This is a genomic window from Methylobacterium sp. R2-1 (assembly GCF_014191355.1).
Classification (GTDB): domain Bacteria; phylum Pseudomonadota; class Alphaproteobacteria; order Rhizobiales; family Beijerinckiaceae; genus Methylobacterium.
The window spans coordinates 1-57,237 of the sequence record NZ_JACHWM010000020.1; the positions used below are offsets into that span (position 1 = coordinate 1).

The window sequence follows — 57,237 nt, forward strand, 5'->3', positions numbered from 1 at the left end:
TCGCCTTGCGTTGCAGGCGGAAGCGCTCGTCTCCTCCAGCCATCAGCGCCTGCGTCAGAACCGCTGATGATGGGTACTGACATAGATCCATGTTGTAGAACGTCTCTAGGGAAGGTTGATTTCGGTGGGTGACCGCCCGCTTTAGTCTGATACCGCACATTCAGGAGCGGGAGGGGAGCAGGAGGGTTCTCCGCCTGAACATCGATCCTCCGCTCCTCAATCGTAGTGGACGAGGCCCCGCATCGGCGATTGGTGGCGGATGGGCAAGCCTGGTCTCAGTAGGCCGGCGCCGAGTTGATGGCTCTAGACAGAGCGACGCCCAGACCGTAGCCTCAATTCCGTTCAGTCACCGACCGACATCACTTTCAACCCCGCCCGGTCCGCCGGCGCGGGGTTTTTCGTTCAGTTCGCCCAGCCAAGCAACTTCGCCGCGAACAGCATCACTCCAGCGGCCAGCGCGAGGCCGAGCACGATGAGCACGAGAATGTCTCCAGAGGTCCTAGGTTCGCGCATGAGCCCTACTTGCCGAAAGGCCGAGAGATCGCGCTAGTGGCTGAAATCTCACTCATGGTACCCGGCTCGGTCGACGCTCGCGCCGAAGTAAGCCGCCTCGGCTGGATTACCCGGAGTGTGGAGGTGGCTTGTCCCTGAACGGGCCTATCAGGCGCTCGTATTCAGCCTCGGCAGGACCGTAGCTCTCACCCGCAAAGTCACAGAGCATCCCGCGATCTCGAACGATGATCCGGGCACGCTTAGCGCGGATAGCGCCGTAGCCCTCAAGGGCCTGCGTCGCGAGCGTCACGCTGCTTCGCCGGGTAGCCAGCATAATGGCTAGGAAATTATGTGTGAGCGGTAGCTCATCACCTTGCAGCCAGTCCTGCGCCATAAGGATCCAGCGTGCCAGCCGCTCCTCATTGGAGTTGACGCCGTTCGAGATCGCCGTCTGGCTCACAGCCATGGTGAGCGTGTGAGCGTATCGTATCAGCAGGATGTGCAGGGCGGGACTGCTCTGGATCGCGCTGCGCAGAGCTTCGGCCCTGATCCGCAGCCAGGGGCCGCCGATTTGGACTTAGACCTCACGCGGCGAGCGGTCTGAGGCCAGCGCGGTGGCGCTGCTGACCATGCCCTCAAACCCGAAGCAGCCCACCTCGACCCTGCGGCCCTCACCCGTGATCATGAGGTTCGACGACAGCCCGCCTTCTGGGAAGTAGGCGAACTCTGTAGGCTCGCCGATGGACATGAGGACATTGCCCTCATGAACGTCCACGCGCTCGAACTGAGGCAGGAGCCGATCCAACTCGTCGACAGGCAGCGCCTGCAGCAGGCGGTTGCGCGTTGTTGGCACGCCCATCTTCAGTACCTCAGCCGTGTATGTCTGCAGGAGGCGTCATAACGAGGAAACTGCGAACGGCTACCATAGGGCAAGCGATTTCAGCCGGCAGGTACCAAGCGTCAGAGATCTGGACACCTAGCTGCCAGGAACTCCTTCTCCCCCACGCCATTGCTCGGGAACGAGCTTCTATCGTGGCCGGAGCATTGCCACCATGAACCATCGGCAGAACGCTGCGAGCGAGACCACCGGAGCTGCTGTTTCTCTCGACATGCTGAGAGGAGCTGTCGCGGGCGCGGTCGGCGTGTGGGTGATGGATCGTGTCGATTGGCTCATGTACGAGCAGGTCCTCGACACGCCCAAGACGCGACGGCAGACGGAGGCTGCGCGGCCAGCCGGAATGGATCCGGCGCACACGATGGCGCACAGAGCTGCGCACGCGGTCGAGATTGAGCCGCCTTCACCGCCTCAGGAGAATGCTGCGGGGCTCGCCGTTCACTACAGCCTCGGGATCGTGCCTGGCGCCATCTACGGGGCTCTGCGTGGGCGTGTGCCCTACGTCGATGCGGGCGCGGGTCTGGTGTACGGCCTTGGGATGTTCATCCTTGAGGATGAGATTGCCAATCCACTCCTTGGGACCACCGCTCCGCCGCAGCGCTACCCATGGCAGGCCCACGCACGTGGGCTGGTCGCGCATCTCGTCTACGGAGTTTTCACTGAGCTTGTGCTGCGAGCCTTGGCCACGCGTCCTAAACGTTATGGAACGCCATGGGCACTGTATGGCTCAGTGCTAACGACGCATCTCTCTCCACAAACGGGGAGGCGTCATTCCTCCACTAACATGCGGCGCCGAACTGGCGCCTTCCCATAGGTGTGCTCTTTGAGGACCGAGCGAGTCTTGGTGAGCACGCGCACGATACCAACCCCACCCTCATGGGCGAACCGCTTGGCAGCCAGGATCGCGCGGTCCTTTCCGCGGTCCTGCGAGTGCACCGTCGCGAGAACCCTCCCGTCGCTCACCACCTGCCAGCCGGTACCCTCAGCGAACGACACCTCGAACACCCGCTCGTTCATCTCCAGCCCACTCTCTTGTCGCAAAGGCCCACGAGCTTGGCCGTATGTCGGAGGAGAGAAGCTCTTGCAATGCCGGCATCGTTAAGGTGGCGTGAGGTCTAGCCACAGCCACACCAATCAATGATGCTGCCCAGCACGCTCTGCTCGGTGCGGTAGAGTGAGAGCGCATGGAACCGCCTGAATTGATCACGTTCGAGCAGATCCGCGAGCGCGCCTACGATCTGTGGGAGCGCAATCACCGACCTGACGGGTTCGAGATGGAGTTCTGGCTCATGGCAGAACGTGAACTCAAGGCCGAGCGGGGCAGAAGCCTTGCGAGTGCTAACGACGGCAGGACGCCGTCCGCTGACCATGATGATCCGGGACAGGAGCCGGGCCCGGCTTGAGAGTTTTCACCATGAGGCACTTCTGGTCCTCCGCCGCGGGTGTGAACTGGCGTGCAGCGGCTCTGCTGGGGCTGATCAGCAGCACGTTCTCGACGCTCGTCAGCCAGCTCACCGCAGCTCGGATTGGGCGCGATGCGGTTGTGGACTGGATGGTTGTTGCAACCATTCCGCTGCGCGATCCGGCCCTGCAGATAGAGCCATCCTGGGGCGTCATCCTGGCTGGCATCCTGTTCCACCAGTGGGCCGACTTCTCCTGGGCCGTCGTGTTCTTCGGCCTTCTCGGCCGCTGGACGGCCGGGCTCAAGCCCTGGACCATCCTGCTCGTCAGCCCGTTCTGGGCGCTCCTCACCTCCAGCCTGGAATGGTTGTTCCTCGTACCGGTGCTGCCGTTCTGGCAGCCGATCTTCACGTTGGAGCAGCCCTACTGGATCGGCTTTCTCGTCCATCTCAGCTCCGCCTCCATGTACCCGCTCTTTCCCTGGCTGCGGGACTGGGTGGCGGGAATGCGCCCGCTGCAGCATCAGCGCTTCACGGCCATTTGGAGCAGCTTGGCGCTGCTGGGCGTCATCAGCCTTGGCACGCTTGCGCTCTTTGGCTGGCTTGGGCGTGAACTGCCATGGATGGGGCGCGACGCGGCCTTTGACCAAAGCTACATGCGGCGCATGTCAGCTCATCATGAGCAGGGTATCGTTCTCGCCCGGCTCGCTGCCGAGCGGGCGAGCGATCCGCACCTGCAAGCGTTGGCTCGGCTGATGGCCGCCGCGCAGCAGGGGGAGAACGCCATCTTCGCTCAGTGGTGGCAGAGTTGGTTCGGTAGCCTCTCGCAGGTTTGCTCACCGTCCGAAGAGGCACAGATGCCGGGCATGGTGCACCCGGACCAGCTTGAGCGACTCCGACGTGCCGAGGGCTCTTCGTTCGACACGCTCTTCGTGGATCTGATGACACAGCACCACAGGGGCGCGATCGAGATGGCTGACGAGGCGGTCGAGCGCGCTAACGACATCCGCTTGAAGCTGATGTCTCACGCGATCCGTCATGAGCAGCGCGGTGGGATCGCGCTGATGCACGGCAGCCGTGGGCTTTCTGCCGTGCAGTCCGCCGTTGAGAACCTTCTGTTGCCGGCCAACGCAGCTGCGGCTGAAGGCGGGCGACTTCGCTGAAGGAAGCCCGGTCGAATGCCTGCCTACCGATAGAGCCCAGCCGCCGTAGCTTAGCCAGAGGAGCAATCCACCATGGCATCTTAGAGTGGGCGTAACGGCGATCTGCTCAGCCGCTGCGGCTAATGGGCGGCAGCCCGGGCCGCGCATTTCTCTGACCATGCCGCGATCCTAGCGCGGCCTTCCACGCCTTTGATCCGATAGCGACGGCTGGTGACGCATAGTTCCGCCCGACCAGCCGCCGACGGGCCTGCTTCTAGTAGTCGCGTTCGCTGCTCGCGCTCATTCGCCTTGGTATGTAGTCGCCTGACCGCGATCCCTCACCGAAGACCAACCAACCGAGGCCGAAACCGATCGCGCCAGCGACAAACAGGCCGGTCATGGTGCCCGTGTCCATGCCACCGACAGCGCGACTGCCCTGCCGATAGTAGCGGGAACCGTACTGCGAGGCGTTGTCCCACGCGTCCGAAGCTCTCTCGCTTGCGTTCTGCAGCGTCTCCCTCGCCTGATCCGCGAGGCCAGCACCGCTGCCGGATGAGCCGCCAGTTTGGCTCGAGCCCGGCCGGCCGTCAGATCGTCCGAGCGGATCGTGTGAGCGGATGTCTGCCATCGTCAGCCTTCCTCCTGTGCTCGCATTGAGCAGCTTGCATGCGCCTCACCCGTGAAGCCCACATGACCGGCCTGTCGGCTGGCTCGGTACACAGCGCGGGAGAGGGCGCATGAGGAGAGAACCGCCCCTTGGGAGAGTTGATCCCACGCCCGTGATGGCTGATCCTATAACGTCTAGCCAGCGAACGTCCGCTTCTGAGGGCGATGCAGTCCCTAGCGTTCGACTCACTGAATGCCCTATCCCCACCCTCTGCGGACATCGGCCCGGCGATCGAGCGCACTCGCCCCTATATCGGGGACCGATGGCGGACGGGCGCGCTTCAGTTCGGAGGGGCGGCGCCGGGGTGAGCCCGCGAGTTATGCCCGCTTCCCGCTAAACTCGCTCAATTTCAGCCCCGCCCGGTCTGCCGGCGCGGGATATTTCGTGCGGTTTCATACCGAGCCAGAACATCGCCGGCCCCGGCCGGTTGCCCGAGCAAGACCATGGCGGTCCCTCCCGATACTCACCCCGCCCGGCCCAGCCACGGCGGGGGTTTTCGTGCCCGCCCGTCGTCATCGGCGATGAGCTTGCCGAACCAATTGGGACCGCAGACATACCCCGGGGCTGGTCACTGCCGAGCCTCCCATGACGCAATCAGTGCATTCAACGCCGCCTTCATATCAAGCCGCGCTGCTTCGAAGCTGCTGTAAGTAACACTCGAATGGCCCATCACCGTGCCGCGCATCATATTGGTGCCGCGTTGTCGTATTGACCAGGTGAAAGTTTGCTCCCTGAGACCGAGCGATCTCACGTCAACAACGAATGGGTGTGCAGGTGTAGTGATCATCATCAATCATGACACACTCGCACGCCCGATCATACCCGAAGTGAACCGAAGAAAAACCTTTCCATAAGGATCAGCAAGGCTGAACGTCGGGTGTCACGTCTCAGGTCTTGTCGGGCTCAGGCTGTGCTGCCGCGATGCCTATGCCGCCAATCTCAGCCATGACGGGGCTCCGCATCGCGACCCCTTCCGGGAGAACTGGAGCGCCTTGGGCAACCTCGTCGGCGCTTCCCTGCACTATGGCCTTGATCTCTCCGATCAGAGCCGAAGGTCGGTATGGCTTCGAGATAAACCGCACACCCGCAGGAAGATCGCCGGGGTTGGGCAGCATCTTACCCGAGGCCACGATTACATGAACGGAAGGAGAGCGCCTACGGACGACGCGAGCCAGGCCAACCCCGTCAATTTGGCCCGGCATATTCCAGTCCGTAAACACGATCTGCACATCGGCTCGCGCTTCCAGCAAGGCCAACGCCTCCTGTGCATCATGTGCTTCAATGACGCGAAAGCCAGCATCCACGAGGATGTCGCTGGCGATCATCCGGACCAATACGTCATCCTCAACGACGAGGATCGCAACGGGCCCGTTGTCTACTTTGGAAGCCATCACCGTGCCTCATGCCCTGAACCTGATCGTCGTCAGGTCGAGCGCTTCTGCGGCACTCAGGCTCAGCGATGATGCTCGCCAGATGGACAACCCCGGCGGGAGACGACCTCCGTATCATCGAATGGTTGTGTGCACAATCAGACAAACTCTGAAGCTTATCCGCTGAACGATCCCGCCTCGTTCCCCGCTCTGAATAACGCGCCGTCACAGCTTCAGAACCACTCGCTCGCCCAGTTAGCCGGCGCGGGGTTTTTCGTTTCAGCCCTTGGCCTCCGGATAATGCGCGCCGAAGCCGCCCCTCGCCTCGACCCCTGCGTAGTGCGCCTCTATGTCCCGCATCACCTGGGCGCCCCGCCTGCCGCGCTTGGCGCAGCGGGCGTTCGCGCTGAGCCGGGTGCGCGCCAGCGTCGACGGCAGGTCGGCCAGCTTCACCGTCGCGAAGTGCCCGCAGCCGCAATGCAGGGCCATCGTCTTCAAGCCCTCGCCGAACCAGTCGGCGACGGTGCGCTCTGGCTGCCTCACGTCTTCTGCGCCCGCGCCAGCAGGATCGCGGTGCGGATGGCGTTGCGCCTAGCGCCATTCGAGCTCGTTTTGTCGCGTAGAACAGCGGCGGCGAAGGCGCTTGCTTTCACGGCGGCCACCAAGTCGAGCGTGTAGCCCTCGGCGAGTTCCGCCCGATCCTACATCCGGCCGTCGAGCACGGCATCGATCAGCGCGTTCAGGCCGTCATGGGTGACGATGCCGGCCTTGAACAGCTCGCCGACGGTGAGGGAGGAATCAGCCATGCGGGGACCCTTTCGCCCGGACTGAGCGCGACACCGTCAGCGCCCGAGCGCCACGCAGTAGAGCGCGATCATCGTCTTGCCCGCGGCGATCCAGGCGGCGACGCTAGGGCCCGGCATGGGTCATTCCGGAGCAGCCTTGTCGCCGCGCCGATATCTTCCATGTTGGGCTCATGAGCGACCTCTCGATAGGCGTCCACTACGTTGTCGTTCGGCATCCCGAGGCGGAGGGGCGGCTTTCGCCAACGCGGCTTTGGATCGCTGTCCTTCCGCGAGAGGAGGCGGTTGCGGCGGTTCGACGGCAGGCACCTGAGGGATGGCAAGTCGAACTCGCGCCAGAGCAGCCGACGCTTGACCAAGTCGCAGCGCTCAACCTGCGCTACGGAGAGGTGCGCGAGATCACGGGCCGGAGCTGATCGCCCTGCGGCCTGAACCCAGGCAGGCAACCGGACCAGCGCTGCTACAGGCAAATGGCCAACTAAACGTCCAACACCTTGTCCAACGCGAATGCTGCCGGACGTTCAACAGGCCCATTTATGTCAACCACTTAGCTGTTCCACCAGTTTTAGTTGGCGGACGCTCCCTCCGCCAGATACCTATAAACCACTGTCAATAAACGGTTTTTAGGTTACGCTCCCAACGCACGTGCTGACACTGTGTCACCGTGGCCGTGGGGAGCGAAGCCAACGGTGCGCCGCGCTGAGTATCTACAAAGTCGCCGGGGCCGCTGGTACGTCCGCCTGCGGGTACCAGCCCATCTTGTGGCTAGCGTTGGGCAACAGCACCTCGTCAGAGCCCTCGACACTGCCAGCGAAGCTGTCGCTCGTGAGCGACGCTGGATCGCGCTCTCACTGCTGTGGGAGTGGATCGGCGCACAGACCGATTCAGACGGTTGGCAGCCTGCCTGGGCGGCGAACCTCACCGTAGCGAAACGGTCACCGAACGATCGGGGGCAGGACCAGCCTTCACCGTCTCTCCACGGTGGCCTCGATCATCCGCACATGCGGTGCCCACCGATCGGAGGAACCCCAGTAAGAATATTTTCCGGTCGACCATTGTGAAATGTGGAGCTTAGTTCAGCCCGATTCGGCGCTGTGCATCGCGGAGGCCTGCTTCGTGGGGCTCAGCCCGGAACCGTTGTGAACGGCTGCGATGCGAAGTGGCTCATGGCGTCCACGCACGGCACGCGAGCCCAGATCCTCGACGACGATGCCGCCCGGCAGCGTGCCGAGCCGATCGAGCAGGTCGCCCGAGATGAGGATCGAGATGCCGAGTTCCTTGGCGACCGATTCGAGACGGCTCGTGGTGTTCAGCGTGTCACCGAAATACGCGATCTTATGTCGTTCGAGCCCGATCTCGGCGGTCACGACGGAGCCGCAGTGGAGTGCGGCGCGGAAGTCCGGGACTTGGCCGAACTCTGCCACCCAGCGCTCGGCGTCGTCGGCGATCACCTGTGCGAAATCGAAAACGCACCGCAGACAGGCCGCATCCCGCGTTCCTCGCTCCATCGTCCAGCTCACTAGGGCCATGTCACCGACATAGTCGTCGATGGAGCCGCGCGAGCGGTGCACCGGCAGGGCGAGCGCGCTGAAGATCGCGCCAAGGTAGCGCTGAGCCGCCAAGTCGCCGTGCTGCTCAGCGAAGCGAGTCGAGCCTGCAACGTCGAGAAAGAGAAAGATGCGCTCCTCGCTGATCGGGCGGTGGTAGCGGCCGATCAGCAGGTTCGCGAAGACGCGGGGCCCGATCAGATCCCGGACGCGGAAGACGAAGGCCGACAAAGCGGAGATTCCGAGGGCATAAGCGAGGCCGGCATCCGACATCAGCATCGCGACGCGCGGGTTCGGCATGTAGCCGAACGCGTGGTGCAGAACCGTACCGGCACCGGCATTCCCGGCCGCGATCATTGCGATGTAGGTGGCGAGCGTCGCCGCCACGAAGATCGGAGTCGCAGCACGTCGGATCAGGTCGCGCCAAGTCTGGAACAGGAGGCCACGCTCGTACAGGAGGACGGGCGCGCCGATAAAGGCGCCACGGATGCCGGAGACCAGAAGCTCGACATCGAAGATGAGACCGTAGAGCAGGCCCGCCAGCATTCCTATGACGGGTGCCACGATCCAGAAGCCGGCTCGGAACGGGGGCATGGGGCCATGGTATACCAAGCCGCCGGACAGGACACGTCCGGCGGTCGGGGCGTCAGCGGGCATAGCGCGTAAAGACGTAGTCGCGGTCCTTCACGCGGGCCTCGTGACAGGCGAAGCAGGTCTGGTGCTGAGCCTCGTCGACCGGCTTGCCGTCGACGAAGCGTCCGAAGCCCCATCCGCCCGTCTCTGGGTAGCGTTTGGCATCCTTCACCATCACCTGCACGGTGGTTGCCCGGCCTGGCACGGTGGCCGGCTCGAAATCGGGCGAGGGCACGTGCTGCCAAGCGAGCTTCACCAAGACCGTGCCATCGGGAAACGGCAGAGTGCCGCTGGTGTAGGCCTTCACCGCGACGTCGTTGCCGACGACGGCGCGCAGTTCGTTGAGCGGCTCCCCCTCCAGAGCAGGGGCGATGAGTTGCCAGGCTCGGTAACCGTCAGGGACGGTGACTCCGAAGATCGGTGAGGTGAGCTTGCCGGCTTCCTGAGCGGTTGCGGCGAGCGCGAGCCCCGAGGCGAGGGCCGCGACTGGGATCAACCGACGCCGGCGCGGGCGGAGATCAGAAGCCATCGACATCGATCACCGCCTGCGCGAAGGCCTGAGGTGCCTCTTGCGGGAGATTGTGCCCGATGCCACCGGTGATCAGCCGGTGCTCGTAGCGGCCTGTGAACTTCTTGGCATAGGCCGCGGGCTCCGGGTGCGGCGCTCCGTTCGCGTCGCCCTCCATGGTGATCGTAGGGACGGCAATGGTCGGGAATGCAGCCAGTTTGCGCTCTGTCTCGTCGAAGCGGGCCTCGCCCTGTGCGAGCTTCAGCCGCCAGCGATAGTTGTGGATCGAGACGGCGACGTGGTCGGGGTTCTCGAAGGCCTGGGCCGAACGGGCGAAGGTGTCGTCGCTGAACTGCCATTTGGGTGAGGCAAGCTGCCAGATCAGCCGGGTGAAGTCGTTCGTGTAGTGAGCGTAGCCCTCGCGGCCCCGTTCGGTCGCGAAGTAGAACTGATACCACCATTGCAGCTCGGCCTTGGGCGGCAGCGGCATCTCGTTCGCGGCTTGGCTGCCGATCAGGTAGCCGCTGACCGAGACAAGGCCCCTGCAGCGCTCAGGCCAGAGCGCGGCCAGGATGCAGGCGGTGCGCGCCCCCCAGTCGTAGCCCGCGACGAGCGCCGTCTCGATTTTCAGCGCGTTCAGGAACTCCAGCGCGTCGATGGCGAGTGCCGCCTGCTGACCGTTGCGCGGCGTGGTGTCTGAGAGGAAGCGCGTCGCGCCGTAGCCGCGCAGGTACGGGATCAGGACGCGATAGCCCGCCGCGGCGAGCACCGGAGCGACGTCGACGTAACTGTGGATGTCGTAGGGCCAGCCGTGGAGGAGCAGGACCGGCCGCCCGGTTGGGGACCCGGCCTCGACGTAGGCGACGTTCAGGTCGCTGGTGACGATCTGCTTCGGGGGCCCGAAGGGCGCTTGCGAGCCCGCCCTACTGGCCGGCTGCGCGGCCACCGCTTCCGCCGACATGGCCGGTCCTGCCATCAGGAGAGCGCCAGCGGTCTTCATCCAGTGCCGACGCGTCAAGTTGCTCTGCTCGGGCATATCCTGATCCTCCACGATGACGATCACGCTCTGATGGTGCGGATGTCGCGGTCGATGGGGGCGCGGCGTGTCTCCTCTGTGTGGCCCAGGGCGGCCCAATGTGAGGATCTGTATGACGGGCCGGGGCTCGATACAGATGCTTACAAAGTTGCCGGGTCGGGAGTTGAGCGTGTGCCTGCCGATGTTCCACCGCTAATCGGCACTCTGCGACTCATCGGGACTTGTCCCGGGCTGGGGCGGACAACGCCCCTGCCGCTCCGCGCCGGCTCGGCGCCCGCGTGAAATGATGGACGCCCGACACCAGTCGAGGTTATTGAAGGGCCCGCCGGATGGAGCCGCGACGCCGATGAGACTGTCCCTGACCGCAATGCCGAACCGCCTTGCCGCCAGGGATCTCTCACCGCATGCCAGCGCACCTCACTCTACTGAACATGACGTGGTCTGCCCCTAACGGGCACACCGTCCTCGCCGACATCAGCGCCAGCTTCGCGCAGGAGCGAACCGGCATCGTCGGCCGGAATGGCGCCGGGAAGAGTACATTCCTGAACCTCGTGGCCGGACGCCTGAGGCCGACCAGCGGCAGCATCATCGTCAAGGGTACGGTGGCGTTGTTGCGCCAGTTCGCGAGCATCCCGCCTGACGAGACGATCGCCGATCTATTCGGTGCGACCGCCAAGCTCGCGCTGCTGCGTCGCGCCGAGATCGGTGCAGCAACGGCCGACGACCTTGCCGAGGTCGACTGGACGCTGGAGGAGCGCCTGACGGAGGCGCTGGACCGGATGGGCGTGCCAGTGAGCCCAGCGACACTTCTGTGTTGCCTTTCCGGCGGGCAGCGCGCGCGCGCGGCCCTCGCAGCGGCGATGTTTGCAGGACCGGATTTCCTGCTGCTCGACGAACCGACCAATGACCTGGATCGGGATGGGCGGCACGCCGTGTGCGAGGCTCTGCGAAATTGGCGCGGCGGGGCAATCGTGGTCAGCCACGACCGCTCCCTGCTCGACGCTATGGATGTCATCGTGGAACTCGGCCCCTCTGGGGCGACCCGCTATCAAGGGAACTTCGACGCGTATCACGAGGCCAAGGCGATCCGGATCGCCGCGGCCGAGCATGACCTCGCCGTGGCCGAGAAACGGAGCGCGGAACTCGCCCGAAGGGCACAGGAGACGGTCGAACGTCAGCAGCACCGCGATGCGGCCGGACATCGCCGGGGTGCCCGCGGCGACCTTCCTCGGATCCTCGTCGGCGCCCGCAGGGACAATGCGGAGAAGACGGCCGGCGGCAGCGCACGCGCGGCGGAGCGACAGCGTTCCGAAGCTCACCAGAAGCTCGAGGACGCCCGCAGCCGGATCGAGGCCGTGAAGGCAGTCTCGATCACGGTCCCGTCGTGCGGCCTCCATGCCACGAAGTCCGTCCTGTCGATCGAGAGGGCGACCGTCGGCTATCGGCCGGGTCAGCCAATTCTGGAGGATGTGTCGCTTTCCGTGACGGGACCGGAGCGCATCGCGATCTCCGGGCGCAACGGAGCGGGGAAGTCGACGCTCCTTGACCTCATCGTGGGCCGCCTCAGCCCCTGGTCGGGGCGGGTGTCGGTCGGCGTGCGCACGGCACGCCTCGACCAGCGTCTCACCGTCCTCGACCACGGCCAGACCGTGGTGGAGAACTTCGCCCGCCTCAATCCGGAGGACGATGCGAACGGATGCCGGGCGGCCCTGGCGCGCTTCCAGTTCAGGTCTGCCGCCGCGGATCGGCCTGTCTCGGCGCTGAGCGGAGGGCAGCAGGTTCGAGTGGCCCTGGCCTGCGTGCTCGGCAACGCGGCCCCGCCGCAACTCCTGCTCCTCGACGAGCCGACCAATCACCTCGACCTCGAAGCCGTCGAAGCCGTCGAGGCCGGCCTTGCCTCCTACGACGGCGCTCTTCTGGTCGTCAGCCACGACGAGGCTTTCCTGCGCGCGCTACGGATCACGCGGTGGCTCACCCTCGGAGATCTGACGGACAGGTCCGGCTGATCGGTCGTCCGAATCGCGCCAGACACGAATTACGAGAGTGTGACGACAGCCTTCAGCCCACCGCTCGGACGGTTGCTGAGCGTGAGCCGTCCGCCGATCGCGGAGGCGAGCTGATCGGCGATGGCGAGACCGAGTCCGGTGCCGCCGGTCTCGCGGCTGCGTGATCTCTCGAGCCGCACGAAGGGAAGCAGCACGGCATCGAGCTTGTCCGCGGGGATGCCAGGTCCTCGATCCAAGACCGCGATGCTGATCCTGCCATGGGTGATCCGCAGGTCGAGTTCCGCCCGGCCGGCATATCGGATCGCATTGTCGATCAGGTTCGTCAGGATCCGCCGCAGGGCTTGCGGGCGCGTCACGATCGTGACCTCCGGAAGGGCGGAGACCACGACGTCGCGGCCGGTGTCCTGGTAGTCGAAGACGATGCTCTCGAGGAAGGCGCGCAGATCGAGGCGGGCGGGTGACTCGACGTCTCCGTGCACGCTGCGAGCGTATGCGATCCCCTCTCGGACGAGCGCCTCGATCGCCTCGAGATCGCCGAGGATCCGGTCCTGTTCGGGGCCCTCGACGCCTGTCTCCACGCGCAGCCGCATCCGGGTGATCGGGGTCTGGAGGTCGTGGGAGATCGCCGCGAGGATGCGGACGCGCTCGTCGAGGTGCCGGGCCACGCGCTCCTGCATCGCGTTGAGGGCGCGCGCCGCGCGCGCGACCTCATCGGGCCCTGCCTCCGCGAAGCGCGTGGCCGGCCGGCCTGGCTCCAGCGCGTCGGCGGCCTGCACGAAGCGCGTCAGCGGCCAGACTGCGAGCCGCACGGCGAACCAGACGCAGCCGACGAGCACGAGCAACTGCACGGCCAGCGCGACTGGCAGCCACGATGCCACAGGCCAGTGGGCCGGCTGTACCACGATGGTAAGCGCCGAGCCGTCGCTCAGGGCGACATGCCCCTGCAGCCGATCGGGCGGCCCGGACACCGCATCGAACCGAACGGGGAAGCGCGGCTCCAGCGCGGTGCGGATCTCGTTCGCGATCATCGTCAGGCGGGACGAGAGCATCGCTGACCCCGGGGAGCCGGAACCGAGTGCGAAGCGATAGGTCGGCCGATCAAGGAGCGGGACCCATTCGGGCCGCTGGGAGGGCGGCAGCCGATCGAGCAGCGCGACCGCCACGGCGACATCGCGCTGCAGCGTCGTCAGCATGATGGCGCGCGCCGTCTGATCCCGCTCCGTGGTTATGACGACGAAGGAGAACAGCTGGGCGCTCAAGAGACCCGCGAGCAGGATCAGGAACAGGCGGCCCCGCAGGCTGCCCGGCCAACTCAGAAGGGATGCCATCATCCCTCGCGCGCCTGCGCGATGGTAATGGGCATGGCGAAGACATAGCCCTCGCTACGCACGGTCTTGATGTAGGCGGGCTCGCGGGCATCGTCCTTCAGCCGCTGCCGCAGGCGGCTGACGAGCAGGTCGATGGATCGGTCGAACAGTTCGGCATCACGGCCCTGCGTCAGGTTGAGCAACTGGTCGCGCGACAGGACCCGCTGCGGGTGATCGAGCAGCACGCGCAGCAGCCGGTACTCCGCGCCGCTGAGGGGGACGACGGTTCCCGTTGCGTCGATCAAGTGGCGGGTGGTGGTGTCGAGCTGCCACGCCCCGAAGGCGAGAAGCCGGCCCGCCTCGGTCACCTGGAGGTTGGGTGGCAGCATCCGGGTACGGCGGAGCACGGCCTTGATCCGGGCGAGGAGTTCCCGGGCTGCGAAAGGCTTCACGAGATAGTCGTCGGCACCCATCTCCAGGCCGACGATCCGGTCCGTCTCGTCGCTGCGAGCGGTCAGCATCAGGACTGGGGTGGCCTTGTGCCTGCCCGAGCGCAGCTCGCGGCACAGGACGAGACCGTCATCGCCCGGCATCATGATGTCGAGCACGACGAGGTCGACCCGGTCGGCGTCGAGGAACGCGCGCATGTGCCGCCCGTCCGCGGCCAGCGTCACGCGGAGGCCGTTTTTCCTGAGGTAATTCGACAGCAAGTCGCGGATTTCCCGGTCGTCGTCAACGATCAGGACATGGTCGATGTGATCCACGGTCAGCCCCCGGCATGCTTCATCGGATAGCGCGATGGGCGCGCGCGGGCGAGCCGGTCTTCGTAACACAGTGTAGCGGCGCGTGCCTGGCCCGACGTGACCGTCGTGCTGGGCTTCCGTGGGCACGGCAGAGTTCCACAGGGATCTGCTCCCTACAGGGCGATACAAGATCGGCAGATCTGCATACACGGGGGAGACGGGAGGCTGGTGAAGCGACGAGGGACAACAGGGCGCCGGAGCGAGCCGCCATGACCTCGTATCTTGCTGCCTTCCTTGCCGGGATGCTGACCATCGTCAGTCCCTGCATCCTTCCCGTCCTTCCGTTCGTGCTTGCTCGTGCGGATCGTCCCTTCGTGTCGAGCACGCTGCCGTTTCTGACCGGGTTGGTCGCAGCCTTCGCGACGGCGGCGTCTCTCGCGGCCGTCGGCGGCGGCTGGGTCGTGCGTCTGAGCGCGGCGGCCCACGTCGCCGCGCTTGCCCTGCTCGGCGTCTTCGCGGTCGCCCTGATGTCGCAGCGCGTCGCGGCGTTGATCTCCGCTCCCTCGGTGCGACTTGGGGAAGCCCTCGCGCGCCGCGTCGAAAGACGTGGCTCGGCCGGCGTCGTGAGTTCTCTGGGCCTTGGTGCGGCCACCGGCCTGCTGTGGACGCCGTGCGCCGGACCGATCCTCGGCCTCGTGCTGACCGGTGCGGCCCTGAGCGGCCCCAGCCCTGAGACGACAGGTCTCCTCGTCGCTTACGCAGCCGGCGCCGCCACGTCCCTGGCAGCGGCCGTTGCAGCCGGCGGATCGCTCTATGCGCACCTGCGGGGCGGCCTCGCGTTCTCGGAGCAAGTGCGCCGAATCGGAGGGGCTGCGATGATCACCATAGTTGCCGCGATCGCCATCGGGTTCGACGCGGACCTTCTGGCGCCCCTTCCCTCGCTGCAGGCCACGCGCGTCGAAGCCGCCCTCGTGGCGGCGCTGCACCTCGATCCCGCCCAGCCCGCACCGGCGGCCGGCCTTTACCGCAGCAGCCTACCGGTCGAAAGGCGCCTGCCGAGCCTCGAAGGTGCGTCTATTTGGCTCAACGGTGGACCGCCGACCAAGGAGCAGTTCCGGGGCAAGGTACTGCTCGTCCATGTCTGGACCTACTCCTGCATCAACTGCATCCGCACGCTGCCCTACATCCGGGCCTGGGAGGCGCGCTACCGCGACCAGGGACTGGCGGTGATCGGCGTCCATGCGCCCGAATTCGCTTTCGAGCGCGACATCGATAACGTGAGGAGCGCCGTGCGCCGCTTCGCGCTGCCGTACCCCGTCGCCGTCGACAATGATTTCCAGATCTGGCGCGCGCTGCGCAACACCTACTGGCCGGCGCTCTATATCGTCGACGCAGAGGGGTGGATCCGCCACCATCAATTCGGCGAGGGCGGCGAGGCGCAGTCGGAGGCCGCGATCCAGGACCTCCTCGCGGAGGAGGCAGGGCAGCGCACCGCCGAGGCGAGCGTCACCGTTCCGCGGCCCGCTGGCCCAGAGATACCCGCCGACCTGAGACAGCTCCGCTCAGGCGAGACCTATCTCGGCGCGGACAAGACGGGGGGCTTCGTCTCGCCGGAAGGGCTCTCGCTCAGGACGCAGACCTACTCGCCCGCTGAGCCGAAGCTCAACCAGTGGTCACTCGCCGGCAACTGGTCGTTCGGCCCGGACGCCGTCCGTCTCGATCGTGAGGGTGGCGGGATCACCTACCGCTTCCGGGCGCGCGACCTTCATCTGGTTCTCGGTCCAGGGGCGCATGGGCGCCCAGTTCGCTTCCGGGTGGCACTCGCCGGGCAGCCGCCAGGGACGGACCACGGGATCGACATCACGCCGGACGGTGATGGCATCGTCACGGAGACGCGGCTCTACCAACTGGTCCGACAGTCTGGCCCGGTTGAGGAGCGCACCTTCGAGATCCACTTCCAAGATCCCGGCGTGAGGGCCTATGCCTTTACCTTCGGATAATCAGCCCGTTCGTCCAATCGTCACCGAAGATCGAGGCTAGGCGCGAGTCTCGTTGTCATTGAGGCAGCCGTTACAATCGTCGGTCTACGTCGCGCTATCGGCCGCTCGTCTTCGCAATCGACTACAGCTACCCTCGCGAAGCCCGTACAGGAGAGGAAGCATGTTCACGCACGCCATGATTGGCAGCAACGACCTTAAGCGGGCCAGAGACTTCTACGACGCCTAATTCGCTACCTTGGGCGGCGAACCCGGCGAGATGGATGCAAGACGCAGGTTGATCTATGCCCACGACGGCGGCCGGCTAATGATCACGAAGCCGATTGACGGCAATCCAGCAAGTGCGGCCAACGGCGGGACGATCGGTGTTGCCGCGGCGAGCCGCGCCCACGTTCTGGCTTGGCATGAGGCCACGCGTGGCGGGACCGCGATCGAGAGCTCGCCCGGCGAGCGCCCGAACGGGTCCTTCGCAGCCTGCCTTCGCGATCCGGATGGCAACAAGCTTGCCGCAAGGTGTCCGGCGACGAAGTAAAAGCATCGGCAACGGTCGCGCTGGAAACCATCCGTCCGCTCATATGGCTGATGCTGGCAAGCGGACGGTCCACTTACGGCCACCATCAGCCGCTTAAGCAGCCCATCAGACTGCCCTGAAGCGGACCTCCCCAGCGCCTGCTTTGGGTCAGGAGTTCACATGCCGCTTGTTCGGCTGTGCGCCAACACCAGACCTTCGGCTCACCCTCTCCGAATGGCCGCTCGCTATACCGAAGCGGACCTTCGCATCAGGTTCGGAGAACCTTCCCGCGCGGTCGGTCAGCCGACGGGTAAGCCCGCGCGTGCCAAGGCACGCTTGACGGTCGAGCGGGCCGCCTCGATGGCCACGTTGGCGGCCCCGAGCGTGCGCGGCTCGGTCGGCCGGTTCAGGGCGTGGCGCGCGATGCTGCCCGCGAGGTCGTCAACCTCGCCGGCCATCGCCTCCAGGCGCTCGCGGTCCGTTTCGCGGCGCGCCTCCGACCGGAGCTCCAGCAGCCGCGCCGTCGCCACTTCGATCCGTTCCCGGCGCTTGCGGCCGATGCGCTGCCGCAGCCAGGCCGCCGTGGAGCCCAGGCCGCCGCCCAGGATGGCCACGAGGTAGATCCAGCTCTCGTAGCGCTCGATGAAGCTCTCCTGCTCGCGCTCGTAGTAGTCGATGGCGCCCGGGTGGATGGGCAGGCGGGCGCTGGTGGCGTCCGCCGTGTCCTCGTAATCCGGATGCGAGACGTCCTCGGCCGCCGGCACGCGCTCGGTCAGGGCCGCGCGCATCTCGAACAGGTGCTGCGTCGCCTCCGCGGCCACGCTGCGCGCCAGGTCGGCGCGCGCCATCAGCCGGTAGGACGAGCCCACGGTCGCGACATCCTCCGCGGGCAGGCGCGGGTTGCCGCCGAACAGCGCCGCGGGGACGGTGACGGGTTGCAGCCGCGGCCAGCGCGCCAGCACCGCGGCGGCGTCGGGCGCCCCGAAGAGCGCGACCTCGTCGCCCGCGCTCGCCTCGCGGACGAGGCCGATCACCCGCCGCGAGGCCGGCGAGGACGGCGTGGTCACCAGCACCACGGCGTCGATGCGTCCGTCGCTGAGCGCTGCCTCGATCTCGGCTTCTTGCACTGGGACCAGGGCCACGGCCTTCCTCGGCACGGCCACGGCCGGAGCGTCTGTCAGGAGATCCAAACCATGGTATGCGACGAGGTTACCGACGAGCTCCCTGTCGGCCGTCCGGCTCGCCAGCATGCCCAGCCGCTTACCCGCGAGATCCGGGAAGGCCTTGATGCCTGAGGCCCCCGGCGCCGCCACGAAGGCCGCGAGTTCCCGCAGGACGGCCAGGGTCAGGCCGTTGCCCGGCATCGACACGTCTGGCCGTACCACCGCGAGGTCGGCCTTGCCGGACTTCAGCGCCTCCGCACTCTCGCGCACGCCGTCGAAGGCCAGGACCTTCAGGCGGATGGCGACCTTCCTGCGGGCGAGCTCGTCGGCGTAGGCGCGCAGCAGCGCCGGCTCGGTGCCCCCATTCGGCGCCACCGCGACCGTCAGGGTGGTCGCGCGCGTAAAGTAGAACGCCGCGACGGCGGCGAGGACGAACAGAAACGCCAATCCGAGGAGCCAAGCCTCGCGGCCGCCCGGCAACACCAACTTGCGCACGCACCATCTCCGTTAACCGTCGCGCCTAACATTTGATGCCGGAAAGCGGTGCCGTTTCCCTGACGACAACGGCGTCAACTCCAATAGCCCGAGAACTTGCATAGGCCGTGGACCGCAAACGGGGTCAACTCCAAGCCGACGTCGCACTAACTTTGCACCCGGACCACCGCGTAGGGGCCGATCACCCGAACCATGCATAGCGGCACCGCTTCCGCTACGTGGCGATCGAGGCGCGGTAGGCGAGAGCGTGATCGATGCGGTGTGCGGGTGGGCGCCACCGACCGTGGGCAAGCGCTACGGTGGCGTGTCGCTGACGGCCCCTGCGGACGCGATCAATCGGCTGCCCTGAGTTGAAGTATAAGCGTTTAGGATGAAATCTGAGCTAGCAACCCGTAAGTGGGACAGTATCAACGTCTGCTTGGCGGGGGTAGCGGCGGCTCAGTAGGCAGATGCTGAACGGCAGAATCGCGCCGATTTTGTTGGAAAACTCGGGACCGGGTCATACAGCGTTGCGAATCCCGGCGGTTCGGGAAGGTTCTTTTATCTCGCTGCTGAGGGCTGGCTGTAGTTTTGGGGCAGCCGCGCCGATGACAGCCAAGGATGCATCCACCATCGCCTCGCCTCGAACAACGCGGACTCTCCGGCGTTGCCAGACGTAATCCCGGCATGGAACGAGGCAGTCCAATGGCAATCGATTTCCGCTCGGAGCTGCGTCGCCCACTCACCCTCAGCCTTGCGACTCTGGCTATCGTCTTTCTCGTCTGGTTGCTGATCGTCACGGTGGTTCATGCCAGGCAGCGTCGAGCCTACGAAGCGCAACTTGCAACACAAATGCAAGGACAGGTCGCACTCCAAACCGAGTTCGCCCAGCAGCGTAGCGCCTTGGGATCTATCAGCGAGTTACAGGAGAAGGTTGCCCTCATCGAAGCTCAGCGACGACATGGCAGCGAGTTGGTCGCTCAAGCTGTGGCACAGGTGGCGTCCCTCAAGGAGGCGCAGGCTGCGGCGGAGAGGCATGCGGAAGAGGCAAGGAAAGCAGCGGAGCAGGAAGCCCGTCGCCTCGGAGACCTTCAAGCGCAGGCGCAAAAACTCGAACCGCTTCGACAAGCAGTTTCCGAGGCTGAGCAGACTGCGGCTACCCGTATGCGAGAGCTTTCAGACCTTGACCGTATGATTGAAGCGGCTCGCCAGCAGGAGGACAAGCTACGGAGCGACCTTGAGGGATTGTCGCACGAGATCGAGACGAAGGCCACTAATTTAGCTAAGATCGACCAATCACAGCAGCAACTTCATACGGCCATCGCGTCTGCTCAGAAAGAATTATCGGAAGCAAAATCTGCAAGCGATCAAATCAAGACTCAGAAGCAAGAGGCAGAAAATGCGCTTGGTGACCTAAGGGGCAAGAGCGAGCAGCTTACTGCCGCGATAACTCAGAATAGTCAGCAACTTGATCAGGCCCGACAGAACCTTACGGCGGTGCAAGCGGACCTCAGCCGCAGCCAAACCCAGCGGGATAAGCTCGCAGCCGAGCGCCAGGAACTTGAAGCCTCAATCAGCGCTCAATCAGAGAACCGGAATGAACTCACCGCCGCTCTCGCGAACGCCCAGCAGGAACTTCGGACTCAACGCGATTCACTCACTGTGATGCGTCAGGAAACGGATCGGTCACGGTCAGAACACGACCGCATCACCACTGAGCGAGCTCAAACTCAAGAAGCAGTCAACAAGCTGCGAGCAGACCGGGATCGCTATGTCTCTGAGCTGGACGCCTTGAAAAAGCAGCAGGCTGAGGCGCAAGCGCAGCTCGCAACTGTCACGGAGAACATTGCCGCACGCAACAAAGATATGGCTGATCTAGAGGGACGCCTTGGCTCTACGCGTAAGGAGCTTGCGGACACGCAGAGCAAGCTTGCCGAGACCCGTCAACAGTTATCAGGTCAACCTGCTCCGGACGGCACTTCACCTGAAGCTCCGCCAGCGTCAAAGTGATGTTGCGCGGAGGGCGGCGGCAGCGCCGTACGGCAGGCTCTGCAGCTGGATGAGGTGCTACGGCAGGCCAACTCAAGGCTCTTGTTGAGGCAGAGGAGTGAGTGAGCGATATAGCCATTGGGCCTCGCTGCAGGTCAGAGAATTTTTTTGAGATCCAAACCCCTCACCAAGGTTTGCCGGCTCCCCCGTGCCGTCTCTCCCGGTCCTTCAATTGGCAAGAGAGAAAAGAGGAAAGAGAGAGCCTGATTGCGCAGGTTGGTTAGCCTCGCTTGCTCATGTTTCCGCCCATACCTTCGCAGCAGCAGCCGGCCTTCTGACCCTTCGTGCCAGCGTGGCTCATGGCCGCGCCGGCCTTGCTGCACATCAGGGTCTTACCCTTGCCGCCGCCACAGCAACTCATGGCAAGACCGGTTCAGCGCTCAGGAGCAACAGGGCGATACCAGCTGTGGCGAGCATCTTCATCGGGACCTCTCCGTATGTTTCTTCACGAACAAGCGCCTGGTAAGGCCAGGAGGGAGCGTACAACCCGAGGAATGAAGCCTCGCCATGAGATACGCCTTTCCCGACGAGCGTTCCGGCACTGTAAGCGTGTCCTTCTGTCATCAGGGAAGGGCGTTCCTGCTGCCGGAAAGGACGACGGGATCTGCTTCGACCCGGCGTTCCCGCGGCGGGTTGGCGGCATCGGTCGCCGCCTCATGCATTCGATGGCTCAACAACTCGACGGACGCCTCACCGTCGAACAGGATCGGGGGAGCCGGTTCAGCCGGGACACGATGGCGGCTGTCCGGTTGCCGCATGACCATGCAGGGACGGCTTTGAGGGGTTTCAACGCCTGCCGAGTGGCAGGCTTGCCGCACGACGCCCTAACGCCCCATCCAGGCATAAAATGATCGCGAGAGCATAACGTCCTCGAAGCTACGACCGGAACTGTCTCCCGGCGGCGTCATTAACCTTGCAGCCGTCAGATGATGGGATGACTGCGCCATGCCGCAGATGTTCGACTGGATATTCTTCGCAATTATGCTTCCATTCCCAGCATTCCTAGTCTGGGATTACATGAGGAACCGCACACCAGGGGATCGACCCATCGGGCAAATTCTCTTTGGTCCTGCAATCCGTGGTGAAGGGGGGAACAGGGGCTCCGAGCCAGGTGTGTCCGAGCCGGGCAAGAGTGCAGCTTCGTAAGATCCAGCCTTCGGTAAAGGACAAGCAAGAGGCTTGGGTCGGGTTATCGCATGAACTCGGCCATGATTTCAGCTCCTCTACCATCCGGACCCATTTACCCGACGAAGCCGGGCTAACGGCAGCGATGCTGAGGTCGCCCCGTCTGGCCCTGCGGGTTCATCTTGTTTCTGGCCTTGGCTAAGGTCCGGGTCAGGAAGAGGGTAGCGCCCGACCACGCCTTCAGCGTGCCGAGCGGGTGCTCTACGGTCTGACAGTGGATCTTCATGGCGTCCGGCATCCGGTCGATAGCATCAACCTTCAAGCCGCGTTGCGCCAGATCCGGCGGCTCAGCATCAAGCTTTTGAACCGCCGGTTCGGACTCTGAGGAGCCATCCGACGTCTCGCTAACGTGGAGCCGCTGGAGAGGCCGAGCGGACCTGTCAGCGACAGCAGCTAGGCTTAGCTGTTCCAATAGGTGCGAGGCTTCGAAACGGACGAGGCGTTTCAAAATGGCTGCCAGCCGTTTGGAACGGGCTGGGCGGCCGTCTGGACCATTCCCCAGGGCGAAGCCCTATTGGAACGCAGCGCTCAACAGTGTGATGAGCCGTGCAGAGCTACTGCGAGGGTGGGCCTGCTGGTCGATGCATCGGCCATGTGTTGAGACCACGAGCCCTCTTCAGCCGGGTATCTGCCTTAGCGAGGAGCTTGGCCGAGTGGTCAACGTCACCCTCTGCTGCTGCGCGGTCGGCACCCTGATGCGGCCGTAGCCCCGTTCGGAGTCCGGATCGGCGCCGTCAGCCATCTAGTTTGAGCCCGGGAAGCCCACGATGAACAGGTGGGCCCGCATGTTCGGTCGCGCCCGGTCTCGGCTCAGGCGTGAGCCGATTCGGTTCACGATGACGAGCCGGCCGAGATCGCTGACCGCGAGATCCCGCTCGATGCCCTCCCCCGTCACCGCGCGCCGCGTACGCACCCAGTCATGAAAGGCCCAGCCTGCGACGATGACGTTCGCGTCCTGCGCAGTCAGCTGGAGGCTGAGCGCGTGGCCGATGCCGCCCGTTCGGCCGACCACTGCGACCCCAGGTGCCTTCGAGTTCCAGGCTCTCGACCGGGACCGGTCAGACGTCGCCCGGTGCGACACCACGCTCAGGCAGCCGCTGCCGCGAGGCTTCGGGTCGCCTTGGCGTCCCTGACGGGAGACAACCCGAACATGCGGCCGTACTCGCGTGTGAACTGCGGAACGCTCTCGTAGCCAACCGCGAAGGCCGCCCCGCTCGCCGTTAGGCCCTCGGAGACCAGCAGCCGACGCGCTTCGATCAGGCGCAGGTGCTTCTGGAACTGCAGCGGGGAGAGCGAAGTCACGGCCCGGAAGTGCTGGTGGAACGAAGACGGGCTCATCCCAGCCGCGGCCGCCAGCCGCTCGACCGGAAGGTGCCCGGCGAACTCTGCCCGAAGCAGCGCGACCGCGCGGGTGACCCGCTCCACGTGGCCGTCCGGCCACCCTAGGCGCCGAATGGCAGTCCCGTGTCGTCCAGCCAACAGCCAGTAGTGCATCTCGCGCACGAGCTGCGTGCCCAGTACCGGGATCGATGCCGGCCGGTCGAGGAGCCGCATCAGGCGCAGGGCCGCGTCGGCGGTCTCCGCCTCGGTCGGGTCGACCCGGACCGCCACGTGATCGGCCTGCAGCTCGGCCGGCATCTGGGCACTAAGGTCGGCAATGACCGCCGGGTCGAGTTCGAGCACGAGTGAGAGGTAAGGCGCTGCGACACTGGCCTTAGTGATCTGGCTCACCGTCGGCACGTCCGCGGTGATCAGGAGAGAGTCGCCGGCCCCGAACGCGAAGTCCCGCGTCCCCATGGTCACATGCTTGCTCCCCTGCAGGACCAGGCAGACCAGCGGTCGCGAGATGTCGTGGTGCAGCCCGCTGGGGGCGGTCGCCCGCACGGTCGAGAGACCCGGGATAGGGGTTGCCGCGATGCCGTTGGCGTTGTGGTGGGTCTCCGCGTGGCGGCCGACGGCGGCGAGGAGGGTCGTCATAGAAGGACGGTGTAGCCCAACGCCCGCCCGAATGCAGCGCCGGTCGTAGGATCAGGCAAGAACTTCCGAGTTTCTGGCAACAGGGGCCGGCTCCGGGGAGGCATACCGGTCCAGCCACACGAACGGAGCCAATCCTATGACCAAGATCGCCCTTGTCACCGGAGCCAGCCGCGGCCTCGGCCGCAACACCGCCCTGAGCATTGCCCGTCACGGCGGCGACGTCGTCCTGACATACCACAACCGCGTCGACGAGGCCGAGGCCGTGGTCGAGGAGATCCAGGCAATGGGCCGCAAGGCGGTCGCGCTGCAGCTCGACACCGGCGATGTCGGTGCGTTCACCGGCTTTGCGGAGCGCCTGCTGGCGACGCTGCGCGAGACCTGGAACCGCGAGACCTTCGACCACCTCGTGAACAATGCCGGCCACGGGGACTATGCCCTGATTGGCCAGACGACCGAGGAACAGTTCGATCGGTTGGTCGATGTCCACTTCAAGGGCGTCTACTTCCTGACCCAAACCCTGCTGCCCCTCCTCGCGGATGGCGGCCGCATCGTGAACCTGTCCTCCGGCCTGACCCGGGTCTGCTTTCCCGGCTACGGTGCCTACGCGGCCGTCAAGGGTGCGATCGAGGTGCTGACTCGCTACATGGCCAAGGAGCTCGGGAGCCGCGGCATCGCGGTCAACACGGTGGCACCCGGTGCCATCGAGACCGATTTCGGCGGCGGCGCGGTGCGCGACAACCAGGAGATCAACAAGCTCTTCGCGGGTCTGACGGCACTCGGCCGAGTCGGCGTGCCGGATGACATCGGGCCGATGGTCGCGAGCCTGCTGGCCGAGGAGAACCGCTGGGTGAACGCTCAGCGCATCGAGGTCTCGGGCGGTCAGGGCATCTGACATCATGGTGGGGCGCTGCGGCGCGCTTGGCGGTCTGGAGTATCCCGAGCCCACACGGCCGGGCATGGAGGCGGCCAAGCCGCCGCGCATCGCCGTTCAAGCTCGCCAGCCCTGGACCTCAGCGCCGCCGAAGACGGTCTGATCGCGCAGGGGGGGCCGTGACAAGCCGTAGAGGAGGTTCACGTTGCCCCCGCTCACGGCATCGAGCGCCGCTTCATGCTCGGCCGACAAGGTCGGACCGAGTGCGGCCACGTTGTCGGTCACCTGCTCGGGCCGGCTGACCCCCAGCAATGTAGAGGCGACGCCCGGTCGGCCGACGACCCAGGCCAGCGCCAGGCGAGCCGGCGTCTGGCCTGCCTCCGCTGCGATACGCTTCAGCGCGTCCACGATCCGCCAGTTGCGTTCCGTGAAAAGCATGTCGCCGAAGGGATTGTCGCCATCGAGGCGGTTGTCGCCCACAGGCCGCATGCTTCCGTTCGCGGCTCCCTCGTTTGGAACCCCTCCCCGACGCGTCGGGCCAGCCTCAACGGTCGTGCGGTCGTACTTTCCGGTCAGTAGACCGTAGGCGAGCGGGCTCCAGGGTACGAGGCCAAGACCGAACGCGTCGCCGAGCGGAACGTGCTCACTTTCGACCCCGCGCTCCACGAGCGAGTAGAAGTACTGCAACCCGACCGGTACAGGCCGGCCGTGCAGCCTCGCCAGCGTCGCGACCTCGGCCACGTACCAAGCGGGTGTGTTGGACAGGCCCCAGTATCGGATCTTCCCCGCCCTGATCAGGGCCGTCATCGTCTCCAGAAGTTCCTCGGCCGGCGTGATGCCGTCCCAAACATGCACCCAGTACAGGTCGATGAAGTCGGTTCGCAGCCGCGCCAGCGACCGTTCGACCGCCGCGCGGACATGCCGTGCGCCGTTGCCGCCCTCGTGCATGCCCCGGCCCGTCGCGAAGCCGGATTTGGTCGCGATCACCAAGCGCTGGCGCAGACCGCGCTCTGCCACGAAGGTGCCGACCATCTCCTCGGATCGTCCGCCCGCGTAGACGTCGGCCGTGTCGACGAAGTTCCCGCCGAGCTCGGTGTAGCGGTCAAACACCGCGCGGCTGCCCTCCTCGTCTAGACCCCAGCGCGACGTGCCGAAGGTCATGGTGCCGAGCGCGAGCGGGCTGACCAGAAGCCCGGACTTGCCGAGGGTGCGGTAGGAGTGCAGGTCCATCAGTACGATTTCCGATCTCAATGACGTTGCGTGGCGCTCGGGCCGGAGGCAGAGCCATCCCGTCGAGACGCGGCGGACCCGCGACCGTTCCGCGGCCATCCCTGCGCCGAGCGTGCCGAAGATGGACCGGCCCTGGGCTGCGGATTAGACAGGGTGAGCCGCACGGGTTGCTGAAGGTTTCTCAGGAATGGATCGCGACCTGTGGTCGGGGCTCGCCGTTTTCGCGGCCATCGTCGAGGCCGGCAGCTTCGCCCGGGCCGCAGTGCGCCTCGGTCTATCCGCCTCCGCCCTCAGCCACGGCATGCGAACGCTCGAAGCCAAGCTTGGCGTCCGACTCCTCGATCGGACCACGCGCTCGCTTGCCCCGACGCAGGCCGGTGCAGATCTCCTGCAGAGCCTGCGTCCGGCCCTGGCATCCGTCGAAGGGGCGCTCGGCGCCCTGGAGATGAACCGTGAACGGCCCGCCGGTCGTATCCGGGTGAACGCGCATCGACCGGCGGCCGTGCACGTTGTCCTCCCTCGCCTAACGGGGTTCGCGGTCAGCTATCCAGACATTGCGGTGGAACTCGTGGTCAATGACGGCCTCGTGGACATCGTGGCCGAACGCTTTGATTGCGGGGTTCGACACGAGGGCGAACTGCAGCGCGACATGATCTCGGTGCGGATCAGCGATCCCGTGCCACTCGTCTTCGTAGCCGCGCCCGCCTACCTTGAAGCCTGCGAGGCCCCGGGTGCGCCCGACGACCTCGGCCAGCACCGCTGCCTCTGCTACCGCTACACCTCCTCGGGCACGATCCACGTCTGGGAGTTCGAGCGGAACGGGCGTCGGTTCGAGCGTGCGGTGACCAGCTCCTTCGTCACAAACGATGTCGACGTAATGCGCGACGCCGCAGTCGCGGCGCTCGGTATTGCCTGCCTGCCGCGGCCACATGTGAATGGTCACTTGGGGAGTGGCGCGCTCGTCGAAGTGCTTGCCGGGTGGGCACCGGTTCTGCCGCCGAACCACCTCTACTATCCAAGCCGTCGACAGCCCAGCGCGGCATTCCGTGCCTTTGTAGAGGCTATGCGTGTGTGAGCGGCTACAGGTCCGCTTTCTCCTGCTTAGCGGACGTTCGAAGCGACAGCTGGGGAAGTCCGCAAGGGGTCAAGATCGAACCTCCGGCCGCCACGTTTACAGAAGCTGGAAAGAAGGCTGGGAACGAACGACGCTAAAGCGGCTCCTCTCATTTCGTACAGCTTCGAAGGTCGCCGGATGCCCTCCTCCGCCGGAACGTTCGTTTCGCTCACCAGATTGCTCCTCAGAGTGAGCGCAAAGCGTGAGGTGCCCGTGGACTCATGACGATACCTGCACATCCAATAGATCCGCCGAGGCCCTGTCGAACTCTCTTAGTCGCGACCATGCGAAACGAAGGACCGTACATACCAGAATGGCTCGCCTACCACCGTGCCATCGGATTTACAGATATTGTCATTTGCACGAACGATTGTGTCGACGGTTCACCCGCACTCCTCGACCGCCTTCAGGCTCTCGGTTTGCTCACCCATTTGCCCCATATCGTTGCGCCGGGAGACAAGCCCCAACTCGCCGCCTATGCCCGCGCCGAGTCACTGCCCATCTTGAAAGAGGCAGACTGGGTGATGGTGCTCGATGCAGACGAGTTCCTCAACATCCATGTCGGCGAGGGGCGCGTGCTAGACCTGATCAGGGCCATTCCCGGAAGCACCGCCGCTCTCGTCAATTGGCGCATATTCGGAAGTTCCGGTCACCGCACATGGTCTCCGAGCTTCGTGACGGAGCGGTACACCCGGGCAGCACCTCTCGGACACGGCGTCAATCGGCCTTACAAGACGCTCTTCACGAGGACCGAAGCTTACGACTGCAAGCTGTTGCCGCATCAGCCACGCTTCCCACGCCCGGAGGCACTGCGCACACTTCGCTATGTTGATGGAGCAGGTTCAACACTGCCCGCCCGCTTCTACGATGAGTCATGCGAGGACTTTCTGCAATCAGAGCCGGGAGCAGTCTCCTGGAAGCTCGCGCAGATCAACCACTACAATACCCGTTCCTGGGAGGACTATATCGTCAAGCACCGGCGAGGCGGTGGCCTGAACGTCGATTGGGCGCGCGAGGCGAACTGGCCTGTCTTTGACCGTAATGAGGAGGAAGATCTCAGCATCGCGGCCAAGCTGCCAGCAGTCAGGGCCAGCTACGACAATCTCTTGATGGATGAGGGAATCCGTACTCTCCACGAGCAATGCTGCCACTTCTACGCGGCGCATGTCGGTGTGCTAGCGCGCGATGTCACCGCAGCCTACTGCGGCTCAGAACCATGTTGAGGGCGACGGATCGTGGCGGAACCTTTCACCTTCGGCATCCCCCTAATCGCGCGTGATGCTGCTTCGAACTGGCCGCTGGTTGAGGCGCTGCTCGGCTTGACCCTCAGGTCGGTCGCGGCTCAGACCGATCCGTCGTTCCGGGTGGTCATCGCTGGACATGACCGACCAGCCATTGCGCCCTTTGACCCTCGGATTACCTTCATCGCCGCCGATTGGCCGGCCGAATCCGTCCGTCCTGACAATCTCGACAGTGGACGCAAGAAGCACCTGATTTCACAACATATTCTTGCGCAAGGCGGCGGCCTGCTGATGTTCCTCGACAGCGACGACTGGATCGACCGCCGGCTTGTTGAGGCGGCACGGACCATGATCCCGTCCAAGGCACTGGGCGGCTACATCGCTAACGGATTCATTGCCGACATTCGAGCGAACCGAGCCGTCCACCTGCCAGATGAGCACATCTTCGACGGCGGCTTTCAGCGTCTGTGCGGTTCGAGCGTCGTCGCGCGGCTTGTCCCCGAAGCGCCTGATGCGCTACGCCGCGACCCCCACGCTGTCCTGCACGAGCACTATCGTTGGCCGGAGACCGCGCAGGAGCGCGGCGGGGAGGCTGTCCCGCTGCCCGTGAACGGCGTGTACGTGATCAACAGCTCTGTGAATCACTCGGAAGTTCACGGCCCCTTCAGTTCCTGGCGCCGCAGTTTGAGCAGCGCAGTTGGGAAAGCTGGCTTTCCGATGAGCGATGAGTTTTTGTCGGAGTTTGGGCTGAGGGCGCAGGACGTCGCGCAAACTCTTGGGCGCCATTTGCGGGGATTGCAGATGGGGTGAATCCAGCCAAGAGTTCGCCTCGACCGTGTTAGACATCGTGCCAGAAGTTAATGCGTCCTGTGTTCCGCTCTGTGCCACCTCCGGACCCTCGGCATACGTGGCTAGAATGGCCGCTTGGCTCCCGAGAGCTGCCCTGGGCTTAGAATAGTCGGTCCGGCGGCTACAACATCCTCGAGCGGCGGTCGTCCAACCCCGAGGGGAGCGTGTAGCGCGCTGCGCCACGTGTTACAGTTCTAGGAAATCCTGTGGGTTCAGGCGGTCTGAGCGCAAACCTGCTATCGTAATGGCCACCGCGACCTGTCGATGCTGGCCGTGAATGGCCGCGGAAGGCTTGCATGAGGCGATGCGTTGCCCTCGTACTGTAGTGGGCGAAGAATGCCTCGACCTCGTCGAGCATGCCGGGTCGCAGGTCGTCGAGCGCGTGGATGTGCGCGTGGGTTCGGGCCTTCACGGCCACGCCGACCAGCCGATCGTTGCGTTCCCAGGTGCCGTCCCGCTCGCACTGCTCGGCCTCGATGACGCCGACTAGGCGCGCCTCCAGCAGACAGCCCGGGAAGGCGGGCGCATCCAGCAGGAGCAGGACGTCGAGCGGGTCCCCGTCGGCGCCCTTCGTCGAGGGGATCATGCCGAAGTCGTAGGGGAAGCTCGTGGCTTCGGGCAGGACCATCTTGAACAGGAAGGCGCCGAACGCGTCCGCGTAGGCGTACTTGTTTGGGCTGCCCTTCGGGGTCTCGACGACGACATGGACGTGGCCGTCCTCACCGAAGGTGGGCAGGCGGCTAAGGGGCGGGATGGTCTGGGTCAAGGTCGGGCTCCGGCGCGGCGCCGCGATGGAGCCGCAGCTTGGGCAACCCGGGAGGGGGGCGCGGGGTCCGCGGGCGGACCCGGGCGCCGGGCGCGCTCGACTCCGCAGTGGCAGCGTAATGGGTGACGTCACCTAGCACGCGTTCTTCCGGAAAAGCCCCGTCGAGGAGCGTCCAGGTGCAGCGACCACTCTTTCATGTCCGGGCCCCACGATGACTGCCTCGGACGGGAACGGCGGATATGATGGCGGAGCGAAAGATCTCGAACGCGAAGACGTCGCGCCCGCGCTCGTCCGCATGGGTCAGGAAGCCCGTCCGCTCTCGCCTCAACTACGCCGTCAGGCGCCGTTCGGCCGTGGCACCCAGCACGAACCAGGCGCCCAAGTCGTCGCGCCACTGCACCGTCTCGCCGACCACCGGTCGGCTCGGCCGAGGCGTCCTCATGCATCACCTCCCCGCGGTGGGCGAGCCAGCGCATCTCTCCGGTGTCCGCCATCCGGACGCGCATCTCCGCCTAGGGCAGCTCAGCCGGCCTCGCCCACGCTTGGGTCGAGCAACGGGCCGCCCTCAGAGACGAGAGTGTTGACCGAGGTAACCGAAAGGGTTTCGGCAGGCACGACGCCGAGCAGATTGCAGGACGAAGGCACACGGTCCCCCAGCCAAACTCTGTTGCTGGGCAGAGGCACCTGTCGGGATCTGGCCACGCTGTTCGTCGAGGCGGTCCTCAGCCTCGGCTTCGGAGCCCGCGTCGTCTCGGGCTAGCTCTATGATCCGGCTGACGGCCTATTGGGCTCGGCCGACGGCGGTACTACCCATGTTTGGTCCGAGGTCTACCTCCCGGGGAAGGGGTGGATCACCTTCGATCCGACCAACCGAAGCGTGGGGGCGCGAACCTCATCCCGGTTTCCGTGGCGTGCGATATCCGCCAAGCCATCCCGGCGACCGGCAGCTTCATCGGACCATCCGATACCTTCCTGGAGATGTTCGTCGAGGTTAGCGTTCGCGGCCGTTCTGCCCTGCATGGCCTGTGCATAGCCCAGAACATCCCAAGTGGGGCTTAGGCAAGCACGAGCCCGCCGAACTCCTTGCCGGACGGCGCGCCAGGACCACGGAGGAATGCCGGCTCAGCTTGGGCTTCATCACCCTTGATGAGGCTGGCACTATCCGGAAGCTGCGTTCGGCGCAGCCTCATGTTCGCCTTCGTCATCTGCCACTGAGCTGACACGACTGACACTATGCGCCCGATGCATCGGTGCCGGACCGTCGTTGACGAAATCCCATAATGCCGAGCCAGATTGACCGCATGTCGCTGCGTCCATCCTTTCCCCAATCCGCCTTTCTCTCGGGTGGTGGGCACATGGGTGCACAGATGCGAGCCCACGACTGGTCCGCCTCGCCCCTCGGCTGGCCCGAGACTTGGCCGCAGTGGCTGCGCTCGGCCGTGAGCCTGATGCTCGGCTCCAAGTTCCCGATGTTCGTCGCCTCGGGGCCGGACCTCGGCTTCGTCTACAACGACGCCTATGCCGACATCCTCGGTGATAAGCACCCAGGCGCTCTCGGGCGGCGTTTTCAGGACGTTTGGGCCGAGATCTGGTCAGACCTCCTGCCGCTCGTCGACGCGGCCATGGCAGGCGAGGCGACCTGGGCGGAGAACCTCCCGCTCACGATGAACCGGCGGGGCTACGACGAGCTGACCTACTTCACCTTCTCGTACTCCCCCGTTCGGGACGATGCCGGCGCAGTCACTGGAATGTGCTGCATCTGCACGGAGACGACTGCCAAGGTCCAGGCTGAGGAAGCTCTCCGTGCGAGCGAGGCGCGAGCCTCCGGCGTGCTGGAGGGTATGACCGAGGGGTTCATGCTCCTCGACCGCGATTTCCGGACCTTGCAGATCAACGCGGAAGGTCTCCGTCTTGAGGGACGCCCGGCGAGCGAGATCGTGGGCCGCTCACATTGGGACGCATACCCAGGCGCGGAGCATCTGCCGGTCGGGCAGCTCTATAAGCGCGTGATGCAGGAGCGGATCCCAGGAACGCTGGAGCACCGTTACGTCTGGCCGGACGGCCACGCCGTTTGGCTGGAGGTTCGGGTCTATCCCTCGCTCGATGGCGTTGCTGTCTTCTACCGCGACGTGAGCAAGCGCCGAGAACGTGAGGAGGCACTGCGCGAGGCCGAGGCACGGCTGCGAGGGCTTGCCGATAACTTGCCGGGCGGCATGGTCTACCAGATCGCGATGAATCGTGACGGCTCGAACCGGCGCTTTCTCTACGTATCACGTGGCTTCGAGCGCATGACTGGCGTTCCGGCCGAGGCCGCACTGCTTGACCCGGCAGCAGCCTACGACCTGATTCTGCCCGAGTATCGTGCGGGCCTTGAAGCGGCGGAGCACGCCGCCATCGGGGACCTGACGCCCTTCGACTTCGAGGCTCCGTTCCGGCGGGCCGATGGCGAGGTGCGCTGGAGCCGCATCATCTGCGCGCCTCGCGAGTTGGCGGACGGTTCGCTGGCACTGGACGGCATCCAAATCGACGACACGGCCCGCAAGCGGTTCGAGCAGCGTCTGCAGGAGAGCGAGGCCAAGTTTCAGGCCATCGCGAACTCAATCGACCAGATGGTCTGGTCGACTCTGCCCGATGGCAATCACGACTACTACAACCAGCGTTGGTACGACTACACCGGCATGCAGGGAGGATCGACTGACGGAGAAGGCTGGAACGGGATGTTCCATCCAGACGATCAGGATCGCGCTTGGTCGACTTGGCGCCGCAGCCTCTCTACCGGCGAGCCATACCGCATCGAGTACCGCCTCCGGCACCGCTCCGGGCAGTACCGCTGGGTGCTCGGACGTGCGCAGGCCGTGCGCGACGAGGCAGGTAACATCTGCCGATGGTTCGGCACCTGCACGGATATCCAGGAGCTCGTCGAAGCACGGGACGTCCTCGCGCGCAATCGGGGTGAACTTGAGCGGCTGGTGGCGGAGCGAACGGCTGATCGGGATCGGATGTGGCGGCTGTCGACCGACATCATGCTCGTCGCGCGCTACGACGCGACCATTGAGGCGGTGAACCCGGCCTGGGGAACGCTGCTCGGCTGGAGCGAATGGGAAGTCGTCGGACGCGCATTTACCGACCTCGTTCATCCCGACGACCAAGCCGCTACCTTGGCCGAGGTGAGCAGACTGGCCGAGGGTCTGACTACCCTCAGGTTCGAGAATCGCTACCGACATAGCGACGGCGGCTATCGCTGGCTTTCCTGGACGGCCGTGCCAGCCGAGGACCGCATCCACGCCGTCGGCCGCGATGTCACGGCCGAAAAGGAATCTGCTCAAGCCCTCGCCAGGACCGAGGAGGCCTTGCGGCAGTCGCAGAAGATGGAGGCCGTAGGTCAGCTCACCGGTGGCATCGCGCATGACTTCAACAACCTGCTCACCGGCATCTCGGGCAGCCTCGAACTGCTCCAGACCCGCATGAGCCAGGGCCGGCTGACGGACATCGACCGCTACATCAACGCCGCCCAGGGTGCCTCGAAGCGTGCCGCGGCCCTGACCCACCGGCTTCTCGCCTTCTCCCGCCGCCAGACGCTTGACCCTAAGCCAACCGACGTCAACCGCCTGGTCTCCGGTATGGAGGAGTTGATAAGGCGCACCATCGGCCCGGAGATCACCTTGGAGGTCGTTGGGACCTCGGGCTTATGGCCAGCGCTGGTCGATCCGAGCCAGCTTGAGAATGCGCTGCTCAACCTCTGTATCAACGCCCGCGATGCGATGCCGGACGGCGGCCGCATTACCATCGAGACCGCCAACAAGTGGCTTGATGAACGCGGTGCCCGCGAGCGCGACCTGGAGCCCGGCCAGTACCTCTCGCTCTGCGTGACCGACACCGGCACCGGCATGCCACCCGAGGTCATCGCCAAGGCGTTCGAGCCGTTCTTTACCACCAAGCCCATCGGCCAGGGCACCGGTCTTGGCTTGTCGATGATCTACGGCTTTGTCCGTCAATCCGGTGGGCAGGTTCGGATCTACTCTGAGGTTGGTGATGGCACTACGATGTGCCTCTACCTCCCGCGCCACTATGGCCCCACGGATGGCAGCGATGAGATGCCAAACCTTTCCGACGCGCCGCGTGCGGAACAGGGACAGACCGTGCTCATCGTCGATGACGAGCCCACCGTCCGGATGCTGGTGACAGAGGTGCTGGAGGACCTCGGCTACACTGCCATCGAAGCCGCAGACGGGGCGGCCGGCCTCAAGGTGCTCCGGTCGGACGTCCGCATTGACCTGCTCGTCACCGACGTGGGTTTGCCCGGCGGCATGAACGGGCGCCAGATGGCGGATGCCGGGCGTGTTGTCCGACCCGATCTCAAGGTGCTCTTCATTACCGGCTACGCCGAGAACGCTGTCGTCGGGAACGGATATCTCGAACCGGGCATGCAGGTCCTGACGAAGCCCTTCGTCATGGAGGCGCTCGCCAGCCGCATCCGGGAGCTCATTGACGCGCCTGGACTGATTGCCGCGCCACACCGTGAGGGTCGGCAACGATGAGGGGCTTCGGTCTACGAAAGCTAGAGGCGGCACGCCGCCACGACCGATTCCGGTAGGCTGAAGGTGGTGCTGTAGTCGGGCGCGCTTTCGAACGTGAGGCGGAGCAGCGTGGCTGATCTCCGGCGGCCCCTTAGGTGGTTGCCTCGCTCAGGCCGCATGCAGCGCTACCTACGTCGCCATGAGAGCAACGCCGCGCGCATCTAGCGCCTTGCGGCACCCCGTTACTGCTGCAACTCAGAAAACCAAGCCTGCTACGAGGCCATGGAGCCGAACGAGAATGGTAGCGACAGCCCAGTGAGCCACGCGATCAACACGGACTTTCTCACTGGGGGCGGGGAGATGGGTGCGCGGATACGTGCCTACGATTGGAGCTCAACCCCGCTTGGTCCCCCGGACACGTGGCCGCAATCGCTGTGCTCTGCGCTAAGCATCTGCCTCCACTCTGGCTTTCCCACCGCGATCTACTGGGGACCGGACCTGCGCCTTCTCTACAACGATGCCTGGTCCGTCATCCCCGCCGAACGCCATCCATGGGCGCTCGGGCGTCCGGCGCGCGAGGTCTGGCCAGATATCTGGGACGTCATCGAACCTCAGTTTCGGCAGGTGCTCGACGGCGAAGGCTTCACGACGTTCGACCAGATGCTGGCGATGGAGCGCGACGGTACCGCCGGCGAGTCGTACTGGAACTACAGCTTCACGCCCATCCGCGATGAGAGCGGTGCCGTCGCCGGAATCTTCAACCAGGGCCACGAGACCACCGAGCGCGTGATGCGTGCACGCATCCAGGAGGCGGAGGCTGCCCGGCACCGCCGGTTGTTCCAGCAGGCCCCCGGCTTCATCACCGTGCTGCGCGGTCCCGACCACGTGTTCGAGTTCGTAAACAACGCCTACGAGCGACTGTTCGGTGACCGTGGGTACGTGGGCAAGACCGTAAGAGAGGCGTTTCCCGAACTCGAAGGTCAAGGCTTCTACGAGTGGCTGGATGAGGTGTACGCCTCCGGCAAACGTTTCGTCGCTGAACGCATCTCCGCCGAGCTCCGCCATCCCGGTGCTGCTACAGGACTGCGCTTTCTCGATTTCATCTACGAACCGATCCTGGACGAGGCGGGACAGGTCTCGGGCATTTTCTGCGAGGGCTTCGATGTCACCTCCGCCCATCTGGGTGAGCAGGCGCTTCGAGAGAGCGAGGAGCGCCTCCGGGTGTCTCAGGAGGCGGGTGGCATCGGCACCTTCGAGCTGCTGCCTGAGACTAGCGAGATCGTCGTCTCCGATCAGTTCTGCCGCTTGTGGGGCGTCTCCCCAGTCGAGAGAAAGCCCGTCAGCTTCTTCCTCGACATGATCCATCCGGAGGACCGGGAGCAGGTCTCCACCGGCCGAGTCGAGTTGCCGCAACAAGCCTTGGACTACATCGAATATCGTATCCGCCGGCCCGACACGGGTGAGACACGTTGGATGGCCCGCCGCGGCCAAGCGGTGACCGACGCTGCGACAGGTCTGAAGCGGTACTTTGGTGTCTCCTACGACATCACCGCGCGCAGGGAAGCCGAGGAGGAACTTCGTAGGCTCAACGAGACGCTGGAGGCGCGGGTCGCCGAGGCGCTGGCCGAGCGGAAGCTGTTTGCCGACATTGTTGAGGGGACGGATGCCTTCGTCCAAGTTGTCGATGCCGAGTTCCGTTGGCTCGCCATCAACCGGGCCGCGGCCGACGAGTTCGAGAGGATCTTCGGTACACGGCCGTCCATAGGTCAGTCGATGCTCGACCTTCTCGCCCACCTTCCGGAACACCGCGATGCGGTGAGGGACGTGTGGAGCCGAGCGCTGGCTGGCGAGGAGTTCACGGAAGTCGCGCAATTCGGTGCTCCCGCTCGTGACGCGCGCTTCTACGAGATGAAGTACCGCGTTCTGCGGGCGCCTGACGGTGCCCTGCGCTGCACTTACCAGTTTGCCTACGACGTCACGGAACGAATGCAGGAGCAGACCCGTCTGGCGGAAACCGAAGAGGCGCTGCGTCAGGCTCAGAAGATGGAGGCGGTCGGTCAACTTACCGGGGGCGTAGCTCACGACTTCAACAACCTGCTTACGGTGATCAAGTCGTCCACCGATCTGTTGAAGCGTCCCAATCTCCCCGAGGACCGGCGTCAACGCTACATCGGCGCGATCTCCGATACTGTCGGGCGCGCGGCAAAGCTAACCGGGCAACTCCTGGCCTTTGCGCGTCGGCAAGCGCTGCGCCCCGAGGTGTTCGACGTGGGCCAGGGGGTCAGGGCCTTAAGCGACATGGTCGGGACGCTGACCGGGTCGCGCATCCGGATCGACACCGACATCCCCCGCGAGCCCTGCTTCATCAACGCGGACCCGAGCCAGTTCGACACCGCTATCGTCAACATGGCGGTCAATGCGCGCGACGCCATGAATGGTGAGGGGCGCCTCACCATCACCGTGCACCCTGTGTCAGTCATACCGGCAATCCGCAGGCATCCCCCCGTGACTGGTGACTTCGTGGCGGTGTGCATCGAGGATACCGGGACCGGTATTGCGTCCGAGGACATCGACCGGATCTTCGAGCCGTTCTTCACCACTAAGGAGGTCGGCCAGGGCACCGGGCTCGGTCTGTCTCAGGTGTTCGGGTTCGCCAAGCAGTCGGGCGGGGAAGTGCGCGTGCAGAGCGAGGTCGGGAAGGGCACGATGTTCGTGCTCTACTTGCCGCGCGTGACAGCGGAGGCCGCAGCCCCGACCACCGAGTCCGAGCCTCTGGTTGACGGGCACGGCACGCGCGTGCTGGTCGTCGAGGACAACATCGAGGTCGGTACCTTCGCGACCCAGACCCTGGCAGAGCTGGGTTATGTCACGACCTGGACCACGAACGCCGCGGAAGCACTGGCCGAATTGGCCAAGGACGCGGCCTCGTTCGACGTCGTGTTCTCAGACGTGGTCATGCCCGGGATGAGCGGGATCGACCTTGGTCATGAGATCCGCCGCCTCTACCATGACCTGCCGGTGGTATTGGTGAGCGGCTACAGCCATGTCCTGGCGCAGAACGGCACCTGCGGCTTCGAGCTCCTGCACAAGCCCTACTCGGTCGAGCAGCTCTCACGCGTCCTGCGGAAAGCCGTGACTTGGAAGCGCCGTCGAGGGATCGTAGCCGCTCCAACACGTTAACGTCAGTATGGCGACGGACTTGCCTGGAAAGTCCATAGACGCGACGGCTTGGCCGCGCCACGGTGCTACGCATTGAATGCCGACCCTGCGGCACCGCTTATCAGAAGTGTTGTCGTGGCATCAAAGTTCTCTATCCCGCCAGCTTGGGCGGCGAAGCACCTGCGCCATGCCAACGATGCCGCCGGGGTCGCTCTGTGGTCGTGGAACCTCGACACCGACACGTTACCATGGACGAACGGGCGTTCGCCCTCCGGGGCTTGCCACAGAGTGCGTCCGTCCGCTGCCAGGTGACGAGGGCAAGGCCGCGCTCCTGGGCGACCTGCTCGCGATCCTTCTGAGACCCTATGACGACATGGGCGCGTCCAGCGGGCGCATCCGTGGCTCGGTGCCGAGGATGGGCGTGGGCGAGGCCGCCGCCACCACCCTGGCTCTTGTGGTTCATGAGCTGGCGACGAACTCGCCCAAGTACGGGGCCCTGTCAGTGCCCAGCGGCACGCCCGAGGTGTCGGGAACGGACCAGGAAGAGAACCTGATCATGGCGTGGACGGAGCGGGGTGGGCCCACCCTCAAGCCACCCAGCGGCCCTGGGGGTACGGAAGCAAGCTGCTGGAGCGGGCGATGACGCACCAGTTGGATGGGTCGGTCAACCGCTCCTGGGATGAGGCCAGCATCGTCGTCAACCTCACGATGAGCAAGGCATTCCTCGTGAAGTGAGGCGGCCGAGCCTTTCGATTGCCGGTAGCACGTAGCGCAGGCGGTAGTACGCAGCTGGCGATCCTGATTGCCCTTGGGCGTTCTGGGGTAGGCCGGCGGCGTGCTGTGCACATCGCGGTCATGAAGTGAAATCGGCGAGTATGCTCGGCGGCATGGCGGCCGTGCCGTTTCCAGCAACCGGGCAACTTTCGTCGCCAGCCGCGTTACCCTGCGCATGACCACCGAAGTCCGATCGACCGTTCTGAATTCGCCCGTCCCGCATCCTGAGCGGGTCACGCTCGCCCGCGATTGGGGCAGCACGCCGCTCGGGCATCCGCATGCCTGGTCGGCGGCCCTGAAGACCCTGTGCGAGGTCATCGACGGCTCGGCCCAACCGATGTTCATCGTCTGGGGATCCCAGCGCGTCCTGATCCACAACCAGGCCTATGCCCCGATCCTGGCGCAGAAGCACCCTGGAGCGCTCGGGCGGCCCTTCCTCGAAGTCTGGTCCGAGATCAGGGACGAACTGTCACCTCTGGTCGAGCGAGCCTATGCCGGCGAAGCCGTCCGGATGGACGACATCACCCTCATGATGTGCCGTCGAGGTGTCGTCGAGGAGGCACACTTCGCCTTCTCGTACACGCCGATCCGGGGAGAGCACGGGCGGGTCGAAGGCTTCTTCTGCGCCTGCTGGGAGACGACCGAACAGGTGCTCGCCGAGAGAGAAAGGCGCGCTGTCGAGGAGCGCCTAATCAAGCCACGATATGAAATACACGTGCGCACCGACCAATACGAAGCCCATTGGCGGACGACCGCTTTCGAAGAACTCCGATACGGGCATCAGCGGCAACCTTGGATCGGGGCCAGAGGGGCCGATCCAGGGACAAGGGCCAGGGCCTGGTGCGCCGCCTTCGTGAACGCCGTGCTGGAACGCTCTGGCCGGCGCGGCTCGCGCAGCCTCGCGGCTGGATCGTTCGAGGGATGGGGTGTGGGCCTGAAAGAGCCGGCGCTCGGATGCATCGCCACGAAGAAGCGGGGCAACTCGTCTTGGCGGCGGCATATCGGCTTCGTCGTCGGCGCGAACGCCTCGACTGTCTACCTCCTGTGTAAGATCGAAGTTAGCTTGAGGCATGGGTTCGCTCCATCCGAGAGTTAGAGGCTCGGTCGAGTTGGCACTCGGCCGGGCCTCGTCTGTTCTGGATGACCGAAGCTTTGCTCCTCGATATTCTGGATGCCGCTGCAATGACGGCGATGGTTAGACAGCGAAGGACGCCTGGCAATAGTCCTGATACCGAATCAGCTTTTCCTCGCGGGCTCGCCGATGCTTCTCATGCCGATGTCTTCAGGCTCATGCCGGTGGTCCTGCCCGATGCCCGTTCAAACGACGATGCGTTTTTGGCAGTTGACGCCTGGGCGAAACTGATTCCGTCCAGGCAATTCGCAGGGCTTTGCGGCCAGTTCACGCTTTCCGTGAGATCAATCAGGCGAGGCTGGCGGATTGAGCAGACCGCCGCGTGATGTGTGCATTTCGGTAGAGCGTCAGTGCCCCCACGATCGAGAACATCGCGGCACATGCGAGCCAAAGGCCTGGCATCGCTTTATTACCCGATGCATGGATCAGGTAGGTGCAGATCGCTGGCGTGAAGCCACCGAAGATCGCTTGTGCCAAGCTATAGGCAAGCGAGAAGCCGGTGGCGCGCACCTCGGCCGGCATGATTTCAGTCAAAGTGACGACCATGACGCCCTGGTAGCCGCCGTAAAGGAACGACATCCACATCAGCGTTGCCAGAAGCCGGCCGAATGACGGGTCGGAAACAAGCCATGCCATGATCGGGTAGGCGGTGACCCCGATAAGCACCGAGAAGGTCAGGAGAACCGGCAGACGGCCAACGCGGTCCGACACTGCGCCCATGACAGGAACCCATATGAAGTTCGCGAGGCCGACGCAGACCGTGACGATGAAGCTGTCCTGGTCGCTCAGTCCCAGCACTTGTCGCGCATAGGTCGGCGTGTAGGCCGTGATCATGTAGAAGAACACGCTCGTCAGCGTGACGAGGAGAACGGCTTTCAGAACGATTGCCCAGTTCTGAAGGAGCGAACGATAGATCTCACCAAGCGTTACACGACGGTGCTTGGCGCGCTCGGCGAACTCCTCGCTCTCTTGCATCGAGCGGCGGATCCAAAACAGTACCGGGATGATCAGGCAGCCTATCAGGAATGGGATGCGCCAACCCCAGCTGAGCATCTGATCCTCGGAGAGGAGGCCACGCAACGTGACGCCGATCACGGCAGCGAACACGACGGCGACCTGCTGGCTCGCCGATTGCCAGCTCACATAGAAGCCACGGTTCCCAGGCGTGGCGATCTCAGACAAGTAGACTGATACGCCGCCGGATTCGGCGCCCGCCGAAAAGCCTTGGAGCAAGCGTCCGATCAGAACGAGGATCGGGGCGGCGATGCCGATCGAGGCGTAGGTCGGCGTGAAGGCGATTAGGGCGACACCGACGGACATGATCGCCAGGCTCATGACCAAGCCTGCGCGTCTTCCGTGCCGATCGATGTAGGCGCCGAGCACGATGGCGCCGAGCGGGCGCATCAGGAAGCCGACGCCGAACGTCACCAGCGACAGCATCAACGAGACGAACTCGTTGTCGTTGGGGAACACGGCCTTCGCCACCGCAGCGGCATAGAAGCCGTAGACCATGAAGTCGAACATTTCGAGGAAGTTGCCGCTGACGACGCGGAATACGTCTTTCTTCGTCGGCGGCGTTTTCACCGTGGCGTCCATGTTCCCTCTCCCGACAGTAGGGTGGTTTTCATCCGGACTTCCCCGGAGTCGATGAACAGCGCCAAATTGTTCTATTATATGGAACGCCGTTTCATGTTCAACTACGCTAGTGAATGGTGCCATTCTCCGTCAATCGAAAAGATGCAGCATAGTATCTTCGTTTGTCCCGCGGCTGCATGAAATCATTGAAGGTTTCGCTGCTCAGGCGAGCGGCGACCTTGACGAGCATCCGCACTCCAAACTAGAATTATACGAGACGCCGTATTGAATAGTGGAACGATGGACAGCACGCTGATCAAAGGCCTGACGGTTCTTGAGCACCTCGCCGGCAGCGAAAAGCCGCGCGGTGTCAGCGATTTGGCACGCTCTCTGAACCTCACGAAGAGCAACGTGCACCGCACGCTGCAGACGCTGGTCGCTGCGGGCTACGCACGCGCCACCCCGGCCGGCACCTACGAGTGCACGCTGAAGCTGTTCGAGCTGGCGAGTTCCGTCCTGGCCCGCATCGATGTGCGGCAAGTTGCGGAGCCTTACATGCGGGCGCTGGCCGAGCAGACGCAGGAGACGATCCACCTCTCGCTCCTAGACAAGGCGGACGTCATCTACCTGCACAAGATCGAGAGTCCGCATCCGGTGCGGGCCTATTCTTCGATCGGCGGCCGCGCTCCGGCCTACTGCGTGGCTTCTGGCAAGGCGCTGCTCGCCTATCAGGAAGAGGCGCTAGCGCACTTGCCGGAGCTGCTTCAGGTCCACACGTCCCGCACGATCCCGAGCTTGGACCTCCTGCGCCGTGAACTCGAACAAGTCCGGATCCAGGGATTTGCAATCAATCGAGGCGAGTGGCGTGAGGGTGTTTGCGGGCTCGCCGCCATCGTCCACGATGCGATGGGGCGCCCCGGCGCCGCAATCGGCATTTCTGGCCCTGCCGACCGCCTGAACCCGGCGGCCCTGCGCCGCTACAGCGATGTCGTCGTCGACGTGGCCCGCAGCCTGTCCCGAGCGCTCGGCTACAATCCCATCACCCTCTCGTCACACCACGCGCCGCGGGCCGCCCAGGGTCACGCACCCTCGGGCGCGACCGCCGAGTTCGCCTGATCGAAGGAGTAAGGCTTTGCGACCGCTTTCCGGTATCCGGGTCATCGAGTTCTGCAGCGTCGCTGCCGGTCCGTTCTGCGCCATGCTCCTCGCCGACATGGGCGCGGATGTCATCAAGGTAGAAAACCCAGACGGTGGCGACACCATGCGGGCCTGGCCTCCCATCAGTGAGGGCTACAGCGAGAACTTCGCCTCGCTGAACCGCAATAAGCGTTCGGTCACGCTCGACCTCAAGGATCCGACCGACAAGGCGCGGGCCCGAGACCTCATCCGCTCCGCCGATATTGTGCTGGAAAACAACCGCCCGGGTGTCATGCAACGGCTCGGCCTCGACTATGCGACGGTCAGCGCCGACCGGCCCGCCCTCGTTTACTGCTCGATCTCGGCTTACGGGCAGGAAGGGCCGCGCTCGAAGGAAGCTGGCTTCGACCTCACTCTGCAGGCGATGAGCGGCGTGATGAGCGTGACTGGCGAGCCCGGTGCACCGCCGGTCAAGTGTGGCGTGCCGATCTCCGATTTCGGCACTGGGCTCTACGCGGCCTACGCCATCGCGGCCGCACTGCTCCAGGCACGCGCCAGCGGCAGGGGGACTCATATCGACGCCTCGATGTTCGGCGCCTCGCTGGCGATGGGCGCGCTCCAGACCAGCGAGTACTTCGGCAGCGGTCGCGATCCTCGTCGACTCGGCTCCGCGCACCCGCGCAACGCCCCCTACCAAGCCTTTCGCGCCAAGGACGGCTACTTCGCAATGGCGGCGGGCAACAACGCGCTCTATCGCTCATTCTGCAACGCGATCGAGCGGCCGGACCTGTTCGACGACCCGCGTTTTGCCTCGACGGTCTTGCGAGCGCAGCACCAGGGCGAGCTTCTCAAGATCTTGGAGCAGCTCTTCGCGGACTTTACCTGCGAAGAGCTGCTCGCGCGCTTCCGCGCGGTCGGCGTGCCCTGCTCGCCGATCAACAGCTACTCCGAGGCGCTCGCCGACCCGCAGGTCGCGCATATGGGTTGGGTGCAGCCGGTGAGGCTGCCGTCGGGCGTGGAGACACGCACCTTCGTCTCCCCCCTGAGGTTCTCGGGCGAAGGATTTCCAATCTACCGGGACCCGCCGGCTCTTGGCGAGCACAACGAGGATGTGTTCGGAGCCGAACCGTCGGCGGCCGTCCTGGCCCGTACGGCCTAAGGAGGATCCGCGATGAGCGAGCTTCTCGTCGAGCGCGACGGCACCACCCTGACCCTCACGCTGAATCGACCGGACAAAATGAACGCGCTCTCGGCCACACTGGTCGAAGCCCTCCTCGAACAGGTCACCGAGGCGGGCCGCACCGATATCCGCCTGCTCGTGTTCAAGGGTAACGGCCGCAACTTCAGCGCCGGGTTCGACTTCGGCGGTTACGAGGATCAGTCCGAGGGTGATCTGGTTCTGCGCTTCGTTCTCGTCGAGCAACTGCTGCAGGCCGTCCGTCACGCGCCCTTCGAGACGATGGCTCTGGCGCACGGGCGCAATTTCGGCGCCGGCGTCGATCTGATCTGCTCCTGTGCGCGCCGCATCGGTGATCCGGGCGCGACCTTCCGGATGCCGGGGCTCGCTTTCGGCCTCGTGCTCGGCACCCGCCGCTACGCTGAGCGCGTCGGCGAGGCCCGCGCCCGCACGGTCCTCGGCGACGGCCTCGTCTTCGACGCCGATGAGGCCCTGCAGGATGGCTTCCTGACGGGACGCGTCCCGATTGCGGAATGGCAGGAGGCCGTCGCGAACGCCGCGGAGGCGGCTTGCCGGCTCTCACCCGATGTGGCTGCGGCCCTGTTCAGCGCGACCACGGCCGACACCCGGGGGCAGGATCTCGCCGATCTCGTCACCTCCGCCGCCCGTCCGGGGCTGAAGGAGCGCATCCGCGCCTACCGCGCCCAGACATCCTTACATCGGGAGAAACGCCCGTGAGTCTTGGCACACCGAAGATCGTCCCCCTCAGAGATCTTGCCGCCCGCGTGACCGACGGCAGCTCACTCGCCCTCGGCGGCAGCTTCCTGCACCGCGGTCCCTTCGCCCTCGTGCGCGAGCTGATCCGTCAGGGGCGCAGGGACTTGGAGGTCATCAAGCAATCCCCCGGCTACGATATCGACATCCTCTGCCGCGCCGGGGCGCTCGGTCGGGCACGCGCCGGCATCGTGGCGATGGAGGGCAATTTCGGTTTGGCACCGTGGTATCGGCGCGCGGTCGAGACCGGTCAGATCCGCCTGGAGGAGCACGCCTGCGCGAGCCTCACCGCGGGCCTGCGCGCGTCGGCCTTCGGCGTGCCCTTCATGCCCTGCGGCGGCATTCACGGCTCCGATCTGCCCGCCCTGAACGGGTGGAAGACGGTCGAGGACCCCTACGGCAGCGGCGAGACGGTCTACGTCATCCCGCGGATCACCCCGGACTTCGCCATCATCCACGCCAACGAGGTCAGCGAGGAGGGTGACGTGCGCGTCTACGGCACCTCGCACTGGGACCGCATCATGAGCCGGTCCGCCAAGCGCGTCCTCGTCGTCGCCGAGCGCGTCGCGTCGGGCGCTTCCTTCCGTGACCAGCCGGAGCTGACCCTCGTGCCCCATTTCCTCGTCGAGGCCGTCAGCATCGTCCCCGCCGGTGCATGGCCCGGCTCGTGCTGGCCGCACTATGCGGTCGATTACCCGGCAGTCGAGGCCTACATGGACGACGCCCCAGGTGTGCTCCAAGCCCACCTCGACACAGCACCCGAGGCGCGGGAGGCGGCCCATGTCTGAGTGGTCCGCCTTCTCCTACGTCGTGACGAACCTGGCCCGGTTCGTGCGGCCGAATGAGATCACCTTCAGCGGCGTCAACTCGGCCCTGCCGATGCTGGCCTGCCTGTTGGCGAAGCGCGCATATCCGTTCGCCTTCACCTACATCAACGTGGCGGGCGGCGTGGACCCGAGTCCTTCGCAGGTGCCGATCTCCTCCTCCGATCCGGTGCTGGCGGAGGGCTCCCGCTCGATCTTCGCCAACGAGGACTTCTACGACCTCTGCACCCGCGGGCAGATGGACCTCTGTTTCCTCGGTGCGGCTCAGGTCGACGGGCTTGGACGCACCAACGTCTCCTGCATCGGCGATTGGCACGCCCCAAAGGTGCGCCTCCCGGGCGGCGGGGGCGGCGCCGTGATGCTGCCGACCGCGCGCCGGGCGGTGACCTGGCGAACCGAGCACTCCCGCCGGACCTTGGTCGAAACGCTGGATTTCATCACCGCCTCTGGCGGCATGCACGGCGTGGTGACGCCGATCGCGGTCTTCACGAAACGCGATGGGCGCCTCGTCCTGGCCTCCTGGCATCCGGGGGCAAGCCTCGACGAGGTTCGGGATCGGACCGGGTTCCGCTTCGAGGCCGACGGAGCGGAGCCGACGCCGCCGCCGACCCCGGCCGAAGCCGAGGCACTCACCGCTCTCGACCCGGACGCTGGGTTCGAACGCGATGCGGCGATCCGCCTGCGCTGACACAAGCATATAATGGGAGGAGCCAGGGCATGACGGCATCGATCAGCGCGCGCCTGCGAGAGGCGATCGCGCAGCATGCGCAGGCCGGCCGGACGGCTATCGCCGGACACGCGCCCGTCACCTACGCCGAACTGGGTCAGTTGATCGACGGCTACGCTGCGGGCTTCCGCGATTGGGGTATCACGCGCGGGGTCAAGGTCGGCATCATCGCACCGAAGATTGTCGCTGCGATCGCCGCCTACTTCGGCGCCATGCAGGCAGGAGCCTGTGTCTGCTTCATTGAGCCCGGGCTTGCGCCCGAGGCCGTCGCCGAGCAGGCAAAGACGGTCGGGATGCGCCACCTCGTCGTCGATGAAAGTCTGATCGACCGCTTTGCAGATCAAGCATCCCAAAGCCTCTCGGTGCAGGGTTTGGGCATCCTGAACAGCGGCGGCGCCTTCGTCGATGACGGTCTTAGCAGCAATGACAGCGCTATGCTGCTATTTACCTCGGGCAGTACTGGCCGACCGAAGGGCGTTGTTCTATGCCACGATAACCTGATCTGTAATGCGGACGGGGTGCTACACCACACCGGCACGAACTCGCAGGACCGGCTCCTTCACGTCATGCCACTCTACCACACGAACGGCGTCAACAATCAGCTGATCGTTCCGTTCCTAGCCGGCGCCAGCCTGATCCTCCACGACCGCTTCAAACCGGAGACCGTCATAGAAGCGCTACGGAACGACGGGCCCACATACATGACCGGCGTACCGACGATCTACGCGCGGCTGCTCCCGCATCTCGAACCCGGCGAACGGTTTCCGACTCTCCGCTTTCTCCGCTGCGGCTCGGCACCAATCACGCCGACGCTTCACCAGCAGATCGAGGCCGCTTTCGGCGTACCGCTGCTCGTCTCCTACGGCTTGTCGGAGGCTACCTGCACCTCGACGATGAACCCGCCTGAACGTCGTAAGATCGGCACGATTGGCACAGTGCTGTCCGGGCAAGCCGTCCGCCTGTTCGATCCCGTCACCAACGCTGAGGCTGCGCATGGAAGCGAGGGCGAGATCCGAATCGCAGGGCCCGCCCTCATGGCCGGGTATCTTGGGAGCACGGAGCAGCCGATAGTCGATGGCTGGCTGCGGACAGGCGACCTCGGGCGCTTCGACGACGATGGCTTCCTCTCGATCACCGGTCGCATCAAGGACGTGATCATCCGCGGCGGCGAGAACATCTCTCCCGCTCTGATCGAGCGTCATCTGACGACACATCCGGCCGTCCGCGACTGTTGCGTGGTGGGTGCACCGGACGCCGATCTCGGTGAGGTGCCGGTCGCCTTCGTGGTCTTGAAAGAGGGGGAGCGACTCGACGAGCCCGCTCTCAAGGCCTTCGTGAAGGGCTCTCTTGCACGCATCTACGTACCTGCCGAGATCCGCGGCGTCGAAGTGTTACCAACGAACAGCGTCGGTAAAACCGACCGAAAAGCTCTGCGGAACATCCTGGCAATTGAAACCCATCGCTAAGCCCAAGCCACTTGCAGGCAATCGTGTCGGCGCGCCTGTGACCTGAGTGGTGCCAAGACGTCATCACCAGCCTGAAATCCACTCCTTTTCAAGTATTATATAGACTTGCTGGGATCCTCCTTCTTTGTGACGGTAGCGGACTGGGCGCAAGCCTTAGTGCACCCAGCTTACTGCAACTGCCGCTGCATAACTGCGACTGATAGCAATATCCTCCAGCCGAAATTGTCTGCTCCGTTGCCTCGGCAGTTTAGAAGCAACCAAGCCACGCTCGCTGAAATTGGCCTTGTAAATACGCATTCAAGCTACCTGAAAGCGGACTCTCTAAGGGACTGGCATAAGCCCTTTGGCCGGTAGCGGTATTGACGGCGGCCGTTCTCGCTGATGATTGGCTCACCACGCGTACGAGGGGGCGCTCTGACTAACAGGGCGTGTCGGTCGGACAGGACAGTTAAGTCAACGTTGACGGAGTTTCTGACGTGGCAGACAGAGCGCAGCGCCCGCAGTCAAGGACGGCCTTGGTCGCCTCTGTCGCCTTTGCCATCGTTCTAGCCGCGGCCGGTACGGTTGGATGGCGCTGGTACCACTACGTTACAGCCGGAGACTCGCCCTACGATGAGGTCGGGATCGAAGTGAACCGGAGGCTGCCTGAGTCGCTTCGCGCCTGGGGTTGCGCGCGTATCAAGGAGCGCTTTCCGCGTGCGGTACCGCCCTACGGATGTCAGTCGGGGCAGGTCTGAGCCTTCGTCACCTCGACCTCTTCCTCGGGAGCGTCTGCCGCAGAGTTTCTATAGTCCGGAGAGTCCCGGCCAGAGCGATGCCGGCCTCCTGTCGCCCCCAGTTGCTTATGCCGCTGCGCCTGTCTGGCGGGATTGCAGAGGCTTCGGCCTGACCGATCAGGCCGCTACCATGTGCTCGATGTCCGCGCGCGTCGTGTAGACGCATCCGCTGATCTTCGCGTGTCCCAGGTCGGTGCGTGTCGCGGCAATGCGCAGTGCCAGCCCCGACATCGAACCGTCAGGGAAGGCGCTGCGCGCGGCCAAGTCGAGCGACAGCGGCGTATCAGCGGCAATCTCCGATCGGCTTAGATGCGAACACCTCGCCTCATCCTCGCTCCCTCGCCCCCTCGCCCCCTCGCCCCCTCGCCCCCTCGCCCCCTCGCCCCCTCGCCCCGACGGCGACTTCGGCGAACATCTGGCCGGATGACAAGGTGCCCTTGGTCGCCTACGCAGAAGCTTAGCCATTTGGCCTCGATGCCCTGCCATGCCGATCCGGCGCGGGTACCGCTTCTTCTACCCCATCGACTCGCCGCAACTCTCAACGGGGATCCGTTTCGGCCGCACTAAAGGGCGATGCGAGGCATGCGCCCGTCCGGGTAGGCGAACCGTGTTCTGCCTGGGCGACGGGCGCTGGTGGGACGAGGAGGCGGCTTCCTGGCGCGACGGAGCGGGGCAGATCGTCTGCCTCGCGGCCGGTGTCGATGACCTGCTCGGGGCTGCTCGCACTAAGCGGATGGCGCTGGCGGCCGCCCACCGAAACCACGACACGGCCGACAACAGCCCAACCAACCTCGCGGCCTTTTGCCAGCGCTGCCACATGGTCCACGATTGGGCTGAGCACCAGCGGCGGTGGTGGCGGGCGCTGTTCCGGCGGACGGCGTTGGGTGATCTGTTTCGCGGCCCCGACAGCTGGCTGAAAGCAATCGGATCCTCTCGTGCACCGACTGCGGGTCAGGCCAATCTCCCCGGTACGGCCCTGCAACGCTGCAGGCAGAACACTCGGGCATCCCACAATTTCTAATATTATTTAGAACAGGGTTACCGAAACTTAACCATGGTAGACGTGCGACAGATTCAGCAAGAAACCCTGCATTTTTAGGGCCGTTTATTAGAGAAGAAAATTCTCTGGAGCTCATTCCATGGTTTCATCGCGCTTTCCTGATGCAGTCGTTGTTTGGCTCGATCCTAGACGTCGAGATTCTGGTGTCAAATTTGTTGAGAGTGTTCCGGAAGCCCTCTTCGCGTTGCATCACCACGGCTTGGAAGAGGTTATTCGAAGTGATCGTTCGGATCTTTGGAAGGCGGCTGCAGGAGCGTTAGTGCAAGCCGAGGTCGATCCAAACACAAGCAACTTGCGAGCAGCCTACGAGGCCTTCCTTCGACTAGTGAAGTTTGTTGCTCCGGTGCCATCAAGGGTCAGGATGATGGTCTCTCCCCGAAGGCCGCGTGAGAGGGTAGATACGCTCTTCCTCATGACATGACCCTGCATCACAGAGAGTACGTCCGGGTGCTGGACGCAGGGAGATAAAGCCCCTGTTTATCCCGTAGCCAAGCCATCGAAACCAGACACTGATCGCGCCGGTATCTCGGTGCCGATCAGGAGCCTCTGAACGGTGAATGATGTGAGACTGGCATCCGCCGGTCAGCCCCTACGGCTAGAGGGACGCGCCGGCCGCACGCGAACGAGGTGTACGCGGCAGCCGGCTACACTCGCAGACGGGAGCCCTGACGCTTAACCGCCGCGATGGGAAACCGGACTGCTTCCAGGCGCTTCGTGCCTTGCGGCTCCCGCCATGAACAGCGAACCAGCTCGCGTCGGGATCGGTTACAGCACCATCCCGCAAAAAACGCTGTGCCTCCGGTCAGCGCAAGAGCAGCGATGAAGTTCGTCATCACCACGAACACGCCGGATGGGCCTTTGTCCTATCAGACCGTGTCGCCCGAGATCGCCCTGGCTCGTGCCAAGGTTCTTGCGGAGACGTGGCGGCAGGACGTGACCATCCAGGATATGAACGGTCGCGTTTACGATCTCGACGCGTTCGACACCTGTTTCGTCAGGTCCGGCTCAGACGGTGTGGTTCCGGGTCGTAAAAGCTGAGGCTACGCCCTCAGACGCTCGGTATTCGCAGCCACGTGTTCACGGTAGCGCGCAAACACGGTCTCGTGCGTGCCGCCGGTCAATAACGTGGTGGTTGCCTCAGTGGCGGCCGCGATCTTCTCGAACACCATTGAATTCATCTCAGCCCATCCTTCCTGACCGCCCCAGGCGAGCCGTACCAGACGCAGTTCGATGACCCGTTGCGCCTCAAGTGCGAGCAGCAGGGAAGCGAAGAAGGGATTGAACAAGCAAAAACTCCCGACCGCGTGAGGCAGCAGGGTGGCAACCGGCGCCTAACAGTGGGTGATCCCAATCTGGGCAGTTAGTCGCAGGGATTGATGGTTCGTCAGCGCACCAGCGTAGGGAAGCTGAAGGTGCAGACAGCCTCTCGTTGGATAGGCTGACGCTAAGCCAGCCCATCGCTTTCACTCCTGGCTACGAGGGGCCGTCCTCAGATCAGCCGACCTGGAGCTGACCGGCCGACTCCTTGCCACTCCTGCGGTCGATTTCGACCTCGTAGGACACCTTCTGGCCCTCAGCGAGTTCGCGGAGGCCGGCGCGCTCAACCGCAGAGATGTGCACGAACACGTCCTTGCCCCCATCGTCAGGCTGGATGAAGCCGTAACCCTTCGTGCCGTTGAACCATTTCACCGTGCCAGTTGCCATGTGTGTGTCTCCTGTTGCGGACGAAGAACCTAACCTCCCAAGTGGGCTTTTTGTGCCCGGAAGGTTGGCTTCCTGAGGCGCAGATCCGTACCCGATCCTTAATCTCCGGGCAGCGGCCTCTTCCTCATGGCCTCGGTTTTTCGCCGTGTGAGGCTGCCGGATGGCGTCTCGCAGATGATCTGCGCGGGTAGGCTCCGGGTACCTGCCTCGTCGGCCGGGCCATATCCACCGCAGCGAAATTCGCGAGGCCAACAAGTGCCCCTCCACGTCTGCCAGACGGTGACAGGCTGCCGGTCTCTTCCTCTGCTCCAGATGCCGGGACCGACGGGAAGCCGTTATCGCATGAGCGAAACACCAGCGACAGGTTGTGGCGGCTTGAGTCAGTTCCCCTGCAAGCTGACCCTCACCGCTGCCCCTTGCAGACCGGACGGGTACACGACTCGCAGGTTAGCGGTTTGAACCTGCTGCCCGTCAGAGGCTGAAGAAGGATCCGACAAGCGCCGCTGGTTAGCTAAAAGCTTGTCCGCCTCATGCGCGGGAAGCGCACCATGTGGAGCTACCATCGCAGCCAAGAGCTTACGCGTCTTTCGATCAACAGCGGACGAACGGCCAGCTGGCTCGAACTCCGCTGCTGCGTGTCGCTCCCCCGTCTTACCCTTGAATACCCTCGGGCCGGAGGTTGTGATGACGATGTCGCCCTTGCGCAGCGTGCTGTCATGCATGAATGCTGCGTCTGGATTACCCGCGTACTCCCGCAGATCGAGAGAAGCAGCGGGGGGCTGCGCCTTGTCCGGCGGCGCGGCTACCTTCGCAGGCTTCGGCAGTGACGCGTAGCGCACCTTCGGTTTCACCTGCAGTTGCGATTCCTTCAACTGCCGGCGGCGAGCTGACTGGCGTCCATCCCGCAGGCCGTCGGCGCGCCTAGCCGAGCCGGAGCCACTGTTCACCTGCCCGTATGAGGAGGATTGGTCGGCAGAAGGGGCGATCGGCTGCGGAGTTTGGGCGGGCTGAGGTGAGAAGAGCTGCTGGAACAGACCGCCGAGCCCGCCTTCTTCCGCAGCCCGCACGTGTGCGGCGGAACTGACCACAACACCGCATGCGGTCACTGCAACCATCACATGGTGAACAGCGCGTACCTGGGGCAGCATGACACCTCCTGAGCAGCCCCGAGATGAGGCTGACTACAGGGCGCCAAACGACGGCCTGTCAGCAGGGGTTCCTACCGAGCACTCTTCATGGAAACCAACGGCTGTCGGCCTCTACCCAGCATGGTATGCCACTGCGGGCAGCAGCCTGGGATCTCAGTGCTTTGCCTCTGGCGCGAGCGATGTTGTCGTTGCCGACACTATGAGATGAGACGGCTACAGGTGCTAAAGCGTGTTGAAAGCCGCCAGAGGGTGCATTCAAGAATTGTAAGAAACGAGAGAGTTCACTAAGGAGCCGCACTCACGAATCAGGGTCTGTGCCTCCTCATCGCTCGCCGAGGCGCGCTCGGAACCGGAGTGCTGAATTTCGTAGACATCGTACTGTGCGGTAGCACTGTCGGCGTTGACGTAGCCAAAGCTGCGTGTGGGACGGTCGGCGTGGCGATCGATGAGACAAACTGCGTCGGCAGGTGAAATCACATCCCCCGCCGCACCGAATCGAGCCGTGTCGCCGTAAACGCGACCGGTAGCTCTTTCGATCACGATGAAGCGTGCCATGCAGAGCCTCCCTTTCCACATCCTGCGTCAGCGATGACCGGATCCTTAAAGTGGTGAGCCGGATGAAGGCAGCTGCATCGCGTCGATCTCCTCACACGTCAGGTTATAGCGTTCCATCAGCGCTGCCGCGATACGCTCAATGTCGGTAACAGGCCGGCAGACGAGGTGACGGGTCGATCAGCGACTTGGCAGGAATGCCTCGGCCTCGGCACTTCAGAGGCGTGCCGGCAGGTGACCCGCCACGTCTGCTAGGACGATGGCCGGCCTGCCAGCCTCTCGGCGGGACCAGCGAGGTGCCCAAAAAGACGCCGCGCGCGCGGTCTTGCCGGCCGAGATGACCCGCGAAGCCGCTGGTGCCGCCGCGGCCGGATGCCGAGGGGGTGCAACGGTTGAAGCCTCAACGACGTTCTTGCATTCAGCCCAGATGGGTAAGGCGGCTTGGGAGCAGAACATGCTGGTACGTTTTGGGCTGGGCGTTATGCTGGCCGCGATGGCGGGGAGCGCAGCGTTAGCCGCTCCCATGACGGCCGAGGACAAGGCCGTTCTTCAACAGCAGTGTGCCGGTGATTTCACTACCTTCTGTGCTGGTCTGCCGCCGGAGGACGGGCCTGAGACCCAGGCTTGCTTCGAGAAGAACATGTCCAAGCTGTCTCCCGGCTGCCAGAGTGCCATTCAAACATACAAGAAGATGGGTTGAAGGCCGCAGAAGGATACGGTTACCAGCGCGTAGCTAATTGACCATCGGCAGGACCTGACTTCTGCCGACTCAACTTCTTGCTCTCTTCGTTCCCTAGTGTGCTTGTTGATCGAGCGGCGACTTGGCAGGAATGACGGTCTCGATGTGCTTCGAAGGTGAAGCCGGCAGGTTGCCCCGTCACGTCTGTCAGGACAATCGCGGCCTGCAGGCCTCTCTCCCTGCCTCGCGAGCAAGAACGGGCGGGACATCAGAAGTCTGTTGCAGATCAGCTTGTCTGGTTTTGCGCTCTGTTCGACCGGCGCCATTCGGCCACCGCCGCATCGGCTGCATCCACCTCCGCCGTGGTGATGCCGGAGAGCCCATCCCAGGCGAGATCGATAGCCTTCCGATCCCAGTCTCGATGGGCACGACGACCTCTCCCTCAACCTGCACCACGCGGCAGGGCGGCTGAGCGGCGAAGGCGGCGTAGAAGCGGCGAAATGGCTTCAGTTAGCTTCGATCGCACACGACGAGGGCGGCGTCGGCGGCATAGAGGAGCGCCGTCTCAACCGGCGGCTGACGGCGATGGAGACGAGCGGGTTGCGCAGGTCGTGACCCAGAACCGCGACGAACTGCTCGCGGAGCTCGGAGGTCGCCCGCATCTAGACCAGGGCAAGTTTCTTCGAGGCATATCCCTGCCTCCGGACATCTCTAGCAAAACGTTCTTTGAATGCAGACCGTTCCGCTCGAGCAAGTGCGCTGATCAGAGGTTCGCGTTCGCCTCTTTATCGCCACCCTTACAATGCGTTTTCTGCGCTAACGGAAGATGCGGAACGGTTTAGGTCGTCCGAACGTCTCTCGTGACCTGTCCTCGCGCCACGGCGCAGGCTGCGATGTCGGTCTGTCTCGCGGCGTACTGGTTCGAGAGCATGCTCGCCACCACTCACCTCGCCCTCATCAACGTCTTCACCGGTGACATCCAGGGAGGCCTTGGCCCGTTCCTGGGCACCTGGCTCGCTGAGACAGGCGGCTGGTCTCCTGCGCGCGTCGGGTTCGTCACGACGCTAGTGGGGGTCGGCGCCCTTTTCTTGAGCGGGCCGGCCGGGGCCCTTGTCGACCGGATCGGGCGGCCCCGCTTGCTCATCGCCGCCGCCTGCGCGGCCATTCTCGCAGGCACGCTGCTCATCCTGCCAGCCAAGTCCTTCCCGGCCGTGTTCGCTGCGCAGATGCTGGCAGCCGCCGGCGGCGTGCTGCTGTTGCCCGCCATCAGCGAGCTCACCCTTGGCATCGTCGGCAAGGACCGCTTTCCCAAGCAGCAGGGCCGCAATCAGGCCTACAACCATCTTGGCATCCTGATCGCGGCCGGCCTGATCAGCTTCGGGACTGCTCGTCTCGGCGCCGCCGTGGCCTTTTGGGTGCTCGGCGCCATGGCGGTGCTGGCCATCGTTGCCACGCTGACGACGCCAGGCCATTGCTACAACCAGCGTCGCGCCGTCGGCTGGAAGGAGGACGACCCGGACGACAAGCCGGAGCGCGCGACCACCCGCAGCGTACTCTCGAACCGCAAGCTGATGGTGCTGGCGGTAGCGATCGCCCTGTTCAACCTCGGCAACGGCGGGATGCTGACCCTGCTCGGCCAGAAGCTCGTCGCCGCCGGCAGCGACGCCACTGCCTGGACCGCCCGCTACGTCATGGTGGCGCAACTGGTGATGATCCCGGTGGCGCTGTTCGCGGGCTCGCTCGCCGACAAGCGCGGTCGTCGAAAGCTCTTGCTGGTCGCCCTGGCGGTTCTGCCCCTGCGCGCGACCCTGTCCGCCTTCATCGACGACCCTTTGTGGCTGATCTCGGCCGAGATCCTCGACGGGGTGGCCTCCGGCATCGTCGGCGTAGCCGTTCCGGTCGTGGTGGCGGATCTCACCTGGGGCTCAGGCCGCACCCAGACGGCGCTCGGCACCGTCAACGCCGTGCAGGGTATCGGCGGCGCGCTTTCGGCCTGGTACGGCGGCCTCGCTCAGTCGGTTCTCGGCTGGAGCGGGGCCTTCCTGGCCCTCGGGGCACCTGCCTTGATCGCTCTCGCCCTCGTCATCTGGCTCGACGCCACCAGTGAGCCCGGCCGGCGCACCCAACGGCGCGAGCGCCTGGCCGCCAGCCTGAAACCTGCCTGACGCCCGGTGCAACAGTCGGTGGATCGTTGAACACGGCGTGGTCATGCCCGCCGGGCGGCGGATGGAGCTCGGCGTCCCAGTCTCGCTATCCGCTCCGGCTCTCATGCCATGCGGCGCACACATTGGTCTCACAGAGAACGGTTTCCGTGCTTCGGCCGTTGCAGTCCCCTCACGTTGCCCATCCCTCAGGCCAGCCGGCAGAGAGGCCGTTGCGAACGGAGGAGGACCATGGCGTCCCTACTGGACTACGAACCCGACGATTGTCGGACCGCGGAGTTCCGCCGCGGCTTTGCACACGGAGCGCAGGCCCTGTTCGACGTGGCGGGCGGCCATCTCTCCGAGGAGCACGCGGCCCTCGTGAGGGATTGGCTGAACCGGTCGGTGCGGGACTGGACCGCCAGTCCCGGCGAGGCCGAGGAGCCGCCGCCCGCCCCATCGCTGCTGCCCCTATGACAGCGCCCCGGCAGGAACGGGATGATCCGGCAACCGACGAAGGCCGGCACGCATCTGAGGCGGCGGGCCGGGCGGACCTTGAACGGGCGCTCGAACGGCGGAGCCCTACGGAGCGCTCTGCCTTCTGGAAAGCCGTGAAGCACCTCTACACCTTCGTTGAGACAGACTCGCAGGGTGAGATCATGACCTCAACGGCCGATAGGGAGCCAGCGCAGCCAAAGGCGTCGGCGTCGCGCGCCTTCACCACCTTCGCGGGCAAGGTCGCCAAATGGGCTGGCCATCCGCTCGCCTTCGCGCTGGGGGCCGCCATCGTCGTCGGCTGGGCCATCAGCGGCCCGTTCTTCGGCTACTCGGAAACCTGGCAGCTCGTCATCAACACGGGCACCACCATCGTGACCTTCCTGATGGTGTTCCTGATCCAGAACTCGCAGAACCGGGACGGGGCGGCCATCCAGGCCAAACTCGACGAGCTCATCCGAGCAAGCGCAGCGCAGAACCGCTACATCGGCATCGAGCACCTCACCGAGGAGGAGCTCGACGATTTGCGGCGGCGCTGCGAGACGCGGGCCAGGGCCGAGCGCCTGGATCATGCCCGCGAAGCGGCCGACGTGGCCGAGGCGCGGGCCCATGAGAAGGCCGCCCGCGCTGCCGAGCGGATCGGCTAGGCCCCTCGGTGAGATCTTATGGACCGGCGAAGCGGTGGCAGCTGGCTCAGTCCCGGCCGTGGATAAGCATGCCGAGGAGGTACCCCACCCCGAGGGCGGCCAGGAGCGCGATCACGGGCATCTCCTCCACGCGGCCTCGGACGGCCTCATTGCCGCTACGGTTAGCGTTATTGCCGCGCCGGTAGACCTCGTCGGCGTATAGAAGCCGCTCGCGGCCGGCGCGCACCTTGATCTGGACCACCCGACGCAGGCCGACACACGGCGCACTGGTGCGGGCAAGGCCGGTGCGTGAAGAAGCGGGTCCGGCCGAGTTCGCGCGGGGCTGGTGGCAGCCCGCCATCGAGGTGTTGCGCGAGGAACGCCGCAAAGCGGCTTCTTTGGAGCGCGCCCGTGCCACGCGCCGGTCCGCAACGGCATGACGATGCCTGAGCGCGGGCCGAACGCGAGGATGTTGTGGCCACTAGGGCCGCCTGTTCTCTACAAACGGCAGCTTTCAGGACTCGAGCGGTTCTTCCGGCGGCGTTGACCAAAAGTCCGGAAGTGGCTCAAATCTGAAGTGCCTGTCCGGACGTGCGTTTAACGAGGCGCCGTACACCCTGGCGTTATTGTCAGCCTGCGCCGATAGCCGGAGTTAACCCCTGAGCGACAGGCGTCTCTCGCGGGGCTAGGAGGAACGGGAGTAGGACAGCGGTGAATGCCTCCGGATGCGAGTAGTTGATCCCGTGTGCCACGCTGGGGATCACGGCGAGACGACCGCGAGGCAGGGTGCCGGCAAGGCGCGCCACAAATTCATAGGG

The 57,237-nt window shown here is 64.8% G+C and carries 49 protein-coding genes and 3 pseudogenes (1 of these 52 only partly in view); 29 read left to right on the forward strand and 23 right to left on the reverse strand.

The window, feature by feature from the left end:
* Window positions 1-619: 619 nt before the first annotated feature.
* Both FHU13_RS28000 and FHU13_RS28005 read right to left on the reverse strand, forming a co-directional pair.
* Window positions 620-958, reverse strand: coding sequence for a helix-turn-helix domain-containing protein (locus FHU13_RS28000; protein ID WP_246714831.1), 339 nt, complete (start codon window positions 956-958; stop codon window positions 620-622).
* A gap of 111 nt (window positions 959-1,069) precedes the next feature.
* Window positions 1,070-1,351, reverse strand: a complete 282-nt coding sequence (locus FHU13_RS28005) for a hypothetical protein (RefSeq protein ID WP_246714832.1) — start codon at window positions 1,349-1,351, stop codon at window positions 1,070-1,072.
* Window positions 1,352-1,748: 397 nt separating this feature from the next.
* On the opposite strand from FHU13_RS28005, the gene FHU13_RS28650 reads away from it, so the two are divergent.
* Complete coding sequence (locus tag FHU13_RS28650) at window positions 1,749-2,201, forward strand: DUF1440 domain-containing protein (RefSeq protein WP_409518535.1); 453 nt, start codon at window positions 1,749-1,751, stop codon at window positions 2,199-2,201.
* Here the strand turns inward: FHU13_RS28650 and FHU13_RS23705 are convergent.
* Window positions 2,156-2,404, reverse strand: a complete 249-nt coding sequence (locus tag FHU13_RS23705) for a hypothetical protein (RefSeq protein WP_183438304.1) — start codon at window positions 2,402-2,404, stop codon at window positions 2,156-2,158. The two genes, FHU13_RS28650 and FHU13_RS23705, sit on opposite strands and share 46 nt — an antisense overlap.
* Before the next feature lie 167 nt (window positions 2,405-2,571).
* Between FHU13_RS23705 and FHU13_RS23710 the strand changes: the two genes are divergently transcribed.
* Window positions 2,572-2,790 (forward strand): DUF2934 domain-containing protein, encoded by a 219-nt coding sequence (locus FHU13_RS23710; RefSeq protein ID WP_183438305.1) that lies wholly within the window; start codon window positions 2,572-2,574, stop codon window positions 2,788-2,790.
* Window positions 2,791-2,801: 11 nt separating this feature from the next.
* On the forward strand, window positions 2,802-3,950 hold the full coding sequence (locus tag FHU13_RS23715) for a DUF305 domain-containing protein (protein WP_183438306.1): 1,149 nt from the start codon (window positions 2,802-2,804) through the stop codon (window positions 3,948-3,950).
* A gap of 253 nt (window positions 3,951-4,203) precedes the next feature.
* Here the strand turns inward: FHU13_RS23715 and FHU13_RS23720 are convergent, their stop codons facing one another.
* The 3 genes from FHU13_RS23720 to FHU13_RS23730 form a co-directional block, all read right to left on the reverse strand.
* Complete coding sequence (locus tag FHU13_RS23720; RefSeq protein ID WP_183438376.1) at window positions 4,204-4,557, reverse strand: hypothetical protein; 354 nt, start codon at window positions 4,555-4,557, stop codon at window positions 4,204-4,206.
* A gap of 926 nt (window positions 4,558-5,483) precedes the next feature.
* Complete coding sequence (locus tag FHU13_RS23725; protein ID WP_183438307.1) at window positions 5,484-5,987, reverse strand: response regulator; 504 nt, start codon at window positions 5,985-5,987, stop codon at window positions 5,484-5,486.
* A gap of 258 nt (window positions 5,988-6,245) precedes the next feature.
* A complete protein-coding gene (locus tag FHU13_RS23730) occupies window positions 6,246-6,509 on the reverse strand; it encodes a hypothetical protein (RefSeq protein ID WP_183438308.1) in 264 nt (87 codons plus the stop codon).
* 949 nt (window positions 6,510-7,458) lie between these two features.
* Here FHU13_RS23730 and FHU13_RS28655 point away from each other — a divergent pair.
* Entirely contained in the window at window positions 7,459-7,830 is a 372-nt protein-coding gene (locus FHU13_RS28655; RefSeq protein ID WP_409518534.1) for a DUF6538 domain-containing protein, read from the forward strand.
* Between the two features lie 15 nt (window positions 7,831-7,845).
* On the opposite strand, the gene FHU13_RS23740 is transcribed toward FHU13_RS28655, so the two are convergent.
* From FHU13_RS23740 to FHU13_RS23750, 3 genes are read right to left on the reverse strand one after another with little or no spacing between them, the layout of a single operon-like run.
* A complete protein-coding gene (locus tag FHU13_RS23740; protein WP_183438309.1) occupies window positions 7,846-8,910 on the reverse strand; it encodes an adenylate/guanylate cyclase domain-containing protein in 1,065 nt (354 codons plus the stop codon).
* Between the two features lie 52 nt (window positions 8,911-8,962).
* A complete protein-coding gene (locus FHU13_RS23745) occupies window positions 8,963-9,484 on the reverse strand; it encodes a cytochrome P460 family protein (protein ID WP_183438310.1) in 522 nt (173 codons plus the stop codon).
* Window positions 9,468-10,493 (reverse strand): alpha/beta fold hydrolase, encoded by a 1,026-nt coding sequence (locus FHU13_RS23750; RefSeq protein ID WP_183438311.1) that lies wholly within the window; start codon window positions 10,491-10,493, stop codon window positions 9,468-9,470. Before FHU13_RS23750 ends, FHU13_RS23745 begins: the two co-directional genes overlap by 17 nt.
* A 404-nt stretch (window positions 10,494-10,897) precedes the next feature.
* Here FHU13_RS23750 and FHU13_RS23755 point away from each other — a divergent pair, with 404 nt between their 5' ends.
* A complete protein-coding gene (locus tag FHU13_RS23755; protein WP_183438312.1) occupies window positions 10,898-12,499 on the forward strand; it encodes an ABC-F family ATP-binding cassette domain-containing protein in 1,602 nt (533 codons plus the stop codon).
* A 29-nt stretch (window positions 12,500-12,528) separates the two neighbouring features.
* Here the strand turns inward: FHU13_RS23755 and FHU13_RS23760 are convergent, their stop codons facing one another.
* On the reverse strand, window positions 12,529-13,830 hold the full coding sequence (locus FHU13_RS23760) for a HAMP domain-containing sensor histidine kinase (protein ID WP_183438313.1): 1,302 nt from the start codon (window positions 13,828-13,830) through the stop codon (window positions 12,529-12,531).
* Window positions 13,827-14,570, reverse strand: coding sequence for a response regulator (locus FHU13_RS23765; protein WP_183438314.1), 744 nt, complete (start codon window positions 14,568-14,570; stop codon window positions 13,827-13,829). Before FHU13_RS23765 ends, FHU13_RS23760 begins: the two co-directional genes overlap by 4 nt.
* 248 nt (window positions 14,571-14,818) lie before the next feature.
* Between FHU13_RS23765 and FHU13_RS23770 the strand changes: the two genes are divergently transcribed.
* Window positions 14,819-16,549, forward strand: a complete 1,731-nt coding sequence (locus tag FHU13_RS23770; protein ID WP_183438315.1) for a cytochrome c biogenesis protein DipZ — start codon at window positions 14,819-14,821, stop codon at window positions 16,547-16,549.
* 160 nt (window positions 16,550-16,709) lie between these two features.
* A pseudogene (locus FHU13_RS28010) lies at window positions 16,710-17,078 on the forward strand (VOC family protein).
* A gap of 278 nt (window positions 17,079-17,356) precedes the next feature.
* Here the strand turns inward: FHU13_RS28010 and FHU13_RS23780 are convergent.
* Window positions 17,357-18,715, reverse strand: a complete 1,359-nt coding sequence (locus tag FHU13_RS23780) for a TAXI family TRAP transporter solute-binding subunit (RefSeq protein WP_183438316.1) — start codon at window positions 18,713-18,715, stop codon at window positions 17,357-17,359.
* Window positions 18,716-19,399: 684 nt separating this feature from the next.
* Between FHU13_RS23780 and FHU13_RS23785 the strand changes: the two genes are divergently transcribed.
* Window positions 19,400-20,704, forward strand: coding sequence for a chromosome partitioning protein ParA (locus tag FHU13_RS23785; protein WP_183438317.1), 1,305 nt, complete (start codon window positions 19,400-19,402; stop codon window positions 20,702-20,704).
* A gap of 1,966 nt (window positions 20,705-22,670) precedes the next feature.
* Here FHU13_RS23785 and FHU13_RS23790 read toward each other — a convergent pair.
* Together FHU13_RS23790 and FHU13_RS23795 are read right to left on the reverse strand one after the other, a co-directional pair.
* Entirely contained in the window at window positions 22,671-22,940 is a 270-nt protein-coding gene (locus FHU13_RS23790; protein ID WP_183438318.1) for a hypothetical protein, read from the reverse strand.
* Between the two features lie 74 nt (window positions 22,941-23,014).
* Window positions 23,015-23,905 carry an AraC family transcriptional regulator gene (locus FHU13_RS23795; RefSeq protein ID WP_183438319.1) on the reverse strand — a complete coding sequence of 297 codons (891 nt, stop codon included), beginning with the start codon at window positions 23,903-23,905 and terminating at the stop codon, window positions 23,015-23,017.
* Between the two features lie 136 nt (window positions 23,906-24,041).
* Here FHU13_RS23795 and FHU13_RS23800 point away from each other — a divergent pair, with 136 nt between their 5' ends.
* On the forward strand, window positions 24,042-24,797 hold the full coding sequence (locus FHU13_RS23800) for an SDR family NAD(P)-dependent oxidoreductase (protein WP_183438320.1): 756 nt from the start codon (window positions 24,042-24,044) through the stop codon (window positions 24,795-24,797).
* Between the two features lie 96 nt (window positions 24,798-24,893).
* On the opposite strand, the gene FHU13_RS23805 is transcribed toward FHU13_RS23800, so the two are convergent.
* Entirely contained in the window at window positions 24,894-26,006 is a 1,113-nt protein-coding gene (locus FHU13_RS23805) for an aldo/keto reductase (protein WP_183438321.1), read from the reverse strand.
* Window positions 26,007-26,193: 187 nt separating this feature from the next.
* On the opposite strand from FHU13_RS23805, the gene FHU13_RS23810 reads away from it, so the two are divergent.
* From FHU13_RS23810 to FHU13_RS23820, 3 genes are all read left to right on the forward strand, one after another.
* On the forward strand, window positions 26,194-27,081 hold the full coding sequence (locus FHU13_RS23810; RefSeq protein WP_183438322.1) for a LysR family transcriptional regulator: 888 nt from the start codon (window positions 26,194-26,196) through the stop codon (window positions 27,079-27,081).
* 323 nt (window positions 27,082-27,404) lie between these two features.
* Entirely contained in the window at window positions 27,405-28,343 is a 939-nt protein-coding gene (locus tag FHU13_RS23815; RefSeq protein WP_183438323.1) for a glycosyltransferase family 2 protein, read from the forward strand.
* Between the two features lie 12 nt (window positions 28,344-28,355).
* Window positions 28,356-29,171, forward strand: coding sequence for a hypothetical protein (locus FHU13_RS23820; RefSeq protein ID WP_183438324.1), 816 nt, complete (start codon window positions 28,356-28,358; stop codon window positions 29,169-29,171).
* A gap of 160 nt (window positions 29,172-29,331) precedes the next feature.
* Here the strand turns inward: FHU13_RS23820 and FHU13_RS23825 are convergent, their stop codons facing one another.
* A complete protein-coding gene (locus FHU13_RS23825) occupies window positions 29,332-29,976 on the reverse strand; it encodes an inorganic diphosphatase (protein WP_246714833.1) in 645 nt (214 codons plus the stop codon).
* Between the two features lie 631 nt (window positions 29,977-30,607).
* Here FHU13_RS23825 and FHU13_RS28015 point away from each other — a divergent pair.
* The 5 genes and pseudogenes from FHU13_RS28015 to FHU13_RS23850 all read left to right on the forward strand — a co-directional run.
* Window positions 30,608-31,035 (forward strand): annotated as a pseudogene (locus FHU13_RS28015) (transglutaminase-like domain-containing protein); the annotation flags it as partial.
* A gap of 221 nt (window positions 31,036-31,256) precedes the next feature.
* Complete coding sequence (locus FHU13_RS23835; protein WP_246714834.1) at window positions 31,257-34,514, forward strand: hybrid sensor histidine kinase/response regulator; 3,258 nt, start codon at window positions 31,257-31,259, stop codon at window positions 34,512-34,514.
* A gap of 261 nt (window positions 34,515-34,775) precedes the next feature.
* On the forward strand, window positions 34,776-37,673 hold the full coding sequence (locus tag FHU13_RS23840; protein WP_183438325.1) for a PAS domain-containing protein: 2,898 nt from the start codon (window positions 34,776-34,778) through the stop codon (window positions 37,671-37,673).
* 928 nt (window positions 37,674-38,601) lie between these two features.
* Window positions 38,602-39,522 carry a PAS domain-containing protein gene (locus FHU13_RS23845; RefSeq protein ID WP_183438326.1) on the forward strand — a complete coding sequence of 307 codons (921 nt, stop codon included), beginning with the start codon at window positions 38,602-38,604 and terminating at the stop codon, window positions 39,520-39,522.
* A gap of 44 nt (window positions 39,523-39,566) precedes the next feature.
* Window positions 39,567-39,884 carry a hypothetical protein gene (locus tag FHU13_RS23850; protein ID WP_183438327.1) on the forward strand — a complete coding sequence of 106 codons (318 nt, stop codon included), beginning with the start codon at window positions 39,567-39,569 and terminating at the stop codon, window positions 39,882-39,884.
* Here the strand turns inward: FHU13_RS23850 and FHU13_RS23855 are convergent.
* Window positions 39,847-41,154 carry an MFS transporter gene (locus FHU13_RS23855; RefSeq protein WP_183438328.1) on the reverse strand — a complete coding sequence of 436 codons (1,308 nt, stop codon included), beginning with the start codon at window positions 41,152-41,154 and terminating at the stop codon, window positions 39,847-39,849. The two genes, FHU13_RS23850 and FHU13_RS23855, sit on opposite strands and share 38 nt — an antisense overlap.
* A gap of 279 nt (window positions 41,155-41,433) precedes the next feature.
* Here FHU13_RS23855 and FHU13_RS23860 point away from each other — a divergent pair, with 279 nt between their 5' ends.
* From FHU13_RS23860 to FHU13_RS23895, 8 genes and pseudogenes are all read left to right on the forward strand, one after another.
* Complete coding sequence (locus FHU13_RS23860; RefSeq protein WP_183438329.1) at window positions 41,434-42,249, forward strand: IclR family transcriptional regulator; 816 nt, start codon at window positions 41,434-41,436, stop codon at window positions 42,247-42,249.
* A gap of 16 nt (window positions 42,250-42,265) precedes the next feature.
* Window positions 42,266-43,429 carry a CaiB/BaiF CoA transferase family protein gene (locus tag FHU13_RS23865; protein WP_183438330.1) on the forward strand — a complete coding sequence of 388 codons (1,164 nt, stop codon included), beginning with the start codon at window positions 42,266-42,268 and terminating at the stop codon, window positions 43,427-43,429.
* Between the two features lie 12 nt (window positions 43,430-43,441).
* Window positions 43,442-44,185 (forward strand): enoyl-CoA hydratase/isomerase family protein, encoded by a 744-nt coding sequence (locus FHU13_RS23870; RefSeq protein WP_183438331.1) that lies wholly within the window; start codon window positions 43,442-43,444, stop codon window positions 44,183-44,185.
* Complete coding sequence (locus FHU13_RS23875; protein ID WP_183438332.1) at window positions 44,182-45,009, forward strand: CoA transferase subunit A; 828 nt, start codon at window positions 44,182-44,184, stop codon at window positions 45,007-45,009. Before FHU13_RS23870 ends, FHU13_RS23875 begins: the two co-directional genes overlap by 4 nt.
* Window positions 45,002-45,733, forward strand: a complete 732-nt coding sequence (locus FHU13_RS23880; protein ID WP_183438333.1) for a CoA-transferase subunit beta — start codon at window positions 45,002-45,004, stop codon at window positions 45,731-45,733. The genes FHU13_RS23875 and FHU13_RS23880 overlap by 8 nt, the downstream gene beginning before the upstream one ends.
* Window positions 45,734-45,762: 29 nt before the next feature.
* Window positions 45,763-47,238 (forward strand): class I adenylate-forming enzyme family protein, encoded by a 1,476-nt coding sequence (locus FHU13_RS23885; RefSeq protein ID WP_183438334.1) that lies wholly within the window; start codon window positions 45,763-45,765, stop codon window positions 47,236-47,238.
* Between the two features lie 1,260 nt (window positions 47,239-48,498).
* Window positions 48,499-48,918, forward strand: a pseudogene (locus tag FHU13_RS23890) (hypothetical protein); the annotation flags it as partial.
* Between the two features lie 975 nt (window positions 48,919-49,893).
* A complete protein-coding gene (locus tag FHU13_RS23895) occupies window positions 49,894-50,112 on the forward strand; it encodes a hypothetical protein (RefSeq protein ID WP_183438335.1) in 219 nt (72 codons plus the stop codon).
* Between the two features lie 2 nt (window positions 50,113-50,114).
* Here the strand turns inward: FHU13_RS23895 and FHU13_RS23900 are convergent, their stop codons facing one another.
* The 4 genes from FHU13_RS23900 to FHU13_RS23915 all read right to left on the reverse strand — a co-directional run bounded on the left by FHU13_RS23900 (window position 50,115) and on the right by FHU13_RS23915 (window position 52,481).
* Window positions 50,115-50,360: a hypothetical protein gene (locus FHU13_RS23900; RefSeq protein ID WP_183438336.1), complete on the reverse strand. Its 246-nt coding sequence runs from the start codon at window positions 50,358-50,360 to the stop codon at window positions 50,115-50,117.
* 208 nt (window positions 50,361-50,568) lie between these two features.
* Window positions 50,569-50,778 (reverse strand): cold-shock protein, encoded by a 210-nt coding sequence (locus FHU13_RS23905; protein ID WP_056116659.1) that lies wholly within the window; start codon window positions 50,776-50,778, stop codon window positions 50,569-50,571.
* Window positions 50,779-51,158: 380 nt separating this feature from the next.
* Window positions 51,159-51,926 carry a hypothetical protein gene (locus tag FHU13_RS23910; RefSeq protein ID WP_183438337.1) on the reverse strand — a complete coding sequence of 256 codons (768 nt, stop codon included), beginning with the start codon at window positions 51,924-51,926 and terminating at the stop codon, window positions 51,159-51,161.
* Window positions 51,927-52,181: 255 nt separating this feature from the next.
* A complete protein-coding gene (locus FHU13_RS23915; RefSeq protein WP_183438338.1) occupies window positions 52,182-52,481 on the reverse strand; it encodes a hypothetical protein in 300 nt (99 codons plus the stop codon).
* 334 nt (window positions 52,482-52,815) lie between these two features.
* Between FHU13_RS23915 and FHU13_RS23920 the strand changes: the two genes are divergently transcribed.
* The 4 genes from FHU13_RS23920 (at window position 52,816) to FHU13_RS23935 (ending at window position 56,440) form a co-directional block, all read left to right on the forward strand.
* Entirely contained in the window at window positions 52,816-53,178 is a 363-nt protein-coding gene (locus FHU13_RS23920; RefSeq protein ID WP_312889636.1) for a hypothetical protein, read from the forward strand.
* Window positions 53,179-54,086: 908 nt separating this feature from the next.
* The gene (locus FHU13_RS23925) at window positions 54,087-55,322 is read left to right on the forward strand and encodes an MFS transporter (protein ID WP_183438368.1); all 1,236 of its coding nucleotides are present in this window, start codon (window positions 54,087-54,089) and stop codon (window positions 55,320-55,322) included.
* A 228-nt stretch (window positions 55,323-55,550) separates the two neighbouring features.
* Window positions 55,551-55,775 carry a hypothetical protein gene (locus FHU13_RS23930; RefSeq protein ID WP_183438339.1) on the forward strand — a complete coding sequence of 75 codons (225 nt, stop codon included), beginning with the start codon at window positions 55,551-55,553 and terminating at the stop codon, window positions 55,773-55,775.
* 182 nt (window positions 55,776-55,957) lie between these two features.
* Window positions 55,958-56,440, forward strand: coding sequence for a low affinity iron permease family protein (locus tag FHU13_RS23935; RefSeq protein WP_183438369.1), 483 nt, complete (start codon window positions 55,958-55,960; stop codon window positions 56,438-56,440).
* 46 nt (window positions 56,441-56,486) lie between these two features.
* Here the strand turns inward: FHU13_RS23935 and FHU13_RS23940 are convergent, their stop codons facing one another.
* Both FHU13_RS23940 and FHU13_RS23945 read right to left on the reverse strand, forming a co-directional pair.
* On the reverse strand, window positions 56,487-56,837 hold the full coding sequence (locus FHU13_RS23940; protein ID WP_183438340.1) for a hypothetical protein: 351 nt from the start codon (window positions 56,835-56,837) through the stop codon (window positions 56,487-56,489).
* Between the two features lie 211 nt (window positions 56,838-57,048).
* On the reverse strand, window positions 57,049-57,237 hold the end of the coding sequence (locus FHU13_RS23945) for an alpha/beta hydrolase (RefSeq protein ID WP_312889637.1). 726 nt of this gene lie beyond the right edge of the window; the window shows 189 of its 915 coding nt (coding positions 727-915); its start codon lies off the right edge, out of view; it ends in the stop codon at window positions 57,049-57,051.

Excerpts from the sequence above, each read along its gene's own strand:
- FHU13_RS28000 (WP_246714831.1), bottom strand. The coding sequence starts at position 958 with ATGGCTGTGAGCCAGACGGCGATCTCGAACGGCGTCAACTCCAATGAG.
- FHU13_RS28005 (WP_246714832.1), bottom strand. The coding sequence starts at position 1,351 with ATGGGCGTGCCAACAACGCGCAACCGCCTGCTGCAGGCGCTGCCTGTC.
- FHU13_RS28650 (WP_409518535.1), top strand. The coding sequence starts at position 1,749 with ATGGCGCACAGAGCTGCGCACGCGGTCGAGATTGAGCCGCCTTCACCG.
- FHU13_RS23705 (WP_183438304.1), bottom strand. The coding sequence starts at position 2,404 with ATGAACGAGCGGGTGTTCGAGGTGTCGTTCGCTGAGGGTACCGGCTGG.
- FHU13_RS23710 (WP_183438305.1), top strand. The coding sequence starts at position 2,572 with ATGGAACCGCCTGAATTGATCACGTTCGAGCAGATCCGCGAGCGCGCC.
- FHU13_RS23715 (WP_183438306.1), top strand. The coding sequence starts at position 2,802 with ATGAGGCACTTCTGGTCCTCCGCCGCGGGTGTGAACTGGCGTGCAGCG.
- FHU13_RS23720 (WP_183438376.1), bottom strand. The coding sequence starts at position 4,557 with ATGGCAGACATCCGCTCACACGATCCGCTCGGACGATCTGACGGCCGG.
- FHU13_RS23725 (WP_183438307.1), bottom strand. The coding sequence starts at position 5,987 with ATGGCTTCCAAAGTAGACAACGGGCCCGTTGCGATCCTCGTCGTTGAG.
- FHU13_RS23740 (WP_183438309.1), bottom strand. The coding sequence starts at position 8,910 with ATGCCCCCGTTCCGAGCCGGCTTCTGGATCGTGGCACCCGTCATAGGA.
- FHU13_RS23745 (WP_183438310.1), bottom strand. The coding sequence starts at position 9,484 with ATGTCGATGGCTTCTGATCTCCGCCCGCGCCGGCGTCGGTTGATCCCA.
- FHU13_RS23750 (WP_183438311.1), bottom strand. The coding sequence starts at position 10,493 with ATGCCCGAGCAGAGCAACTTGACGCGTCGGCACTGGATGAAGACCGCT.
- FHU13_RS23755 (WP_183438312.1), top strand. The coding sequence starts at position 10,898 with ATGCCAGCGCACCTCACTCTACTGAACATGACGTGGTCTGCCCCTAAC.
- FHU13_RS23760 (WP_183438313.1), bottom strand. The coding sequence starts at position 13,830 with ATGATGGCATCCCTTCTGAGTTGGCCGGGCAGCCTGCGGGGCCGCCTG.
- FHU13_RS23770 (WP_183438315.1), top strand. The coding sequence starts at position 14,819 with ATGACCTCGTATCTTGCTGCCTTCCTTGCCGGGATGCTGACCATCGTC.
- FHU13_RS23785 (WP_183438317.1), top strand. The coding sequence starts at position 19,400 with ATGGCAATCGATTTCCGCTCGGAGCTGCGTCGCCCACTCACCCTCAGC.
- FHU13_RS23795 (WP_183438319.1), bottom strand. The coding sequence starts at position 23,905 with ATGACGACCCTCCTCGCCGCCGTCGGCCGCCACGCGGAGACCCACCAC.
- FHU13_RS23800 (WP_183438320.1), top strand. The coding sequence starts at position 24,042 with ATGACCAAGATCGCCCTTGTCACCGGAGCCAGCCGCGGCCTCGGCCGC.
- FHU13_RS23805 (WP_183438321.1), bottom strand. The coding sequence starts at position 26,006 with ATGGACCTGCACTCCTACCGCACCCTCGGCAAGTCCGGGCTTCTGGTC.
- FHU13_RS23810 (WP_183438322.1), top strand. The coding sequence starts at position 26,194 with ATGGATCGCGACCTGTGGTCGGGGCTCGCCGTTTTCGCGGCCATCGTC.
- FHU13_RS23815 (WP_183438323.1), top strand. The coding sequence starts at position 27,405 with ATGCGAAACGAAGGACCGTACATACCAGAATGGCTCGCCTACCACCGT.
- FHU13_RS23835 (WP_246714834.1), top strand. The coding sequence starts at position 31,257 with ATGCCGAGCCAGATTGACCGCATGTCGCTGCGTCCATCCTTTCCCCAA.
- FHU13_RS23840 (WP_183438325.1), top strand. The coding sequence starts at position 34,776 with ATGGAGCCGAACGAGAATGGTAGCGACAGCCCAGTGAGCCACGCGATC.
- FHU13_RS23845 (WP_183438326.1), top strand. The coding sequence starts at position 38,602 with ATGACCACCGAAGTCCGATCGACCGTTCTGAATTCGCCCGTCCCGCAT.
- FHU13_RS23850 (WP_183438327.1), top strand. The coding sequence starts at position 39,567 with ATGACCGAAGCTTTGCTCCTCGATATTCTGGATGCCGCTGCAATGACG.
- FHU13_RS23855 (WP_183438328.1), bottom strand. The coding sequence starts at position 41,154 with ATGGACGCCACGGTGAAAACGCCGCCGACGAAGAAAGACGTATTCCGC.
- FHU13_RS23860 (WP_183438329.1), top strand. The coding sequence starts at position 41,434 with ATGGACAGCACGCTGATCAAAGGCCTGACGGTTCTTGAGCACCTCGCC.
- FHU13_RS23870 (WP_183438331.1), top strand. The coding sequence starts at position 43,442 with ATGAGCGAGCTTCTCGTCGAGCGCGACGGCACCACCCTGACCCTCACG.
- FHU13_RS23880 (WP_183438333.1), top strand. The coding sequence starts at position 45,002 with ATGTCTGAGTGGTCCGCCTTCTCCTACGTCGTGACGAACCTGGCCCGG.
- FHU13_RS23885 (WP_183438334.1), top strand. The coding sequence starts at position 45,763 with ATGACGGCATCGATCAGCGCGCGCCTGCGAGAGGCGATCGCGCAGCAT.
- FHU13_RS23895 (WP_183438335.1), top strand. The coding sequence starts at position 49,894 with ATGAAGTTCGTCATCACCACGAACACGCCGGATGGGCCTTTGTCCTAT.
- FHU13_RS23905 (WP_056116659.1), bottom strand. The coding sequence starts at position 50,778 with ATGGCAACTGGCACGGTGAAATGGTTCAACGGCACGAAGGGTTACGGC.
- FHU13_RS23910 (WP_183438337.1), bottom strand. The coding sequence starts at position 51,926 with ATGCTGCCCCAGGTACGCGCTGTTCACCATGTGATGGTTGCAGTGACC.
- FHU13_RS23915 (WP_183438338.1), bottom strand. The coding sequence starts at position 52,481 with ATGGCACGCTTCATCGTGATCGAAAGAGCTACCGGTCGCGTTTACGGC.
- FHU13_RS23920 (WP_312889636.1), top strand. The coding sequence starts at position 52,816 with ATGACCCGCGAAGCCGCTGGTGCCGCCGCGGCCGGATGCCGAGGGGGT.
- FHU13_RS23925 (WP_183438368.1), top strand. The coding sequence starts at position 54,087 with ATGCTCGCCACCACTCACCTCGCCCTCATCAACGTCTTCACCGGTGAC.
- FHU13_RS23930 (WP_183438339.1), top strand. The coding sequence starts at position 55,551 with ATGGCGTCCCTACTGGACTACGAACCCGACGATTGTCGGACCGCGGAG.
- FHU13_RS23935 (WP_183438369.1), top strand. The coding sequence starts at position 55,958 with ATGACCTCAACGGCCGATAGGGAGCCAGCGCAGCCAAAGGCGTCGGCG.